We start from the raw sequence: 56,169 nt of genomic DNA, 5'->3' as shown, positions 1-56,169 counted from the left end.
CGAACTTCCGATGACCCGCAGCACCTCGGAGGTCGCCGTCTGGTGCGCCAGAGCCTCCGCCGACTCACTGAAAAGCCGCGCGTTCTGGATCGCGATCACGGCCTGGTCGGCAAAGGTCTTGAGCAGGGCGCGCTCGCTGTGGCGGAAGGGGCCGACCTCGGTGCGCTGCATGCTGAGGATGCCGATGCCGCGGCCTTCCCACACCAGCGGTGCCGACAGGTTCGCGAAGCTTTTTCCCAACCTCAGCGCGTTGGCCCGCATGCCTGCGGGTGCGTCCGGATCGTTCAGGACGTCGGCGATTTCCTGCAACTCGCCGGTGAGAAAGGAACGCTCCGCCATGCTGCCGTCGATCGGAACCGCGTAGGTCCTCTTCATGATCTGCGCGAGTTCATCGGCGCGTTCCTCTCCGATCGCGGCGCGGCCGCGCGCCGTCATTTGCCAGCGCGTCATGACGAGTTGGCCTTGCGCGTCGAGCATCAGCAGCGCGAAGGAACTTGCGGTGAACAGGCGGTTGCAGCACTCGAGGATCTTGTCGAACACCGGGCCGGTGTCGGCCATCGAGCTGCCGATGACGTGCAGCACCTCCGCCGCGGCCGTCTGGTGCGCCAGGGCTTCCTGCGTCTCGTCGAACAGGCGCGCGTTTTCCAGCGCCAGGCCCATGCTCGTGCCCACCGTCTCGACGAAGCGGATCTCATGGTCGCCGAAGGCAAATTCGCGCTCGTGGTCCTGGATGCCGATCACCCCCAGCACGCGGTCGCTGCCGATGATGGGCACGCCCGCCACCGAATGCGCCCAGTCGGTGCCCGGCAAGGGCTTGATGCCGACGCGCGTCTGCTCCTCGCGCGTGTTCGCGACGCCGGGCTTGCGGGTGCGCATGATGCCGGCAATCGGCTCGTCGGGCTCCAGTGGCCGCGCCGGGGGCAAGGGCAGGGGCTGGTTGTGCTCGTAGCGGTAGATCGCCTGCACCAGGTTGGTCCTGTCGTCCCACCACATGATGGTGATGTCGCCGATGCCGAAAACCTCGCGCAGCTTGTCGCCCACCAGCTTGATGATGGCTTGGAACTCCATGCGCGCCGCCATGCCGCGCTGGATGCTGTTGATGAGCGTCAGCTCGCTGGTGCGCTGCGCCAGCTCGGCGTCGCGTTCGGCCAGCTGGCGCTCCGCGTCCTGCTCCGGCTGCGGCCCGGAAGGCGCGCGCAGCTCGGCGCTGGCACGCGGGGCGTGCTTGGGAAGCTTTCTGGACCGGGACTCAGCCATGTGCAGTTGCCTTCCGCGTTTCGGGAGGGTGGATGCGCATGCCGCGCATACGGCGCCGAGTCTAGTGTGCTGCCCCGCAAATTGCTGCGCAAAGTGAAATCGATGCGTTTTGCGTCAGGGCGATGCGCGTGCCTTCCGGGTGAGGGTCAACGGCCCTGCGCTCCTGCTTTCGGTCGACCCGGACGAAAAAAATCCGCGGGCGCCGGATGGCGCGCGCGGATTTCAGGTGGACGCAGCTTGTCGAGGACAAGCCGCGCTGGGTGCGCTCAGGCCGCCACAGCTTCAGCGCCTGCAGTCGCCTCGGCATCAGCGCTTGCAGTCACCTCGGCTTCAGCGCGTGCGGTCGCCCCGGCTTCAACAGCCTTCGCGGATTTCTTTCGTTTGGCTGCAGCGCGTTTGCGCGGAGCGGGAGCCGGCGCGTCGGCCACGGCAGCCTTCGCGGCCGGCCGCGGGCGTGCGGCGCGCTTTTTGGCCGGTGCCGCGGCGGGTGCCTGCTCTGCGGCGGGTGCCCCGGCCGACGCCTGCGCTGCGTCGGACGCCGACTCCGGCGCCGTCATCGAGCGCACGAGCTCGTCGAAAGCGTCGGGGATGTAGCTCGCGAGCTTGGCGATGTTCGGAACCGCTTCAGGCATGGCCAGGAAGCCGATCTGGAAGCGGTCGGCCAGCGTGACCGAGGTGACGTTGAGCAACTGGCCCGCGGGCACGACCGACACCGGCAGCACCACATCGACGGCAGCGCCCATGAGGTAGCGCTTTTCCGCGAACCCGAAGGGGTTGGAGACCATCAGGTTGCTGACGGGCAAGCCCGTCTTGATGCCCAGCTTCTCGACCATGGCCGGCACGCCGTGCACGAGCGTGGTGTAGAGCATGACGAGTTCATTGGTCGTCTTTTCGATGACGCGCTTGACGGTCGCCGTCTCGGCACGCACGGCGGCCAGGCGCTTGGCCGGGCTCAGGCCGGGCGCGCCCAGCGGGAACTGCAACACGGCGATCTGGTTGCCGCCGCCGGCATTGGCCAGCGCGATCGGCATTGCCGTGACCAGGGGCTGGGTGGGCAGCTTGTCTTGTTCTTGCAAGTAACGGGCGAGCGCGATGTCCACGGTGGAAAGCAGCAGGTCATTGAGCGTGACGCCCTGCGCCTTGGCGAAGGCCTTCATCTCGCGAATGGGCAGCGTTGCGTAGGCGAAAGAGCGCTTGGACGACGCCTTGCCGCCGAGGACGCGTGGCACGCGCGCGTAGGGCAACAGCAGGCTCTCGAAGCCACCGACGCCGAGCGTCTTCAGGCCCTGCTTGGCAAGCATGGCGTAGAGGCCCACTGCCGAGGCGGTCGTGCCCTTGACGAGGCCCAGCAGGCCACCCAGGCGCGCGCCGAGGGATCGGCGCTCCGGGCTTTCCTGTGCGACGTCGTCCTTGGCCGTGCCCTCCTTGGCCGCGCCTTCCTTGGCGGGACGCGAGACGCCTTCCCACATCGCGCGCACGGTGGTGTCGGCAGCGTCGGTGCTCAGCCAGCCCGAGATGGCCTGGACGAAGCCGCGGCCGTCGATGATGCCGTGATGGGTCTTGCCATAGAGGGCGACCTTGCCGCCTTCGAGGCCGTCGATGACGTAGAGCTCCCACAGCAGCCTGGAGCGGTCGATGCGCTGTTCGTGCAGCGCGCAGACCTGGGCGGAGAGCTGCTCGAAACTGCCGGGCTTGTCGAGCGTGATGCGGTGAACGTGCGCAGACAGGTCGGCATTCGCATCGACTTCCAGCGTCGGCAGTCCCAGGGCGGGCGCGCTCAGCTTGTAGTTGAAGGGTGCGCCCAGGGGACGCTTGAGCATCTGGGTGACCAGGCGGTCGGCAAAGGTGGCGCGGCCGCGCGCGGGCGGGTCGAGCACGATCAGCGGGCCAATGTTGAACGGACGCTCGGGCGTCTCGAACAGGAACATGGCCGCGTCGATGAGGGAAAGGGCTGGCATGGGGGTATCTCCTCCTGAATCTCTGGTGTTATGAGTGGCTTGCTCACCCCGCACCGTTGCGGGCAGGGCTGGGCGAGGCGACGACCTCGCTGTAGGGCCATAGTATTACTCAAGCGCCGGTCCCCTCCGCAGGCAGCCGGCGTGAACAAGTTGCCATCGGGTCCGGGGGTTAAACCCTGGTTTTCTTTCGAGCTGCTCGCGGACGCGGTAGTGCTGCGGGTCGCAACATGGCTTCCACTTCTTCGGCAAGGAAGGCGGTAAAGCCGCGCACCAGCGGCCGGATCATGTGGCGATGTGGCAGGATGGCGTAGATCGTCTTGGGCCGCAGCGGGTGCTGCGGCAGCACCTCCACCAGCGCGCCGCTTGCCAGGTCCTCGCCGACATGGAAGCGGTAGAAGTTTCCGATGCCGGCGCCCGTCAGGCAGGCGCGTCGCAGCGCCTCGCCGTTGTCGGAGAGCAGCACCGCGTTCGGGCGAACAGGCTTCCACGCGTTGCCCTGCCGCAGGTGCCAGGTCTCGGCGGTCTGGGAGAAGCGGGGGCACAGGCAGCACTGCCGCCGCTCCAGGTCAGCCGGCGTCTGCGGCACGGCATGCGTCTTCAGGTAGGCGGGCGACGCGCAGAGCACCTGCGGGCTCTCGGCGAGCACCAGGTGCGCCTGCTTGGTCGTCAGTTCATCGCCGATGAAGATGGCCACGTCGATTCGCTCGCGTACCAGGTCGGGGATGGCGCTGTTCACGGACAGGTCCACGGTGGCACCCGGATGGCGCTCGAGAAAGCGCGCCAGGCCAGGCGCCACGACCGTCGAGGCGAAAGATGGCGGCGCAATCACGCGCAGGCTGCCGCCCGCCGCCTGTTCGCCCGAGATGCCGGCGATCGTCCCTTCCAGCTGTTCCAGGATGTCGACGCACCTGGCGTAGAAGGCCTCGCCGGCTTCGGTCACGCTGATGCGCCGCGTCGTTCGGTGTACCAGTGCCGCGCCCGTCGCGCGCTCCAGCAATTGCACGTGCTTGGTCACCGACGAAGGCGCCATGCGCAATTGGCGCGCCGCCACGGAAAAGCTGTTGGCGTCCACCACGGCGACGAAGCAGCGCAGGGACAGCACGCTGGCTTGATTCAGGAGGTTGGGCATCGCGTCAGATCTCTTTCTTTGCGGAAATAGTATGTTCGTTAATTTCCATATTGTGTAGACGAAACCCCTCGCCGATCATCCTTCCAAGCTTCGAGCAGATTCGAAATTCAGGAGACGGAAGTGGCAAGACAACACGGTGGACCCGACCTCAAGCCAGTGAATGCAAAGGGCGTGCAAATGGCGCGCGCCATGACGCTCACATTCGACAACGGGCCCACCGTGGAAGTGACGCCGCACGTCCTCGATGTGCTGGACCGGTACGAGATCCGCTCGACCTTCTTCGTTCTTGGCCAGAACCTGGAAGACCCTCAGGCGCGGGGTCTCGCACGGCATGCGGCAGGCCAGGGCCACTGGATCGGCAACCACACCTACACGCACACGGTGCCGCTTGGCGAGACGACGGATCCGCGCGTGGCGCAGGACGAGATCGCGCGCACGCAGACCCTCATGGCCGATGTCGCGCACCCCGACAAGTTCTTTCGTCCCTTCGGCAATGGCGGCCTGGTGGGGCCTCATCTGCTCAGCCCGGCCGCCTTCGAGTACCTGCAGGCGAATGCATTCACCTGCGTGCTGTGGAACTGCGTGCCCCGTGACTGGGACGACCCCGAGGGCTGGGTCGACACGGCACTCAGGCAGTCGCGCGAACGCGACTGGACGCTCACCGTGTTGCATGACTACCAGACGGGTGCGATGAGAAACCTCGAGCGCTTCATCCAGGCTGCTTTGGACGAAGGCATCAGCTTACGCCAGGAATTCCCACCGGACTGTCTGCCGATGGTCCGTGGCGTGCGTGTTCGCCCCATGGGCGACATGATTTCAACCGTGGCTTCGGCCGCCTGAATGGAGACAAGCATGAACACAAGACGACTTGAAGACGGTGGGCTCATCGTCACGCCCGAAGAGGCGATGCCCATCACGCCCTTTGGACTGGACATGCGCGTGCTGCTGAGCAGTGACGACACCGACGGAAAGATCTCGGTGATCCTGGCCTGCCACAAGCCGGGCGAGGGGCCGCCGGATCATCTTCACTACACGCAGGAAGAGTGCTTCTTCATTGTCGAAGGCATGTACGAGCTGACGGTGGGCACCACCACGCGCACGGTGGGACCCGGCACGGTGGTCTATCTGCCGCGCGGTGTGGTGCACCGCTTCCGGAACGCCGGCACCACGGTCGCCCGGATGCTCGACTGGAGCCTTCCCGGCGGGCAGGACCGCTACTTCCGCGAGATCTCCGAAGCGGCCGGGCCGGGCTTCTCCGGCGAGAAGGTGCTGGAGATCAGCAAGAAGCACGACACCAACTTTCCGGGGTGAACAAATGATCGTCGAGCAGCGAACCTACCGCGTTCGCCCCGGGTCCGTGCGCGAGTACCTGCGCACCTACGAGCATGAGGGTGGACTGGCGCTTCAAAGGAAGTACCTGGGCCGCCTGGTTGGCTACTTTCACACCGAGTTCGGCGCGCTCAACCAGATCGTTCACCTGTGGGCCTACGACGACCTCCAGGACCGCGAGGCGCGTCGCGCGGCCCTGTCGGCCGACCCCCAGTGGCAGGAATACGCGCCAAAGATCTTTCAGTTCATCGAGGCGCAGGAGTCAAAGATCCTGAAGCCTGCTGCCTTCAGTCCCCACCACCAAGTACAGGAAGAACGTCCATGCGATTCGTGACTTTCAAACACCGCGATTCCGAAGCGCCCCGCCTGGCACTTCGCACGCCCACCGGCTTGCGCGCCCTGAGCGCGGCACACGCCGACCGTTTCCCCCAGGACCTCCAGGCACTGATCCAGAGCGGCGTTGCCGCCCTGCGGGAAGCTGCCATTGCGATGGAGCAATATGGCGTCCCGGTGGAGCTGGAAGGCATCGAATACCTGCCACCTGTGCCGGCGCCGCAAAAGATCATCTGCGTTGGCTTGAACTACCTGGATCACACGCGGGAAAGCAAGTTCGAGCAGCCCGCGTATCCGACGCTCTTCCTGCGCACGGCGGCGAGCTTCGTGGGGTACGAGCAGCCCATCGTGCGGCCGCTGTGCTCCGACCAGTTCGACTACGAAGGCGAGCTGGCGGTGTTCATTGGCAAGCCAGGCAGGCACATCCGCAAGGCGTCTGCGCTGGACCATGTCGCGGGCTATTCCGTCTCGAACGAAGGCTCGGTTCGCGACTATCAGTTCAAGTCGCCGCAGTGGACCGTCGGCAAGAATTTCGACCGTTCCGGATCGATCGGTCCGGACTTCGTTTCGGCGGACGAGCTTCCGCCCGGCGGCGCGGGGCTCAGGATCGAGACGCGCCTCAACGGCGAAACCGTCCAGTCCGCCAACACGTCGGAGATGGTGTTCGACACGGCGACGGTCATTTCACTGGTGAGCGAGGCCATGGCGCTGCACGCTGGTGACGTCATCCTCATGGGCACGCCGGCCGGCGTCGGACTCGCCCGCACACCGCCGCTCTTCATGCATCACGGTGACGTGGTGGAAGTGGAGATCGAAGGTGTCGGCCTGATTCGCAATCGGGTCGCCGACGAAGTCCAGTGAGCCCCGGCGAGATCAAGAGGAGACATGCCATGAATGCAACTTTTCCGCTGCGCAAGATCCTTGTCGCGAGCGTGCTGGCGGCCTTGGGTGCAGGCGCGGCCGCGCAATCGACCTGGCCCAACAAGTCCATCAAGATCGTCATCGGGCTGCCTGCCGGCCTGGCCGCGGACGTGATCGCCCGAATCTACGGCGAGAAGCTGTCCAAGGCGCTGGGCCAGCCCGTCGTCGTGGACAACAAGCCGGGTGCAACCGGCAACATCGCGCAGGAGGCGGTGGCCAAGGCGCCGGCGGATGGATACACGCTGCTCTATGCCGTTTCCAACTCGTTCGTGAGCAATCCTCATGCCTTCAGCAAGCTGCCTTTCAACGTGGAGAAGGATTTCGTTCCTGTCGCGCAGACGGTGCGCAACGGCCTCTATCTGCTGGTGAACAAGGATTTCCCGGCGAAGACGGTGCCGGACCTCGTCAAGCTGGCGCGCACCGAACCCGGCAAGTACAGCTACGCCTCGTATGGCATGGGAGGCTTCCCGCACCTGGTGATGGAGCTGGTGCTCGGCCAGGAGAAGATCGACATGGTGCACGTGCCTTACAAAGGCGCGGCCTTGACCGACGTGGTGGGCGGCTCCGTTCCGATGGTGTGGGAGCCGGCCGCGAATGCCATTCCCTTCATCAAGGAAGGGCGTGTGCAGGCACTGGCGGTCTGGGGCTATGGCCGGCGCAACCCTGCAACGCCGGACGTGCCCAATGTTGCCGAGCTGGTTCCCGGCGCCGACGTGGCGAGCTTTCAGGGGTTCTGGGCGCCCGCGGGAACACCGCGCGAGATCGTCCTGCGCCTGAACCAGGAAGTGTCGAAGGCCAGCCGCGATCCGGAGTTGGTCGCGAAGATCAAGCTGGCCTATGCGGAACCCGTGATCTCCACGCCGGAAGAGATGGGTGCCGAGGTCAAGCGTGAATCGGCACGCTGGGGGCAGTTGATCAGTTTGAAGAACATCCGGCTGGACTGAAGGGGCGGGAAATGCCGTCGCCCTCGATTGAAAATTCGAGCCGCACGGGCTCCTAAGCGCGCGGCTTGGCGCGCGCGGTCTTTGCGGTCGCCGGGCGTTTTGCTGCCGGTCGCTTCGTTGCTGGTTTCTTCGCCGCAGCCTGCTTTGCAGCTGGACGCTTTGCCGGAGCCTTCTTGGCAGCCGGTTTGTTCGCAGCCGCTTTCTTTGCCGGAGGTTGTTTCGCCGCAGCGTTCTTCGCCGCCGCCCGCTTTGCCGCCGGTGGCCGCGCAACCGTTGGCCCGGCCTTCTCCTGCACCTCACCTTGCGACTTCGACCGCAAGACTTCCTCACAAGCTTGCGCGGTGTACTGCGCCAGCTTGCCGATGTCAGGGACCGACTCCGGCATGCCCAGGAATCCAAGCTGCAAACGCTCGCCCAGCGACACCGCGGTGACGTTGAGCAACTGCCCCGCGGGCACGACCGAGATCGGCAGCACCATCTCCACCGGCGCGCCCATCAGGTAGCGCTGTTCCGCCAGTCCGAAGGGGTTGGAGACCATCAGGTTGCTGACGGACAGGCCGCCCTTCAGGCCGGCGCGTTCAACCAGCGCGGGCAGGCCATGCACGAGCGTGGTGTAGAGCATGACCGTGTCGGTGGATTCCTTTTCGATGACGCTCTTGACGCTCGCGGTCTCCTTTCGGATGGCTGCAAGGCGCTTGTCGGTGTCCAGCCCCGGCGCACCCATTGGAAACTGCAGCACCGCGATCTGGTTGCCGCCCTTGGCGCCGGCCAGCGCAACAGGCATCGCCGTGACCAGCGCACGCGACGGACGCTGGCCCAGGTCGTGCAGATAGCGCGCCAGCGCAATGTCCAAGCTCAGCAATATCACGTCATTGAGGGTGGCACCGTGCGCCTTGCCGAAGGCCTTCATCTCTCGCAGCGGCAGCGTCGTGCAGGCAAAGGAGCGCTTCGACGACGAACGTCCGCGCAACACCTTCGGGATCCCGGTGAAGGGCAGCGACAGCCCCTTCGACCCCACGCCGAGCGCCTTCAGGCCTTGCTGCGCCAGCATGCCGTACAGACCCATAACCGACACGGTGCTTCCGCCGGCCTTGCTGAGCAGGCCTGCGAGCCGCTGGCCGACGGAGGCCCGCACAGCGCTTTCGTTGGCACGCCGTGGCACGCCTTCCCACATAGCGCGCACGGGCGAATCTGTCGGAGAAGTCGCCAGCCAGTTCGCGATGGTCTCCACGAAACCTCGGCCGTCGATGATGCCGTGGTGCGTCGTGGCATAGATCGCCACCTTGCCGCCTTCCAGCCCGTCGAAGATGTACAGGTTCCACAGCAGGCGCGACCGGTCCAGGACCGCTTCGTGCCGCTCGCACACCTCGGCAAAGAGCTGTTCGTGGCTGCCGGGTGGCTCCAGCGAGATCCGGTGCACGTGTTGCGCTATGTCGGCGCCGGGATCGGGTTCCAGCGAAGGCATGCCGAGCAGCGGCATGCGCAGCCGGTAGTTGAAGGGAATGCCCGGCGCTCGCGCAAGCATCTGTTCCCGAAGCCTGTCGGCAAAACCTGCCCGTTCGCGCTCAGGTGGATCGAGGACGACCAGCGGCCCGATGTTGAAAGGGCGCTCGGGCGTTTCGAGCAAGAACATGGCGAGGTCGATGACCGACAGGGCTGGCATGGAGGCGACTCCTTGGATCCTTGGAATCAGGCGGGCATGACCTCGCCGGGAAACGCGAACTCAGGCCGGCGCCTGAAGCTTCGCCTTGGTCCAGCGCTTGAGCGCCTCGCGGGCGCCATTCTTTGCCGGGTCCATCATCTCGTCATGATTGGCGCGCTTGGCGCACAGCTCGATCACATAGCCGTTGGGATCGCGGAAGTAGATCGAATCGATGATGCCGTGGTCCGACGGCCCGCGGCACTCCATGCCTTGTTCGCGGGCCTTGGCCATCATCGGCTGCAGGACTTCGGGGCCGACTTCGAGCGCGATGTGCAGGTCGAAGTCGTGCTGCGCCTTGAACTCGAAGGGCATGTCGTCGACTTCGAAGAACGCCAGGTGCGAGCCGTCGTCCAGCCGGTAAAAGGTGTGCAGCGCGTGCGTCTCGCGGCCGGTCTTGGTCTGGCCCAGTTCCATCGTGGTGACCAGCGGAAGGCCGAGAAAGTCTTCGTAGAACTTGCGCGTCTCCTCCGAGTCGCGGCAGCGGTAGGCGTTGTGGTGAAGTTTGCGGATCATGGCGATGGCTCCTTGGCTTGACGGCTTGCCTGTCGGGCGGCTCAGACGGACACCATCTGCTTGCCCTTGAGCGAAGCGGCATAGCCGTCGATGACGGAATACACCTGCGGCCAGCTCTTGAGCGACTTCATGCGGCCCAGCCAGGCCTTGACGTTGGGGTACGCGCCAAGGTCGCTGCCGATGACTTCGGTCAGGTGCACATACGACACCGCGTGGTAGTCCGCGATGGTGATGGCGTCGCCGCACAGGTAGTTGTTGCCCGGGCCGAGCACGTTCTCGTCCAGCACCTTCAGCCAGCCTTGCGCGCGTTCGCGGCCGCGCTCCAGCGTGGCGGCCTGCGCCTCGTCGCTGCGGCGCTTGTGGGTGTCGAAGATCTGCGGATAGACCAGGCCGTAGACCAGGTCGATGCACAACTGCGTGTTGACCCAGTCCATGCGCTCGTTGACCCGGGCGCGCTTTTGCAAGTCCCTGGGGTAGGCCGGCGAATCGATCTTGTCGGCCAGGTACTTCAGGATGGCCGAGTTCTCGGTGAGCACGAAGTCGCCGTCTTCCAGCGTGGGGATCAGCTTGTTCGGGTTCAGGCCGGTGTAGGGCGGCTTCACGTGTTCGCCGGTGAAGATGTCGACCACGGTCATTTCCAGCGGAATTCCGCTTTCGGCGGCGAACAGCATGATGGGCCGGCTGGTCGTGGAGATCGGGTGGTAGTGGAGCTTCATGGCGACTTGTCCCCTCGTGTTGTGAAGAAATCGGCACGGACAGGCGCAACGATAGGCGCAAGTGTTGTCAGAGTCCATGCTTGGCGCCGAAACTTCAGCCTGTAAGAAAAGTCCGGTCCGGGCCGGCCTTGGTGCCAGAATCAGGCGCAAAACGGGCCTGGCCAAGGCCCATCAAAACACGAGGAGACAAGACTCGATGCAATCGGCTTTCAGACGTTGCTGGAATCGCGCCCCGCGGGCGCGGGTCGTCTCAAGACATGCGCGCTGAGCAGTCCATGCAAACCCGGTCCAACGCATTTTTCAGGTTCGTCGCGGCGCTTGGCCTGGCTGCGGTCCTGGTGTCTGTCTGGTGGTGGCGCGCCCAGGACGAGAGCGTGGCGGGCGCGCTGTACTCCGCCAGCACCTCGCAGGCAGAACTGGCGAAACTCATCGGCGAGAGCCGCGTTCAGTCCGATGCGGCAGCGCTGCTGATGAAGCGCAAGGCCGAAGTGATTTCACTGGCAATGGAGTTCCGCCAGGCCAACCGGGTGGCCGAAGCCAATCGCGTGCTCGACACGCTCCCATCCCTCACCACGCAACTCAACGATCATCTGCAGCACGCGGTAGAGGCCCAGGTGCAGGCCAGCCTCAAGCGGGTCGAGGCAGACCGGCTGGACGCCCATGCCGCGGTCGAGCGCCGGTTTGCGGAAAAGCACGAGCGGCTGTCCATCGCCGGCCTTTGCATCGGCATTCTCCTGCTGGCGCTCGGCTGTTTTGGCTGGGGTCGGGACAGGCGCGGGGAAGTCATCGCATTGCAGTCGCTGCCGCAGGGCAAATGATGCGGCCCCGTTGGCCTCGCCAATGTGCGGGGGCGCTCACTCCTCGTCGCGTTGATGGTGCTGTCCCATCAGCGTTTGCTGCACCGCCGGCGGCACGGCTTCGTAGTGCGACAGTTCCATGGTGTAGCGCCCCTGGCCGCTGGTGAGTGCGTTCAGGCGCGACTGGTAGCCTGACAGTTCCGCCAGCGGCACCTGCCCGCGGATCAGCACCGTTCCCACCGCGCCGTTGGAGGTGCCGGTGACCAGCCCGCGCCGGCCCGACAGGTCACCCGTGACGTCGCCGACGGCCCGGTCGGGCGTGGCGATGTCGATGTTCACCACAGGCTCCAGCACGATGGGCCGCGCCGCCTGGATGGCCGCGATGAAAGCCTTGCGGCCGGCCGTGGCAAAGGCGATGTCCTTGCTGTCCACGCTGTGGTGCTTGCCGTCGTAGACGATTACTTTCACGTCGACAACCGGGTAGCCCGCGATGGCGCCTCGCTCCAGCACTTCGCGAACACCCTTTTCCACCGCCGGGATGAACTGGCCCGGAATCGTGCCGCCGCGCACTTCGTCGGCAAACTGGAAGCCTGCACCGCGCGCCAGCGGCTCGATGCGCAGGTACACCTCGCCGAACTGGCCGGCGCCGCCGCTTTGCTTCTTGTGGCGGTGGTGGCCCTCGGCCGGCGCCGTCACGGTCTCGCGGTAGGCGATGCGCGGCGGGCGGGTGTTGACCTCGAACTTGTAGACCTCGCGCAGCCGCTCCAGCAGCACGCGCAGGTGCAACTCGCCCAAGCCGTAGATGATGGTTTCGTTGGTGACGACCGCGTGCTCCAGCCGCAGGCAGGGGTCTTCGTCGACCAGCTTGCCCAGGATTTCCCACATGCGCTGCTCGTCGCCATGGCGCTTGGGCTCGATGGCCAGCCCGTGCACAGGCACCGGGAAATCCAGCGGTACAAGGTGCACGTGGTCGTCTTCGGCCGCGTCGTGCAGCACCGCGTCGAAATCGATTTCGTCGACCTTGGCCACCGCCACGATGTCGCCCGGCAGCGCGCGCGGCACTTCCACATGGTCCTTGCCCTGCAGCATGAACAGGTGGCCCACCTTGAAGGGCTTGCGCCCGTCGCCGATGTAGAGTTGGCTGTCGCGCGTGAGCGTGCCTTGGTGCACCCGAAAGATGCCCATCTTGCCGACGTAGGGGTCGACCGTGACCTTGAACACATGCGCCAGCACGTGCAGCGACGGATCGGGCGAGACCGGCATCGGCTTGGCTTCAGCGCCTTCGCCGACGAGAAAGTCCGGCGGGTTGCCCTCGGTCGGGTCGGGCAGCAGCTTGACGATGATGTCCAGCAACTCGTCCACGCCGGCGCCGCTGCGCGAGGACACGAAACACACGGGAATCAGGTGGCCTTCGCGCAGCGCCTGCTCGAGCGGCGCGTGTAGTTCGCTTGGGTCGACGTCGCCTTCCTCGAGGTAGCGATCGACAAAGGCCGCATCGACCTCGACCACCTGCTCGACCAGCGCGCGATGCGCCGCTTCCACCGGGCCGAAGTCGGACTGGCCATGGCGGTTGAAGAAGCAGTCGACCACCTTCCTGTCCATTGCGTTCGGCAGGTTCAGCGGCAGGCATTCGCGCCCGAAGGTGGACTGGATGTCCGCCAGCAAGCCCTGCAGCGAGATGCCCTGCGAGTCGATCTTGTTGACGATGATCATGCGCGCGAGGTGCCGCGAGGCCGCGTACTCCATCATGCGCACGGCCATGGGCTCGATGCCGATGGCGGCGTTGATGACCACCGCCGCGGTTTCCACCGCTTCCAGCGCCGGCAGGCTCTGGCCGAGGAAGTCGGGACCGCCGGGTGTGTCGATGAAGTGGATGCGCGTGCCCCCGTGCGTCAGGTGCATCACGGCGGAATTGAGCGAGTGCTGCATGCGCCGCTCGATGGGGTCATGGTCGCTGACGGTGCTGCCGCGTTCCACGTTGCCCGCGGCACCAATGGCGCCGGCGCGTTGCAGAAGCAACTCCGCGAGGGTGGTTTTTCCGCTGGCGGACGCGCCGACAAGGGCGAGTGTGCGCACTTTTTCGATGTCGGCCGCAAGGCCGGTCGATCGGCTTGGCATGGGTCGTCTCCTTCCGCCCTTGGCGCCGGGCGGTGCTGGATGTCACAACGGGGCGACTGCCGACCTGTTCTGCTTCAAGGACACGGAAACGCGGTGGTGGGCTTCACTCCGGCTCGGCAAATTGTCGGACTGGCGGTCTTCTTATGCAAGAACGATGCGTTGGCGGCCGGAAATCGCGCCCTTTTCGAGGGGCTGGCGGTCAACGAAGGGGCGCCGCACGGCGTCAGGAGGTGTCCGCCACGGCGTAGATCAACGCGCCGCCCTGCAGCAATTCCACCACCCTGTCCCGGTCGGCGGCGCTGAAAACCATGCAGCCATCGCTCCTGCCGGTGCGCCCGTACAGGGCGACGAAGTCCGGCTCGACGTACCACTGAGCGTGGATGACGACCGCGCGCTTGTAGGCGTTGCGGTTCGTCGGCGACAAGCCCTGGAGCCGCATCGACCGGCCATTGCCTTCGATCTGGCTCATGTAGACCTCGTCGGTCCTGAAGAGGCCCAGGCTGCTCGAATTGCTGTCGACCTCGTCCACGAAGACCGTCGGCACGCCGTCGTTGTCATCGGGCTCGGAGCCGATGCCATGGGCCACCAGGAAGCTGTGCACCACGTCACCGGTTTCGCGCTCGATGATGTGGAAGCGCGGCTGGCTGGAATGGGCGGAGTAGTCCAGCACCGCGGCGTACGGCTCGTCGGAGGGTTGCGCGAGCACGTAGGCGATGGCCGGTGCCAGCGAGTCTGGCGACGTTGGTGCGGCGGATTGCGCAAGGGCCGGCGCCGCGCCCGACATGCCAAGGGCGAGCGAAAAGGCGGGCAGGCATTGAAGCAGGTTGCGTCTTTTCATTGGCAACTTCCCCACGAAGACCTGCGCGAAATGATGCCTCAGGTCGTGCGCGAAGGCATCTTTTCCATCACCTTGTCCAGGGTGATCGGGTAGTCGCGCACCCGCACGCCGGTGGCGTTGTAGATGGCATTGGCCACCGCGTTGCCCACTCAATTCGGTACAGAACAAAAAAAAGGGGGCACGTGGCCCCCGATGCCGACGCAGGCTTCTTTACTGGATGGCCTGCACCTTCGCCAACTCGGTGCGATAGACCTGCACCAGCGTCGGGTCATACGAAGCCGCGAACTTGTCCGCCACCGGCTTCGTGAGGTCACGCATCTTCGTCAGCGTGGCCTGCGGCACGTCGTTGATGAGCATGCCCTTGGCCTCGAGTTCCTTGCGCGCGCCCGACGATGCGTCGCGGCTCAGTTTGCGCTGGTAGGCACCGGCTTCTGTGACTGCGTCCTGGATGATCTTCTGGTCGGCTGGCGACATCTTGTCCCAGACTTTCTTGCTGATGACCACCGGGTTGGCGGTGTACACGTGGTTGGTCACGCTCATGTACTTTTGCACTTCATAGAACTTGCTGGTGAGCACTACGCTGAAGGGGTTCTCCTGCGCGTCCATGGCCTTGGACTCCAGCGCGCCATACAACTCGGGGAAGGGCATCGGCACGGGGTTGGTGCCCAGCGCGCTGAAGCTCTCGATGAAGAGCGGATTCGGAATGACCCGCAGCTTCAGGCCCTTCAGGTCCTCGACGTTGACGATAGGCTTCTTGCTGTTGGTGAAGTTGCGAAAGCCCGTTTCCCAGAAGCCCAGGCCGACCAGGCCCTTTTCGGGCAGCTTGGCCATCAGCGCCTGGCCGAAAGGGCTGGCCACCAGGGCATCGACCTGCTCGGCCTTGCTGAAGGAGAAGGGCACGTCGAAGAGCGTGAACTCCTTGACCACCGCACCCATCACGGTGGCTGACGGCAGCGTCATGTCCTGCACGCCGCCCTGCACGGCGCTCAACTGTTGCTGCTCGCCGCCAACCGAGCCGCCGCCCAGTTCCTGCACCTTCATGCGGCCGCCGCTCTTGGCGGCAACGATCTCGGCGAGCTTCTGCGTGGCCAGCGAGATCGGGTGGCCCGCCTGCACGACGTGGCCGAAGCGGATGGTTTGCTCCTGGGCCTGCGCCGTGACGCCGGCACAGGCTGCAACGAGCGCTGCGAGGGTGAAGAGGCTGCGGAATTTCAAGGGATGTCTCCTGTCTGCGCGAAAGAGGCCGGTGAGGCCGTTGTTGAAATGGTTGCCAGGTCGTCTACTGCATGTCAGCGGGTATGGCCGAGTACGACAGCGAATACATGCCGCTGATGGCGCCCTGCGCGGCGCCGAGATCGACAAGCGACTGTGGCGACAGTGCCGCTTCGGCCAACGCGTCGAGCGCCGCGGCGTCGTAGCCCAGGGCCACCAGGACCCAGTCGGCCACCTGGTCGCCGCCACGAATCTTTTGCTCGGTGGTCTGTGCAATGGGCGGCGCTTCGTGTCGGAGCAGATGTGCGCCGGTGAGGCCGGGGCGCAGGGGCAGCGAGCCGACCAGCGTGCGCAGCGATGTCCGCAACTGCTCGTCCCGACCTGGCGCGGGAGACAGGCGCACCGTCAATGCCTGGCGCGCCACTGCGCCGCCACGTGACTCCAGCACGCGCGACTGGCATCGCACCATGTTGCGGTGGTGCGGCATCATTTTTGTGGACCACGGGCTGGGCGCGTTGAGGCTCGACAGGTAGCCGGGGGAGGAGAGAACCTCGTAGCCATCCAGTTCGTACATCACGAAGATGCCCTCGCCGCCGGTCGCGCTGGTCCAGCGGGAACTGCGCCTGAAACCGGGAATGGCAAGGCGCTCGGGAAAGTGCTCGTGCGAATGCCAGTCCTCGAACTCCGCGCGCATTTCCGGCGCCATGTCCCACCACATGGCGAGTGCCGCATTTCCAGGTAATGACATCCGTTGGTCCAAATCGCCTGCTGTTGAATGGGCCGGATGATGTCAGAAAGTTGAATGGCATTCAACTTTTCTATATCATTCAAATTTTGAATGATTACAGCTGAAAAGGCACCATGAGCGGCGCACTCGAGAAATCGCTGGACATCCTCGAATACCTGACGGACTACCCTGACGGCGTGGCGCTGGTGCAGATCGCCACGGACCTGAACCAGTTGCGCAGCGGCTGCCATCGCGCGCTGCAGGAACTCATCCGCTATGGCTATGTGCGGCAGATGCCGCAGCGCGGCGACTACGCGCTCACCACCAAGATGGCGTCGATGGGCTTGAGCTTCCTGAGCAAGTCGGGCGTGCTCGACATTGCGCAGCCCGTGATCGACAGGCTCGCCAAGGCCACTGGCGAACTGGTGCGACTGGCCATCGTGGATGGCGACCGGCTCACCCTCGTCGCCAAGGCGCAAGGTGCCAAATCGGGCTTGCTGTACGACCCTGACATGGGCATCGACCTGCGGCTGTCGTGCAGCGCGGCAGGGCAGGCCTGGCTCATGACCTTGCCGGAAGACGTGGCCATCGAATACGTATCGCGGCAGGGCATCGGCGAGCCGAAGGATTTCGGACCCAACGCGCCCACGAGCATGAAGGCCTTGCTGAAGATTCTGGACGAGCATCGCAAGCGGCGCTTCAGCATCATCCAGGACGCGTATGCACCGGGCATGAGTTCCATGGCCGCACCCATCCAGCGTGTGAACGAGCAGACGACGGGCGTGGTCGTCATCGCGGGACCGTCGGCACGGCTGACGATGAAGCGCATGCTCCAGTTCGGGCCCGCGTTGCTGTCTGCGGCGCAGGAGTTGACGGTGTCAGGCAATTCGTCTGCGCTTCTGAAGTCCGCGAACGTGGGGACGTGGGGCAACGTGGCGCTGAAGCGGCGCGCCGCGAAGGTCGGGCGTTAGTGTCGCGAATTGGCAGTTCGTTGAACAAGGAAATCTGTCGAAATCGATGTCAGGCAAGGCGCAAAGCACAGCCATGCCGAGCGCATGGCGAGCATTTGCAACGCCGCATGGCGTCGATTCTCGGCAGATTTGTTCAACGAACTGCCAATTCGGGACACTAACCAAACATCGCCTCAGGCAATCCCTTCACCCCCACGTCCACCGCCAGCAAGGCGCCGGCGAGCGGTTCATTCGCAAGCACTTCCGGCGCGATCATCTTCGTGGCCGTGGTGACGTAGAGGGTGCTCAGGTCCGGCCCGCCGAAGCACACGCAAGTCGGGTTGGTCACGGGCAGTTCGATGACACGGTCGACCTTGCCCGCGGGTGTGTAGCGAATCACGCGATGCCCTGCGAAGACCGCGTTCCACAGACATCCTTCGCTGTCCACCACGGCGCCGTCTGGACGGCCTTTTTCCTGCGCGTAGTCGGCGAACACGCGGCGGTTCGACAGCACGCCATCGTCAGGATCCAGGTCGAAAGCCCAGATCTTGAAGCGCCGCGTGTCCGACATGTAGAGCGTGCGGTCATCCGGCGACGTGGTCACCGAGTTGGTCACGATGATGTCGTCGAACAGCCATTGCACCGATCCGGAAGCCTCCACGCGGTAGAAGCTGCCCAGCGGCTTTTCAATGGCCGCGTCCATCGTGCCGATCCACAGGCGGCCGCGGTGATCGCAGCGGCCGTCGTTCAGGCGTGTCCCCTTGTCGGCGGCCTCCACATCGACGATGTGCTTCAGCGCGGAGGTCGAAGGGTCGAAGCGATGCAGGCTGTTGTCGAGCGCCACGACGAATCCGCCCTGGCGATGCAAGGCAAGGCTTCCGAGGAATGTGCTGTGGTCGAAGCGATGCACGTCGTGCTGGCCGGTGCGCTCGTCGAAGGACTGCAGCTTCGGGCGTTCGATGTCGATCCACCAGATCTTTTCCGTGTGCGGGCACCACAGGGGCGTCTCGCCCAACTGGTCTTTGGCATGGACGACGACACGGACGTTGTGGGGCATCCGGGAATTCTGGCAGCAGATGAACAATGCAACGACATCCTGGGTGCGAAGGTCGCATTCCGCGGAAATCAAGGGGGTGAAAGGCCTACCCAATCCGGTAGATGCCTTTTTTGGCGGGCATTCGATAGAGTGGCGCACGCCGATGCCGCGCCGATCGAATTCGTCATTCCTTCGGCGTCTCTTGCCGTGCTCTCGGGGACACGGGTCGGCGCCACTCCTTTCTGCTCAGGCTCCCGAGCCCTGTCCACAGCCGTCAAGGAGTCCTGCATGACCCAGTCCACGTTGTTTTGGAGCCGGCGAACGCGCCTTGCCTCCGCACTTCTGGCAGCCGCCGCAATCACCGCTGGCACATCGCTTTTCAGCCCCGCCTTCGGGCAGGCGGCAACCGACAAACTCGGCAAGGTGCATTTCGACACCTCCTGCACCCCAAAAGCCCAGCTCATATTCGACCGCGCGATGCTCTACCAGCACTCGTTCTGGTACCGCGCCTCGAAGAACGACTTCGAGGAAGTTGCCAAGGCAGACCCTGACTGCGGCATGGCCTATTGGGGCATCGCACTGAGCTTGCTGTGGAATCCGCATATCGCGCCGCCGGCAAAGAATCTCGCCGAAGGCGCTGCTGCATTGGAGAAGGGCAAGGCCGTCGGCGCAAAGACCCAGCGCGAACGCGACTACATCGACGCGCTGGGCGCCATGTACGCCGACTACGAAAAAGTCGATCACCGCACACGCGTGCTGGCCTACACCAAGGCAATGGAGCAACTGGCGCTGCGCTATCCGGACGACGATGAGGCGCAGATCTACTACGCGCTCGCCCTCAACGTCTCGGCGCCGCCCACCGACAAGACCTACGCCAACCAGCTCAAGGGCGCGGACATCCTGGAGAAGATCGCCAGGCGCCAGCCGCAGCACCCCGGCGTGGCGCACTACCTGATCCATCTCTACGATTCCCCGGCGCTTGCCGACAAGGGCCTCGATGCGGCGCGGCGTTATTCGGCCATTGCCCCGGCGGCGGCGCATGCGCAGCACATGCCTTCGCATGTCTTCACGCGCGTGGGCTACTGGAAGGAGTCGATTGCCTCCAACGCGGAATCGTCGCGCGTTGCCGCGCTGGGCAAGGAGGGCAATGACCAGTTGCATGCGATGGATTACCTGGTCTACGCCAATCTGCAACTGGGCCAGGACGCCAGGGCCAAGGGCGTCATCGACGAGATGGTCATGGTCACCGGCTTTGCCGAGACGTCCCCCGCCGGACCGTACGCGCTGGCGGCGTCGCCAGCACGCTACGCGGTCGAGCGCGGCGACTGGAAAGAGGCGGCTGCTTTGCCCGTTCGGCCCAGCTCTCTGCCCTATGTTCAGGCCATCACATACTTTGCGCGGGCGCTGGGCGCCGCGCGTACGGGCGACACGGCGGCCGCCAACGCCGACATCGCCAAGCTGGCTGAACTTCGCGACAAGCTGCGCGAAGCCAAGGATGCCTACTGGTCGCAGCAGGTCGAGATCCAGCGCCAGGTGGCGACCGCTTGGGTTCTGTACGCCGACGGCAAGACCGACGACGCGCTCAAGGCCATGAGCGCCGCGGCCGATGCCGAGGACGCCACGGAGAAGCACCCGGTCACACCCGGCGTTCTGAAGCCCGCGCGTGAACTCTACGGCGTCATGCTGCTGGACCAGGGCAAGTCCGGCGAGGCGCTCATCGCATTCGAGGCGACGCTCAAAAAGGAGCCGAACCGGCTCGGCGCCACCGTGGGTGCGGCCAAGGCGGCGGAAAAGAGCGGCGATGCGAAGACGGCCCGCCTGTATTTCGACAAGGTCATCGTGATCGCCGATGGCGCTGACAAGGGGCGCGACGATGTCGCCGACGCGCGCCGGTTCGTTGCCAACCATCCCTGATGCCGCAATGACATTGCGCTTGTTGCTGGCTGCCGCGATCGCCGCAACCGCGACGCAGTCCGGCGCGGCTGCGCCGGTGCAGCTTGTGGGCTACTCCGGCGTGTTCGGCGAATGGGAGTGGACGGGGATCGCGCAGGAAAAAACCACCGGTCGCTCCAGGGAGTACGCGGCCCCGCTGACGCTGGTCCACGTCGGCGTCTGCACCCAGGACGGACCGGAGACGAAGACCGGCGAGATTCGCTTTCAGCTCTCGCGCTTTCCGTCGGAGATGAAGGCCACCATCTCGCTCGATGGCGTCGAATGCACGTTCAACGGCCGGCTGTCCGATCGCTACACCGGCTCCATGACCTGCCCCGATCGACCGGCGGTGCCGCTGAGCATCTGGGTGAAGTAGCTGGCATCACCGATCCGGCACACGCCCCCAGGCCTGGATGAAGAGGGACGAAATCACTACCGTCGCGGGGTCTTCCAGGTGGTGGCGCAAGGCGGCGGTCAGCGCATCGAGTTCTTCGGGCGCCGCCAGTGCGCTGTCGACGAGGCGGCTGCGCGCGTTCTCGACGAACTCAAGAAGCAGCATCCGCCGCGAATGCTCCCGCTGATAGGCATGCACGATGGGGTTCACGCCGACATCCGCGAGCCCGGCCTCGCGCAGCATGCGCGGCAACTTGAGGCCGATGGAGCGGTCGATGCCGTTCATCTGCGCGTAGGCATCCAGAAGCTCCACCAGCCGGGTTTGTGCAGCATGCGGCGGCTCGCAACGCTGGAAGGTGGTGTCCGCTTCGTGCAGCGCCACGAATCCACCCGGGCGCACCAGGCGCACCATCTCCGTCACGATTTGCATGGGCTGCGGCACATTGACCAGCACGAGCCGCGCGGTCGCCAGGTCGAACGCGCCGGCAGTCAGCGGTGTGGCGCGGGCATCCACGCCCAGGACTTCGACGTTGCCCAAGTGAGTGTCGGCCACGAAGCGCCGCGCCGTTTCGGCCTGCTCTGCGCTGAGCTCGACGCCGACCACGTGGCCCGTTGAACCGACGCGCTCGGACAGCAGGCCCAGGCAACCGCGCGGGCCGCAGCCGATCTCCACGACGCGCCAGCCTTCGCCCACGCCGATGCGGTCGAAGATCCATTGCGATTCGTGCGCGAGTTCCCGCGCCTGGCGTTCAAGGCGCTCTTGCTCCGCTTGCCGATAACCGAGCAGGTACGGGTCTGATTCATTCATTTCGCGTCTCCGCATGCGGCGGCGGCTTGGCTGTCGCAGGGAGCCACTATGCGCCTGTCACCCATGCGCCACAAGGGTGTGGCCGGGCGGCGTGTTGACCGACAATCCCGCCATGGAAGATCCAATCCTGACGCCGGAAGAGCGCGAGGCCATCAACAAGGGGCGCTGGTTCAATACGCTGTCGCCATCGCTTCGGCACGACATTTTCCGAAGCGCGTATGTCAGGCGCTTCAACGACGACGAACTCATCGCGGCGCGAGGCGACATTCCTGAAGAGTGGTTTGCGTGCGCCAAGGGTGCCGTGCGCGCGAGTTCGACCACGGTGGCGGGCAAGCTGGTCACGCTGACCTACCTGGAGCCCGGCAGCTGGTTCGGCGACGTCGAGATGTTCGATGGCGACCGGCGCCCGCACGACACCTTCGCCCACGGCAGCACGACCATCCTTTGCGTGGCGCGGGCTGACTTCAAGAAGATCCTGGCAACCCACGTGGAGTTGTACGAAGCGCTGCTGCGCCTGCAGTCCCGGCGCCTGCGGCAGTTGTTCGGGCTGGTGGAAGACCTGAACACGCTGCCCATGCGCGCGCGCCTCGCCAAGCAACTGATTCACCTGGTGCGCAGCTACGGCATTCCGAACCTGGAGGACGGCAGCCAGATGCGCATCGGGCTGCATCTGGCGCAGGAAGAGCTGGCGCAACTGTTGGGTGCCTCGCGCCAGCGCGTCAACCAGGAACTGAAAGCGATGGAGCGCGACGGCGTGCTGCGCATCGACCCCGGTGGGCTGGTCGTGCTCGATCGCTGGGGGCTGATGCGCGTCTCGGCCGATCAGTAGTCGTCAACCCTCGCGTGCGCCCCCGGCGCTGAGCTCGGCCCAGTCGAGTTCCTGGATCAGCACGCGGTAGGCGTCGTCGCCGATGACGTCGTCGCGTCGAAGTTCAAAGGCGCGCTGGCGTGCCACCGCGATGGCGCGGCGACGCAATGGGCCGCCGGGCACGTCGTCGACGTGCGCGTCCGGCGCATGACTGGAATTCAGTTCCACCACTGCGCCGTATTCCTTGCGCAGCAGCTTGGCCTGGAGCGTGTCGTCGTCCCGGATGGCATCGAGCAGCGTGCTGTACGCGTGCGTGCGGCCCAGGCGAATCTCGCGGCCGACGGGATCGTCATCGGTGAGACCGAAAGCGCGGATCAACGGCGCCATCGTCAGGCCCTGCAACACCAGCGTGCCGAGCACCACCGAGAAGGCGCACAGCAGGATGAGGTCGCGGTACGGAAAGGGCGTGCCGTCGGCCAGCGTCTCGGGAATGGCAAAGGCCGCGGCCAGCGTGACGATGCCGCGCATGCCCGCCCACGACAACACGACGGCGCCGCCCAGCGTCGGCCGCGGACGAGCGGGATCGCCCGACGCAACGGCCCGCCGGTACTTGCCGGCCGAATAGACCATCACCCACGCAAAGCGCGCTGCAATCGTCACGCCCAGCACCGCCGCGGCGGTCCACAGCGCATCTACCTGTCCGCCTGTGGCCTGCAGCCGCGTCCAGATCGGCCGCAGTTGCAGGCCGATCAGCACGAAGGCGAAGGCGTTGAGCACGAAGACGACCGTTTCCCAAACAGCGAAGATCGGCACGCGCATGCGCGCCGGCATGCGTGGCCCGCTTTGCCGCGCGACGGTCATGGCGTAGGTGACGAGCGTGAGGATGCCCGACAGCCCGATGGCTTCCGCCGCGATCCACACCGCAAAGGTGAGGGCGAATTGCACGATCAGCGCAATGGGCACCTCGCGGATGCCACCCAGCAGCGGCCGCAGCACATACGCGATGCCCACGCCGGCCGCGAGGCTGCCGAACACCGTCAGCAGGAACACGGGCGCAAAGCTGCCGAAGCCGAGATGCCCGGCCACCATCGCCATGATGGCCAGGCGATAGACGAGCAGGGCGCTCGCGTCGTTCAAGAGGCTTTCGCCTTCGAGGATCTTGAGCAGCTTGTGCGGCAGCTTCACCTGCCGCATCACGGCGGTGGCTGCGGCGGCATCGGGCGGCGCGACGATGGCGCCCAGGGCAATGGCCACCGGCCAGGGCATGCCGGGCACCAGCCAGCGCGCAGCAAGGGCGACCGCCAGCACGGTGGTGCCCACGGCTGCAATGACGAGCCCGGCCACCGGCCGCCAGTTGAGCCGAAGGTCGCGCAGCGACGTGTCGTAGGCGGCGTCCACCAACACGGGCGCGACGAAGAGCGTCAGCGCCAGGTGCGGATCAAGCGTCCATTGGGGGCTTTGGGGCACGAATGCGAGCGCGGTGCCGCCCAGCGCGAGGAAGGTCGGGTAGGGCGCGCCGACCTTGCGGGCGAGGGCGGCAAGCACGGCCGCGCCCAGAAGCAACGCGATGATCCATTCGAAGGTGGCCATGGGGGCGTAGTGTGCTTGGTCCGGTGTGCTCGTCCACGAATAACCGCGCAGCTATTGCGAGCCACTGGCCTTCGGCGCATCGAGTCGATAGATGACGTGCTCGCGCGTATCGGCGGGGTGGTCGGGCTCGAGCTCGCCGGTGGCCACTGCGCGAAAGCCGGCGCGTTCGAGCGCGCGATTCGATGCCGCGTTGTGGGCGTGCGTCGGCACGAGGATGCACGACGTCCCGGGGTCCGCGCGCCAGGTCGCGCTGGCGAATGCGCCAAGCATCGCCGTGCCGAGGCCGCGGTGCAATTGACCCGGCGGGCCGATGAAGTAGTCGATGCTGCTGGCGTACTCCGGTATTTCGATCACGCTCGCCAGTTCGGAAACGTAGTGCGGATAAGCCGCGAGTCGATAGCGCTGGATGAATCCGAGCGGTGCGTTGTCCGCCGTTGCGATGAACACTGCCGCGGGCTCGGTGCCGTCGATGCAGGCACCGTAGTCGCGTTCGAGCGCGGCCGGTGAGGGATCGTCCGCCCACCAGCGCGCGACATGTGGCTGGCGCAGCCAGAGGCCGAGCAGCGCAAAGTCGCTGCGCGCGAGCGGGCGGAAGGCGAGCGTGGGCATTCAGCCCGACGGTAGCGCAGCTACGCGGTTTTCGGACGAGCTCGCAACTGTTTCCTCACCGGCGCTCAGGGCGCACCACTTTCAGGTGGTACGTGATGTCCTGCAAGCCGCCTTCGGAACATCCCGAAGCGATCCAGTGAATGGTGTGGACGCCCGGTGACAGGGGACGCACGAACAGGTAGTAGCCTTGCTCGGCGGCCGGGGTCAACAGGGCGCCAGCGTCAAGGTCGAACAGGTTGCCCGCCGGAAGCAGCGCATTGAACAGCGCAGAGCGACTGCCCGACGCGCCGGTGAAGAAGCGGCCTGGATGGGGCACCTTCTGGCCATCGATCGTTGCTTCTTCGATCCGGACGTTGGTGCATCTGGCATGGCTGCGCACAAAGCGCTCGGTCTTTTCTTCGGGAGGATCTTCGGGGAACGGAGCCCACACCACGTTGATGAGTGGGAAGAACAAGGACCTGCCGGCAGGGATGGTGCAGCTTCGCACCACAGAATCCGGACTGCCCGCGCCGGCCAGGAACCAGACCTTGTCGACCTGATTCATGGCGCAGTTTTCACCGGTCACATCGGACAGGGGATTGCTCGCTTTTGGAACAGACAGCAACCATTGCCACCACTGGACGGCCCACCGGCCGTAGCTTTGTCCTCCTGGCATGGAATCGATCGACGCCACATGCGGTGACGGTCCGTCCGGATCGGCCCACTGCGCGTCGGATGGTGGCGTCGGCAGTTCGTCGGGCGAGAGGCCGTTGCCCGGCACGCCGCATCGGCCACTCCCACCGCAGTGGTCGCGGGCTTGGGCAGCAGGCAGCAAGCCGGCAAGGACGATGAAGCCTCCCAGCAGCCAGGATGTTGTTGTTCTCATGCTTGCTCTCCTCGTGAGCTTGCGTTTGTCGGGCCTGGTTCAGGTATAGGCGCTCAGCGGCTTTTGTGTGGCCTTTTGAGTTACTGATCGTGTTCGCGGGTTTGCACCATCATGGTGTCTGCCCATTTGCTGTCGTAGGGCTCCAATGGAAAAAGAGCCGGACGCATGCGACCGGGAAGGTCACGCCTCTTTGCGTGGAAGCTGCGCGCGCCGATGTGCAGCGGCGATCAGCCGCGACTGACCTCGATGCTGTACAGCCCCCACGGACACAGCGCGAATCGCTCCTTGACGGGCTTGTCCCTGAACGCGGCAAGCGTGTCGGCCTCGTAGATGGCCCACTGCGGGCCCAGGCCCCCGAGCGTGAGCGGCGCACCGTCCATTTCGGTGGCGACGATCATGCGGTAGCTGCGTGCGTCTGCGAGCTTCAAAGGGACGACATAGCCATCGACTGCGCGAAGGCCGAGCATGGCATCGCCCGTCACGCCGACCGATTCGAGCACGCTGGTGAGCAAGGGACCGGCGAGCGCGTGGACCTTGTTGTCGTATTCCAGCGTCGGCTTGATGCGAACGACGGGCAGGCGATGCAAGGCTTCGGCATCGATGACGAAGGCCTTGTCGAACTTGACGCCGTGCTTGACCATCAACTGGTCGAGCGCCGGGTCCACAGGGCCGCGGTTGGACTTGCCGATGGCGCCGCTGACCGTGAGCAGGCCGGGGCCGTGGCGCGGCGGATCTGCGGCCATTGCACGGCTGGCGGGGAACAGGCCGGCGAGGGCGGCGGTGCCGAGGAAATGGCGCTTGTTCATCATCGACGGATTGTGGGTCGCGGGGTGGGGGGCGTCTACCGTGTCGCTGTAACGGTCGGTGCAAGCTCTTCGCCCTCACGGCGAGCCCACCGGACGGCCCATCGAGGTCTACGGGATGACCATGGCGGTCATTCGCGATGGCCAGATCCAGGAGGCCTGGAACTGCCAGGCAGCGACCGCCCAGGCTGCTAGTCGATCGTCGTCTCCACGAGGAACTGACCGCGCCCAATGCTGCGGAACGTGGAAGTGAACGACTTGCCCGCGTAGGGCGCTGCAGGGCCTGTTGCAAGCTTGTAGACGCCCTTGACCGAGCCGGAATAACCCGTCACCTTGCCATCGGCCATGGTCAGGGTGTTCTTGCCTTCGGTAATGACGTAGACCAACGACATCCCTGGCTTGCGATTGACGCCGTTGCCTGCGATCAGCACGGAGCTGCCCTTGTCGGATTCCCAGATGTTCTGGCCTGTCATGATGCCGCCCTCGAATGGGCCGTCCATGCTTTGACAGCTGTACGGGGCCACTGTGAAGCCATGGCCGTCGCGGTCGCCAAGGGGCTCTGGCGGGGCAAAGCCCACGGCTTGACACGTCGCTTTGAACGCGACTGGCGCCTGCGCGATGGCGCTCGCGGACAGTGTGGTCGAGACGATGAAGGCTGCCACAGCGGACAGTCGAACTGCGTGGTTCATGATTACCGCTCCTTCTCTTGAGTAGGCCGCATGAACGCTGCGCTTCCACGCGGCCTCAAACTTCTGATCGAGCCTGATTCCGCAGCGGCTGAATATCATCCGCTTGTGTTGTGGTGCGCTCAAGCAGAAATTCCGGGTGTCACGCTGGTGTGACTACGCCGCGCCGTGATGGATCTGGCTACGATCTCGCCATCTGCTCTTGCTGGCTGTTGCGTGAGTCGAAAAATATGCCAATGAAGAAATCAATTCCTGCCGAGAGTCCGGAGGCCTATGTCGCGTCTCTCGCCGGTTGGCAGCAGCGCCAGGTGGATGCCCTTCGCTCAACCGTGACCAGCACGGCGCCGCTGCAGGAAGTCATCAAGTGGGGCCACCTCGTGTACTTCTCGAACGGGCCTGCCCTTCTCATTCGCGCGGAGGACAGTCGTGTGCTCTTCGGCTTTTGGCGCGGCAAGCGGTTGCGCGGCATCGAGCCTCGCCTGAAGCCCGGCGGAAAGTACGAGATGGCAACACTCGAACTCGTGGAGACGACCCCGCTGGAGCGATCAACCGTTGTCGCATTGGTGCGTGAAGCCGTCGCGCTCAATGCGTCGCTTGGCAATCCGACTGCGCAAGCGCAAAGCGCCACGGCCGGTGCTTGATGCCCATCAACGGAAGAGGCCAGAACCATGCTTCGCGGTAGTTGCCTTTGCGGCGGTGTTCGCTACGAAATCTCCGGCGCGCTGACGGGCGCGCTCAACTGCCACTGCTCGATGTGCCGCAAGGCGCAGGGCGCTGCCTTTCGCAGCCGCGCCCGCGTCAAGGCCGCCGATTTCAGGTGGGTGCAAGGCGAGGACCTCGTGACATGGTATGAGTCGTCGCCCGGCAACCACCGGGGCTTTTGCCGCGTCTGCGGATCGCCGCTCCTCAGCCGCTTCGACCACGACACGTCGGCGCATGGCCTGCCACTGGGCGCGCTCGACGACGACCCGCATGTGAAGCCCGGGCTTCATCTCTACGTTGCAGACAAGGCGCCGTGGTTCGACATCACGGATGAACTGCCCCAGTTTCCGGGAAAGTGGGAGAAGAGGGAGAAGCCGTAGCGCAACGCATCCAGGAGTGTCCCATGAAGCGAGCCCTTCAACTGATCGTCATCGTCCTGAGCCTGTTGCCGCTCACGGTCGGCATGCTGGGGCTGGTTCGGGGCGTTGAGTTCTACATTCCACTGGAGGTTGCCAATCCGAACCTCGATAGCCAGTTCCGCTTCATGTCCGGATGGGACGTCGGGCTGGCCATGATCGTGTGGTGGATCGTGCCGCAGATCGGGCGGCAGACGGCGCTGTTCAGGATCGTGTGCGCCGCCGTGTTCCTGGGTGGCCTGGGCCGCCTCGCAGCCTGGCATGTCACGGGCGCACCGGCCCTCGCAGTCGCGCTGGTGGCGCTCATCGAATTGCTGATTCCCGCGCTCATTCCATGGCAGGCTTACGTCGCGCGCCATGAGTTCGCGCCGCCATGAAGACGGGGGGCCGTCAACGGCCCTTCGCAAGTGCCTGCCGCGCCAGCAACGCGAATGGGGGCGATGCAATGCGCGCATCAGCCGCGGTCGCGCGCACTGCGTTCAGCTCTTCCTCGAGGTCTTCGCAAAGAACTGCGTCGGCTTGTGCTCGACCTCATCGCTGTTGCATTTCGGACAGCGCAAATGGGCGGTCTCATGCTCCGCAACGTGTTCGACGTGTTCGAAAACCTCGCCGCATTTCGCGCAGCGATATTGGTAGGTTGGCATGGCGCTTCCTCATCCTGATTGGCAGGAGGCACAGGCCCATTTGAGGAGGCCCGCGACCGCCGGAGCAAGGGGCCCCATGCTAGGACGATGCCGCCTGCTTGGAAACCCCTCTCAGGCCAGGTGGATATCCCCGTCGAACTTGACCTTCAGGCCCAATTCCGGGATCTCCAGCGTCATGGTGGCCACCACCTGCTGCGTGCCCGGCGGGGCCTTGGCGACCGCATGCTCGATTTCCCGTTGGGAACTGACACCGACCACCTTCAGGAACTTGCGAATGCTGATGTTGAGTGCTTCTTCGTTCATGTGATTTCCTTGTCCGGCGATTGCCGGGATGTACGCAGTCTTGCCTTCAGCGCCAGCGTCGTCAATCGGTCTGCTTCCGGCCATACTTGTGGGCAAGGGCCGCATCCATGAACCGCGAAGCGCAAGACCAGATCGATCACCTTGCCACACTGGCCAGCCGCGAGGCCGTCGAGTGGGAAGGGCGGCAGGTGACTTGGCGGCGCTTTGGCAGCGGCGGTCGGCCGCTGGTCATGCTGCATGGCGGCCACGGCAACTGGATGCATTGGTCGCGCAACGTCGAAGCGCTCGGCGTCGACCGTGCCGTGTGGGTTCCGGACATGCCGGGCTATGGGGATTCCGACGACGCGGAGTTTGCGGGTTCACTGGCCGCAGTCGTGCGCCCGACGATGTCGACGCTGGATCGACTCGTCGGCGAGGGATCGCCCGTCGACCTCGCTGGATTTTCATTTGGCGGCTTGGTGGCGGCGTTCATCGCCGCAAGGCGCCCGGCCGTGGAGCGGCTGGCCTTGCTGGGGCCGGCGGGCCATGCAGGGCATCGTCGCCCGCGCGGCACATTGCGAAGCTGGAAACAGGCGGCGGAAGCCGGCGATGCCGCCGCACTCGACGCGATCATGCGGCACAACCTCTCGGTGCACATGCTCCACATGGAAGCCGACGACATCGATGCGCTGGCCGTGCGCATCCACACCGATGCGTGCCTGCACACGCGCTTTCGAAGCCGGGACATCTCGCAATCAGGTGGCCTGTTCGAAGCGCTGGCGCGACGGTCGGCGCCGACCTTGTTGCTGTGGGGTGAGCACGACGTCACCGCCGATCCGCCAGCATTGGTGAAAACCGTGGCCGACAAGGTACCGCACCAAGCCCAGGCGCGAATCGTGGAAGGGGCGGGGCACTGGGTTCAGTACGAGCGTGCGGACGTCGTCAACAAGATCCTGTCCGACTGGTTCAGTTGAGAGGACTTCGATCAGGTCCCTGCGAGGCCGCGCGCCACGGCTCGGGACTCGTCAACTAACCCAGGACGTCATTCACCTGCTCATTGAACTCCGCCTGGCTCAGCGCCGTGCCCAGTTCCCTCGGCAAGGCATCGCGGACCGAAAACACGCCGAGGATCTTCGTTCCCGCGACCAGCGGAATGTGGCGGAAGCCGCGTTCCAGCATCAGCAGGACCGCATCCGACACCAGCGTTTCCGGCGGCACGCAAATGGGATTGGGCGTCATCACGTCGCGCGCGGCGGTGCGCTCGGGGTCGAGCCCCTTGGCCAGCACGCGCGTCATCAGGTCGCGCTCGGTGAGGATGCCCAGCAGGGTTTCCGGCGGTTCCATGATGAGCACGCTGCCGCAGTTGGCGCGCGTCATCACGCAGGCGGCGTCGCGCACGCTGGCCTGCGGGCCCAGGCTGACCACGTGCGCGCGCGAGATGGACTGGAAGACGGTTCGTTCGGACATGCTCCCCCTCCAATGAAAGACGAATGTTGCAGTCTTCCGGCGCTCAGCGCAAGGAGGCATTGAGCCGCTCCAGCGCGGCGGCGCCGGGGCAAAGCTCCCGGGGCCCCAGCGCGTTGAGCGGTTGGTCGCTGGTGTTGAGCGCGGTGTGCAGGTCCGTCGCGAGCGGATCGACGTACAGCAGCCCCGTGACCACCTCGCCCATTTCCTGGTGGCGCTGCATGTAGGCCATGGCGGCATGGCGGTCGCCGGGCTTGTAGTCGGGGTGCAGGCTGCGCAGGCGCAGCAAGGTGCCGTCGTGCTGGCGCACGTCGATCACTTCGCCCGGCGCCATGTCCACGGTGATCTCGTCGCGCGTGCTGATGAAGTCGATGCGGCTCACCGCCTCGTTGTGCTCGCGCACGTAGTCGTAGCTCTTGGTGCTGCCGGGATGGTTGTTGAAGGCCACGCAGGGGCTCAGCACGTCGATGAAGGCTGCGCCGCCGTGCGAGATCGCGCCCTTGATGAGTGGCACCAGTTGCGCCTTGTTGCCGGAGAAGCCGCGCGCCACGTAGCTCGCACCCAGCTGCAGCGCCATGGCGACCAGATCGACCGGGCTGTCGGTGTTGACCACGCCCTTCTTGCTCTTGGACCCTTGGTCGGCCGTGGCGGAGAACTGGCCTTTGGTCAGGCCGTAGACGCCGTTGTTCTCCACGATGTAGGCCATGCGCACGCCGCGCCGCATGGCGTGCGCGAACTGGCCCAGGCCGATGGAGGCCGAATCGCCGTCGCCCGACACGCCCAAATACAGCAGGTCGCGGTTGGCCAGGTTGGCGCCGGTCAGCACGCTGGGCATGCGGCCGTGCACCGTGTTGAAGCCGTGCGAGGCGCCCAGGAAGTAGTCCGGCGTCTTGCTGCTGCAGCCGATGCCGCTGAGCTTTGCGACGCGGTGCGGTTCGATGTCCAGTTCCCAGCACGCCTCGATGATGGCGGCCGAAATGGAGTCGTGGCCGCAGCCGGCGCACAGCGTGGAGATCTTGCCCTCGTAGTCGCGCCGCGTGTAGCCGACCTTGTTGGTGGCCAGCGTCGGGTGGCGCAGGCGGGGCTTGGCAAGGTAGGTCATGCGGTGTCCTTCTTGTTCAGGGTGCCGGCATGCGCGCTGATGGCCTGCACGATGAATCGCGCCGTGATGGGCGTGCCGTCGAAGTGCAGCACTTTGATCAGCCGGGCTGGGTTGGCGTCGAGCTCGTTCACCAGCAGGCTGCGCATCTGCGCGTCGCGGTTCTGCTCGACCACGTACACGTGCGTGTGCGCTTCAAGAAATGCCTGCACGCTGTCCGGGAAGGGAAAGGCCCGCAGGCGCATGGCGTCGAGGTGGATGCCGCGCTCTTCCAGCGCTTCCAGCGCCTCGTCCATGGACGGGCTGGTCGAGCCGAAGTAGATGACGCCAAGCTTCGTCTTTTGCGCCGCCGGCTTCAGCACGGGCTGCGGCACCAGCGTGGCCGCGGTCGCGATCTTCTTGAGCAGCCGCTCCATGTTGTAGATGTAGTCCGGCCCGCGTTCGGAGTAGCGGGCGTAGGCGTCGCGCGTGGTGCCGCGCGTGAAGAAGCTGCCCTTGGTCGGATGCGTGCCGGGCAGCGTGCGCCACGGAATGCCGTCGCCGTCCACGTCCTTGTAGCGGCCGAAGTCGCGGCCTGCTTCCAGCTCTTCGGCTGTCATGACCTTGCCGCGATCGTAGAGCCGGCCCTCGTCCCATGCGAAGGGCTTGCACAGGCGCTGGTTCATGCCGATGTCCAGGTCGGTCATCAAGAAGACAGGCGTCTGCAATCGGTCCGCGAGGTCGAGCGCTGCCGCCGCGTGCTCGAAGCATTCGTGCGGGTCTTCGGGGAACAGCAGTACGTGCTTGGTGTCGCCGTGGGAGGCATACGCGCAAGAAAGGATGTCGGCCTGCTGCGTGCGCGTGGGCATGCCGGTGGACGGCCCGCCGCGCTGCACGTTGATGAGCGTGACCGGAATCTCCGCGAAGTAGGCCAGGCCGATGAATTCGGTCATGAGCGAAATGCCCGGACCCGAAGTGGCCGTGAAGGCCCGCGCACCGTTCCACCCGGCGCCCACCACCATGCCGATGGAGGCAATCTCGTCTTCCGCCTGCACGATTGCAAAGCGTTGCTGCCCGGTGGCGGGATCGACGCGGAACTTCATGCAGTAGCGCTGGAAGGCCTCGGCCACCGAGGAGGAGGGCGTGATGGGGTACCACGCCGCCACGGTCGCCCCGCCATACACGCAGCCCAGCGCAGCGGCGCTGTTGCCGTCCACGAAGATCTGGTTGCCCACCTGGTCGGCTCGCCGCACCTGCAGGCCGATGGGCGCCAGGTTCTCGCGCGCAAAATCGCAGCCCAGGTGCAGCGCCTGCACGTTGGAGGCCAGGAGCTTTTCCTTGCCCTTGTACTGTTCGCCGAAGAGCTTTTCGACCACCTCGGGCTCGATGCCCAGCAGGATGGCCAGCGCGCCCACGTAGACGATGTTCTTGAACAGTTGCCGCTGCCGAGGGTCGTGGTAGACCGCGTTGCAGATCTCGGTGAGCGGCATGCCGATCACGTGGATGTCGTCGCGGAATTTCGAGGGCGGCAGGGGCCGCGTGCTGTCGTAGAACAGGTAGCCGCCGCTCGCCAGTTCAGCCACGTCGGCGTCCCAGGTTTGCGGGTTCATCGCGACCATCATGTCGGTGCCGCCGCGTCGGCCGAGGTAGCCCTTCTCGGTCACGCGCACTTCATACCAGGTCGGCAGGCCCTGGATGTTGCTCGGGAAGATGTTGCGCGGGCTCACCGGCACGCCCATGCGCAGGATGGCCTTGGCGAACAACTCGTTGGCCGAGGCCGAGCCTGAGCCGTTCACGTTGGCGAACTTGATGACGAAGTCGTTGACGGCTTCGATGCGCGGCAAAGGCGCCGCGGGCGAACTTTCGGCTTTGGGCGGCAGTATCGCGCTCATGCCGTCACTCCTTCCACCACCTTGGCATCGCGGCAGGCGGGCCCGGCAGGTGTCATCTTGAGCAGGAACTTCTGCATGTCCCACGCACCCGTCGGGCAGCGCTCGGCGCACAGGCCGCAGTGCAGGCAGACATCCTCGTCCTTGACCATCACGCGGCCCGTCTTGAGCCCGCCGGAAACATAGAGGTCCTGGGCCAGGTTGAGGGCCGGCGCCTTGAGTGTCGGCCGCAATTCCGCCTCTTCGCCGTTGACCGTGAAGGTGATGCAATCCATCGGGCAGATGTCCACGCAGGCATCGCATTCGATGCACGCTGTTTCGGTGAACACCGTCTGCACGTCGCAGTTCAGGCAGCGCTCGGCCTCCTTGAAGGCGGTGGCCGCGTCGAAGCCCAGTTCCACTTCCACGCGGATGCTGGCCAGCGCCATTTCCGCCTTGGCCCACGGCACCTTGTAGCGCAGGTCGTTGGAGGTGTCGTTGTCGTAGCTCCACTCGTGGATGCCCATCTTCTGCGAGACGAGGTTGGTCATCGGCGCAGGGCGCACGTAGATTTCCTCGGCGTGCAGCAGCTTGTCGATCGACACGGCCGCCTCATGCCCGTGCGCCACGGCGGTGATGATGTTCTTGGGGCCGAAGGCAGCGTCGCCCCCGAAGAACACGTTGGGCACGGTGGACTGGAAGGTGTTCTTGTCGAGCGTCGGCAAGCCCCATTCGTCGAAGTCGATGCCGCAGTCGCGCTCGATCCACGGAAAGGCGTTTTCCTGGCCGACCGCGACCAGCACGTCGTCGCATTCGAAGAACGCGTCGGGTGCGCCCGTGGGCACCAGCTTGCGCCGACCCTTGTCGTCGTACTGCGCCTCCACGATCTCGAACATCATGCCCACCAGCTTGCCGCCTTCGTGCACAAAGGCCTTGGGCACATGGAAGTTGATGATCGGAATGCCTTCGTGCTGCGTGTCTTCCTTTTCCCAGGGTGAGGCCTTCATTTCGTCGAAGCCGCTTCGCACGATGACCTTGACGTCGGTGCCGCCCAGGCGACGCGACGAACGGCAGCAGTCCATGGCCGTGTTCCCGCCGCCCAGCACGATCACGCGCTTTCCGATCGAGTTGACGTGGCCAAAGGAAACGGATGCCAGCCAGTCGATGCCGATGTGGATGTTGGCTGCAGCCTCCTCGCGGCCCGGCAATTCGAGGTTACGGCCGCGCGGCGCGCCGCAGCCGACGAAGACCGCGTCCCAGTGCTGGTCCAGCAGCGCCTGCATGGAATCGATGCGCTCGCCGCTCCGGAAGGTCACGCCCAGGTCGAGGATGTAGCCCGTCTCTTCGTCGATGATGGATTCCGGCAGCCGAAAGCGCGGGATCTGCGTGCGGATGAATCCGCCTGCCTTGGCTTCGCCGTCGAACACCGTCACCTCGTAGCCCAGCGGCGCCAAGTCGCGCGCCACCGTGAGCGAGGCCGGGCCGGCGCCGATGCAGGCGATCCGCTTGCCGTTTTTGGGCGCGACCTTGGGCATGCGCGAGCGCACGTCGTCCTTCATGTCGGCGGCCACGCGTTTCAAGCGGCAGATGGCCACCGGCTCCGGGGCCTGGGCGTTGCTTTCTTCCACGCGCCCGCGGCGGCAGGCCGGCTCGCAGGGCCGGTCGCAGGTGCGCCCCAGGATGCCGGGAAAGACGTTGGAAGCCCAGTTGATCATGTAGGCGTCGCTGTAGCGGCGCTGCGCGATCATGCGGATGTATTCAGGGACTGGCGTGTGCGCCGGACACGCGTATTGGCAATCGACGACCTTGTGGAAATAGGCCGGGTTGGCGATGTTGGTTCGCTGCAATGCGTTCTCCTGTCTCCCGCCGTGGCTTGGTGGGGGTTGCCACTGATTGGCCGCCAGTATGCGCCGGTACGGCCGGCGCACCACGTTGGTGAAATCCCGCAGCGCGAAGTTCCTGTTGTAACGCGGTTGAGGCAGAGGTGCAGCAGTGCTTACTTCGATTGGCGTATAGGCCTTCGGCGCACTTGAGTTTCAGCGGCGCCGGGCTCAGCATTGCCGCCTTCTTTTCGGCCGCGTGAAGAACAACAACACGCTGCACAGGAGGGATCGATGACACTTCGCCTCGCCCGTTGTGGGTCGGCCTGCGCCTTGCCGCGCGCCTCACAGGGTTCCACGACCGCAGACTGACTGCCGCCATGGTGATGCAGTCGCTCGCAACCCGGCTTTCCACGTTGCCGCGCGTGCTGGCCGGCCCCGTGCTGCGCAAGGTCGCGCCGCGCAGCGTGAGCGTCTGGCTGGCGATGCAGGTGGGAGGCAAGGTCACGCTCACGGTGCTCGATGCGCTCAACGAGCCGCTGGCCACCGGGCAGCGCCACACGGTGGCCGTTGGCACGCAACTTCACATCGTGTGCGTGACGGCGGTTCCGGCGGCGGACCTGGTGGAAGGCGTGATCTACCGCTACAACCTCGCGTTTGACTTCGACGACGGTCAAGCCATGGACCTGCCCACGGCCACGGCCACGCAGACACTGCCGGGCGCCTTCTGCTACGTGCCCTTCGGCCTGCCGAGCTTCTGCCTTCCGCCGGCCAACCTGGACGACCTGCGCCTCCTGTGCGGCTCCTGCCGCATCCCGCATGGAAACGGCAGGGATGCGTTCGCCGTGGGCGACAAGCTGATCGCGCAGGCCTCGTCCAACGCCATCGGACGCCCGCATCAGTTGCTGCTGACGGGCGACCAGATTTACGCGGACGATGTGTCGGCGTCGCAGTTGATGGTGCTCTCGGACGCCGCGCACGTGCTGCTCGGCTGGAAGGAACTCATCCCCTGCGACAAGGCGGGCAACAAGGCGGACGTGGACAAGCTCCTGCCCTTCCTGCGCCGCGATCCGCTGGAGGAAGCGGGCTTTACCTCGGAAGACCTCGACGGCCAACTGTTGTCGCTCGGCGAGTACCTGTGCATGTACATCATGGTGTGGTCCGACGTGCTGTGGCCCACCGACATGCCAACCTTCGCCGACGTGGCCGATGCCACGCGCGTGGTGCTCGGCGGCGGCCCGATGGTGTTCAGCCAATGGTTCGGCAAGCGCGCCAAGAAGGGCGACCACTTCGCCATGGACCGCCACGCACAAGGGCTCGCGCTGTTCCGCAAGGACCTGCAGAACGTGCGTCGGATGCTGGCCAACATCCCCAGCTACATGATCTTCGACGACCACGAGGTCACCGACGACTGGAACATGACGCGCGACATCTGCAAGGCGCTGTACGGCCATCCGCTCGGCCTGCGCGTGACGCAAAACGCGCTGGTCGCCTATGCCTTGTGCCAGCACTGGGGCAACGTGCCGGAGGTGTTCGAAGACCCGCCGGGGGGCGGCACCAAGCCACCGGGCAAGGCCTTGCTCGACCTGCTGGACGGCATCAACGATGCGGGCGTCTACGAGACGAAATCGCCGGCGCTGCGCAAGCTGGTGGCCGTGCACGAAGAGTCCGAACTTGCGACGCGACCGGCCAATGCCGTGTTCCATGACACGGGCGAATTCATCTACAACTACACGGTCGAGGGGCCGAGCCACCAGATCATCTTCACCGACTCGCGCTCGTGGCGCTCCTTCCCCACGGGGCGGGTCGGCGGCGGCGTGCTGATGCCTGAGGACCAACTGGTGGAGCAGATCGTGAACACGCCGGATTTCGGCGAGCGCTTCGTGATCGTGGTGATGACCACCAACGCGCCGGCGGTGGAGCCCATTCGCTCGGCCGCGCGACACGACGTGGTCGCCAACCTGTTCGCGCACTTCCCCGACGTCTACGAAGCGTGGGAACTGCCTTCCGTGGCGTTCGACAAGTTGATGGCGCGCCTGGCCGAGAAGCTGCCGCGGGTCGATGGAAAGCGCACCGGCGCCTTGGCCATGATCTCGGGCGACGTGCACTTCAGCTTTGCGACCCGGCTGCTCTACAAGGCCACCACGCGCCTGGGCGATGTGCAGCCCCAGCCGGTGAACGCGGTGATCGCGCAACTTGTCGCCAGTTCGTTCCGCAAGGAGACCGGCAACACGCTCGGCTTCCAACGCGAAGGCTACGCGTACACGCCGGGCTTCATCGAAAGCCTGATGATCCCCGAGACCACGCCGCAGGGCTATTGGGGCTGGAATGTCCCGCAGGGGTCGGAGATGGTGGTGGGGCAGCGGGGGCTTCATCCCGCTGGCGTCTTCGTTCCGCTCTTCACCCTCAAGCTCGACCAGCCGACGCTGCCGACGACGCCCGACGGCTTTTTCCTGGGCACTGCGATCGACCCGCAGCTGACGCCGGACTACGTCTACCGGCTCGACTATCTGGAACCCCCAGGCGCCGATGCGGCCGTGGACACCACGCCGTTGCCGCCCATGCCCACGGGCAGTTCGCCCACCGATCGCAAGATGGCGGCCGAGGCCATCCGCGCCGCGGCCACGAAGTACCGCATGCACAACGCCGGCGGCCCGATGACGAAGGTCGTCGGCACCAACAACTTTTGCGAGATCAGCTTTGACTGGCATCCCACCAACGTCAGCGCGCGCCGGCTGCACCACACGGCGCGTTGGCGCAAGGGCCTGGACATCGACGTGGTGCAGGAGAGCGACTACGTGGTGAGCCTGGATCCTGACGACGCCAACTTCGCGGAGTTCGTGCCGCGCAAGATGCAATGAGTTCCCTCTTTGTTTCCCTGGCCGACGGACTCGGCCGACTGCTCGAACCCATCGTGCAAGTCGTCGAGGAGCCCGCCTGGCTGCCGCGCCTCTTGGCCGAACTCGGCGTGCCGCCCGAGGAAAGCAACAACGCGCTGATCCAGGCGCTCTCGGCCGTCGCGGAACTCAAGGAGCGCATCGAAACGCTGAGCGCGCAGCAGACGCCGTCCTTCGAAAGCATCGCCGCCGTGCTCGATGCCGCGGCCGATGCGTTCGAAGCGCTGCGCAAGCTCGAACAGCAAGGCCCCCTGGCCTCGCTCGAAGGCCTGGGCCGCGAGTTGGTCGACCTGCTGATCATGGCTTTCCTCCAGAGCCGCATGCCAGCCGTTCGCCATGCTGCAAGCTTGCTGACGCTGCTCGATCCCGCCGAGGAACGCGCGGGCAGCGCGCCAGTGGTGCAGGACGGGCGGCTCGTGCGCGACACCTACCGGCTCGACGAATGGCATCTTGGCCGGCTGCCTGCGCTGCTGAAGGATCCGCTCGCCGTGCTGCGCGCCGAATATGGCAACGCCATGCAGACGGCAGCCGATGCGCACGCCATGGCCGACAAGCTGTTCCCGCGGCTGGTGCGCCTGTTGCGTTCGCTGGGCCTGACCTGCCGCTACGGCTTCAGTCCCGGCGATGCCGTCTCGCTCGGCGATGCCGGCCCGCTGATGTCGCACGCGATGATCGTCTACGTCGATGAGCCCTTGTACGGCTTCGCAGCCGAATCCGGTTTGGTGCTGTCGCTGTCGGCGGCCGATCAGGGCGATCTTGGCCTGGTCGTCAGCCCCTTCGGAACCATCGCCGTGCAAGGCAGCGGCGGCCCGTGGAAGATCGAAGCCGCGCTCACGGCGGGCATCGACGCCGTTGCATGGGGCCGACACGGCGTGACCTTGCTCGCGAGCCCCGGCACCATCGAAGCAAAGGCCAGCGCATCGGCCACGCTGGCGACCCTCGATGAATTGCCGGCCTACGTCATCGGCCAGCCCGACGGCGCGCGCATCGAGGTCGGCGGGGCGCGCATCGGGCTCGACGTGGCGCTGTCCGAAGCGCATGCATCGCTGGCTCTGTCGGCCGATGTGAGCAAGGCGGTGATCGTCATTGCGGCGGGCAACGGCGATGGCTTCCTCGGCGAGATCCTGCCGGCCGGCGGCATGCAGGCCAAGGGTGACCTGGGCATCGCGTGGTCCAGCGACAAGGGGCTGACTTTGCGCGGCAGCGCGTCGCTCGAAGCCTCGTTCCCGGTGGGCGTGTCTTTCGCGGGCGTGACGCTGTCGGCCATCAACCTTGCCTTGCGCCCGCAGGATGCCGGCGTCAACACAGAGGTGTCGGCGAGCGTCAAGGCATCCATCGGACCGCTGACCGCCGTGCTCGACCGCATCGGCATCGCCGGACTGCTGAGCTTCCCGTCCACCGGAGGCAACCTCGGCGTCGCCAATCTCGACGTCGGCTTCAAGCCGCCGAGCGGCATCGGCCTGTCGGTGGAGGCGAGCGGCGTGCTGACGGGCGGCGGCTTCCTGTTCCACGACGATGTGCAGAAGGTCTATGCGGGCGTGATGCAACTGTCGCTGCACGAGACCATCACGCTCAAGGCCTTCGGGCTCATCGCCACGCAGATGCCTGACGGCCGACCGGGCTTCTCGATGATCATCTTCATCACGGCGGAAGACTTCCGGCCGATCCCGCTGGGCATGGGCTTCACGCTGCAAGGCATCGGCGGCATGGTGGCGGTCAACCGTACCTTCGACCAGGACGTGCTGCGCGCCGGGCTGAAGAACGATACGCTCGGCACGCTGTTGTTCCCGCGCGACCCGGTGGCCAATGCACCGGCCATCATCCGCTCGCTCGCCAGTGCGTTTCCGGCGCTCCGCGGCAGCTACCTGCTGGGGCTGCTGGCACGCATCGGGTGGGCCACGCCCACGCTGGTGCTGCTGGACCTGGCGCTGATCCTGCAATTCGGCGCGCGCTCGCGGCTGCTGGTGCTGGGCCGCATCAGCTCGCTGCTGCCCTCGCGCGACAACGACCTCGTGCGGCTGAACCTCGACGCGATGGGCGTACTCGACTTTGACGAAGGCACCGCCTCCATCGACGCGGTGCTGGTCGATTCGCGCCTCGTGCACAAGTTCGCCCTGACCGGCGCGATGGCCTTGCGTGCGCGTTGGACCCAGGGACCGGGCGCGGGTTTCGTGCTGGCGGTGGGCGGCTTCAACCCGCGCTTTGCGCCGCCGGCCAATGTGCCCAAGCTAGACCGCGTCGCCATCGCGCTGTGCTCGGGGGACAACCTGCGCGTCACCTGCGAGTCGTATTGGGCGATCACGTCGAACACCTTGCAGTTCGGCGCGCGGGCGCAGCTACACGCTGCAGCGTACGGTTTCAGCGTGGATGGCGACATCGGCTACGACGTGCTGGTGCAACTGGTGCCGCTGCACTTCCTTGCGGACTTCCATGCCTCGGTGCAGTTGAAGCGTGGCTCCAGCAACCTGTTCAAAGTGTCGCTGGCAGGCGAGCTGGAAGGGCCGCGTCCGCTGCGCGTGAGCGGCAAGGCTTCGTTCGAGATCCTGTGGTGCGACTTCTCGGTGCGCTTCGACAAGACCTTGATCGACGGCGAAAAGCCGCCGTTGCCACCGGCCGTCAACGTGCTGGAAGAACTGAAGAAGGCGCTCGCCACGCCGCAAAGCTGGACCACGCTGGGGCCGGCGCATGCGAGTCATGGCGTGGCCTTGCGCAAGCTCGCGGCTGCGCCTGCCGGCAGCCCCATCGTGCTCGATCCGCTCGGGCGGCTGGTCGTCAAGCAGCAGGTGGTGCCGCTCAACACCTCGCGCGACGTCGACACCTTTGGCGGCGCGCCGGTGGCGGGCGACAAGCGCTTTTCTGTCAGCGCCGTGTTGAACGCGCAAACGCAGGGCGTCGATCTGGTGCGCGACCAGTTCGCGCCCGCGCAGTTCTTCGAGATGAGCGACGACGAAAAGCTCGCCGGGCCGTCGTTCGAAGTGATGGATGCAGGGCTTGTCTTTGGCAGCGAGGTGGTGAGCTTCGATGCGGCGCAGGTCGTGCCGGCGCCGCTGAAGTACGAGCCCATCGTGGTCGACGACATGGCGGCGCCGCCCAAGCCGCCGGCGCCGCCGTTGCCCATCAGCTTTGCGGAGCTGCTGTACCACAGCCGCACTGGCGCTGCGGCGCGTGCGCCGGTGCGCGCCGTCGGGCTCGCGCGTTTCCGCCGCCAATTGGAAGCTGAAGCGCCGCAGGCTGTTCAACTTGCAGCGCCGCAGTTTGCGATCATGCCGCTGGCTGACGGCACGGCCGTGCCCGTGGATGCCTCGGTGCAGACATGGAGCGAATACCGCGCCACGCTCGCCACGCTGAACCGTGGCGGTGCGAAGTGGCAAGTGGTGCCGCTGCACGAGTTGCAGTCCTAGAAGGCGGTTAGCGATGGCCACTCCCAACCCCCAAGCCAACCTGAGCTTCGTGCCGTGGGTGCGGCAGGGCGCAGCGGCCGCCATCACCACGCTCGATTCGCTCGGCGCAGGCCAACGCGCAGTGGCAGACCTGCCGGCCGTGCTGTCCGTCAACGGCAGCGCCGCGCCACCGGTGACGGTGCGCCTGCGCGGCCCGGCCGACGTGGTGGGCATCGACGCCAACCAGATCGTGCGGCGCGATCCGCATCCGGGCAGCATCGACTTCGAGCCGAACTACTTCGCGGGCATCGAGTTCGACCGTCCGGACTTCCCGTGGCTCTTCACGCCCGCGCGTGCCGATGCCAGCGGCAAGCTGCGTCCCTGGCTGTGCCTGGTCGTGGTGCGCAAGCAGGACGGCGTGTCCCTCGGCCCGACGGTCGATGCGCCATGCACCGCCTTGCAGATCGCCGCGCCCGCCACCCTTGCGGCCGAGTTGCCGAACCTTGTCGACAGCTGGGCCTGGGCGCATGCGCAGGCGACCGCAGCGAGCGCAGCCGAAGTGGGCAGCGCGCTCGGCGGTTCGCCGGCGTTGTCGTTGTCACGGCTCTTGTGCCCACGCATTCTCGTGGCCGACACGGAATACATCGCCTGCGTGGTGCCCACCTTCGAACTTGGGCGAAAGGCGGGTTTGGGTCTGCCCATTGCGGACGCCGATCTCGTTGCGACCAATGCGCTGGCACCGGCGTGGACGGCGACGACGAAGCTGCCGCTGCAACTGCCCGTCTATCACCACTGGGAATTCCGCACCGGCCCGGGCGGTGATTTCGAGTCGCTGGTGCGGCGGCTCAAGGCACGGCCCGTTCCGGAGGGACTGGGGCGCCGGCCCATCGACATCAGCAAGCCCGGATTCAAGCTGCCAGCAGATTTCCCCCGCGGCACGGCGCTGGGCCTCGAAGGTGCGTTGCAGCCAGCGAATGCACCCGACACGCCTGCGCCGTGGGGCGAAGAAACCGCCAAGCCATTCCAGGAGGCGCTGGCCCCGATCATCAACGCGCCGGGTTTGAGCGAAGTGGCCAACCCGGATGCCGATCCATTGCTGGCGCCGCCGGTCTACGGACGCTGGCACGCCGGGCGCGCGATCGTGGCACGCGGCGCTGCCAAGTGGTTGGACCAGCTCAACCTCGACCCGCGCACCCGCACCGTGGCGGCCTTCGGCACGCGCGTGATCCAGGAACATCAGGAAGCGTTGATGGCCGCTGCGTGGGAACAGGCCGCCGACTTGCAGCGCGCCAACCAGCGCATGCGCCAATTGCAGATGAGCCTGGCCGTCGGCAACAGCCTGCACGCGCGGCACTTCGCGAACCTGGGCGCGGAAACGCTGCTGCGCATCGGCGCACCGGCCTTTGCGCGTATCCGCACCACGGCAGCGGGCGACACGGGCCCACGCACACTGGTCGCACACATGGCGGGCAAGGCTTTGCCGCTGGCCGCCACCAGCCCCGCGATGCGACGCATTGGCCGCGAGCGCGGACCGCTCACGCGCCGCGTGGCAGCGCAGGGAATGACGCGTTCGACAACGCTCACGTGGGTTGCCAAGCTGAACCTCGGCCTCAGCTTCAACACGCCGGCTGCGAACGACCAGGCCACCATCGACGCGGTGCGCAGCCGGGTGCCATCGGTCACGATCCGCCCCTATCGCGAGGTGACGAAAGCGCTGATCGACGGCTTGTCCGGACGGCCCAATTTCCAGGTCATGCCCGAGGGCGCGCCGATCAACGTGCCACAGGTCACGGTGATGATCCTGCTGCCCGACAACCGTCCTGCGTACGACTTCCGTCTGGCCGCGAGCGAGCATCTGGGGCGCATCAACCCGGGGCGATCCAAGGGCATCTTCAATATCGCCGCGGTGGAAATGGCGCAGTTGCAGGCGACGGTGCTCGCGCAGACGCAGCCGCGCCAGACCCTCGTGGCATTGGCCCGCTCCCTGGTTTCCGTGGGCAGCAATGCCGTGGCGCCCGTCGATACGCCCGCCAGCCAGGCCGTCGGCATCGACACCGTCATGGCCGCGCCGAGCTTCCCGCAGCCGATGTACGAGCCGCTGCGCGACCTCTCGCAAGACCTGCTGCTGCCGGGGCTGGAGACCGTGCTCCCCGACAGCGTGATCGGCCTGAAAACCAACCGCCGCTTCGTCGAGGCCTACATGGTCGGGCTCAACGTGGAGATGGCACGCGAGTTGTTGTGGCGGGGCTTTCCGACCGACCAGCAGGGCACCTGCTTCAACCAGTTCTGGGACACGCGCGGCGCGCCCGAGCCACGCGCCGACATCGGACCGCTGCACCTGTGGGGAGATCGCCCGATGGCCGACCCGGCGACGGCGCCCGTGCGCGAACAGTTCGTGATGCTGATGCGCAGCGCGCTGCTCAAGCGCTACCCCAACGCCATCGTCTTCGCGGTGTCGGGCTTCTTTACCCCCGACGGCGGGCGTGCGCCAGCTGACGATCCGCTGGCGGTGGTGATGCCGTCCTTCAGTGGCACGATGCAGCCGGACGTGTCCTTTTTCGGTTTCGACATCACGACCGATCAGGCGACCGGTGCGGACGGCCACGCGGGCTACTACATCGTGATCCAGGAGCATCCCACGGAGCCGCGCTTCGGCCTGGACGAAGACACGCCGACGGGCGGTGCGAGCCATCTGGCCGTCTCCGGCGGACCGCCCGCGGGCGTGCCGCTCGATGGCTTGCAATGGGGTCGCAATGGCGCGCACATGGCCGGCATCGTGCGGCAGTTGCCGGTGCGCATCTCGATCCATGCGTCGCAACTCGTCATGCAGTGAGCCGCGCACCACCATGGCCACCTTCGCGAAAAACTTCTCCGCCGCGAACTTCTTCAAGAGCAACCTGAAGCTCTCGTCCATCGTGGCGCCGCCGCTGCCGGTGATGCTCGAGACGCTGTGCCCGAGCGACCGCCCGCTGGCGCTGTTGCCCGTGCGGCTGGAGACGCGCTTCTTCACGCTGCCGGACAGCAGCACCGAGCTTCGCGTGCGCGTGTACCCCGACAAGATCCACCTCGATTCGCACGAGCCCGACCTGCTGCCGGGCGAGCGCGACTGGGGTCAGCACTACTGGGAGCAGGACTGGCGTGCCGGCCCCAATGCGATGGCGCGCGCCGACGCGTGGCGGCAGTTGGCGGACCGCTTTGGCGCCCAGCGCGCCGCGTGGATTGCGCGTGTTCTGGCGCCGACCAATCCTTTGCAGCGGCCCAAGGCGGCAGTCGCAGCGAACGCAGCCTTGCCCGACCCGCCGCAATGGCCGAGCGTCACCGTGGTCAACGACGGAAAGGACGCCGCATGGCGCCACGCGCCGCTTGCACGCCTGATGCCGGACCGCTGGATCGCCGTCGTGCAAGCGGGCGGTCGTGCCGTGATCGCGGTGAGTGGCGGCGCGATCCGCAAGCCATTGGCAACAGGCCCCGACCCGAACGCACCGGAAGCCAAGGTGCCCGCGGATCAGCTGGCCGTCGATGAAGGCATGCGCTGGATGATCGATTTCGTTGAGGCCGAGAAAGCCGGCATGGGGCTGCGCATCGCGATTCCCCCGCCGACACTGGCGGCGGCCATCGAAGGCCTCTTCGTGTTCGGCACCTCGTCGACGAACCCGGCCGACACCGCGGCGCAACTGGCCGCGCTGCTTGACGCGCATCACTACACGGATGGTGCGGAGTTCTTGCGCGTCGGCACGCCCACGAACAACACGGCCGATCGCCGCGCGGGCTACGACCCTTCCGACCCGGGCAGGACGCAAAGCTACGCCACCGAGGTCGAGTTCGATCCCTCGACGCTCGACGCCGCATCGAATGCGAAGCGGCTGGGCCTGGCGCTCGGCCTTTCCGCCGCGCAGGTCGCGCCGGTGCTCGGCCGGTTGCAGGGCGCAGCAGCACGGCAGGACACCGACATGCGCGCGATGAACAACGCGCTGTGGCCGGCGAGCTGGGGCTACTTCCTGAGCAATCTCGCGGGGCCGGACGGGAGCGGCTTGACGCCCGATCACATCGCATGGACGCGCGCGCATTTCCTCGACCATGTGCGCAGCAGCGGCCCGTATGCGAGCCTGCGTTGTGGCCGGCAGCCCTACGGCATCCTGCCCGTGACCTCGCTCGACTACTGGAAGCCGCGGGCCGGAGAGGAGGGCGCCCTGGCGCGCGACATCGTGCTCAAGGGCTTGCTGCAACAATTGCGCGATGGCGGCTGGCGTCCGCAACTGGACAACGCCGCGCGCATCGGGCGTCGCCAACCGGCCGATCCTGACGGCGACCTGGCAGACGTCATGCGCACCGACGCCGTCTCCAGCGCCTACGAAACGCGCGCCGTGCTCGGACGCCACTACCTGCAGCACCTGCGCGCTTTCCTGGGCGAAGACCTGCAAGGCAGCGGCTTCATCGCGCAGCAGGACGCCATTGCCACCGGCCTGCTGACGCGCTTGGGCATGCCGTGGCGTCCGCGCATCGCGCGTGCAGCGTATGCGGACCTGTCGTTCCGCGTGCGCTCGGCGCTGGTTCAGGCGGGCGAGGTCTCGCCATGGCGCAAGCTCGAACCCGACTTCATTGCCGCGCTGCTGGCGCAAACCAGCATCGACGCGCTCATCGCGATGCGGCCGGACCCCATCAACACCGAAGTGACGTCGAGCCTCTTGCAAATCCTGTTGCGCCATGCGCTGCTGCGCGAACTGGCACAGGCCGCGGCAATGATCGCGGCCGGTCTTCCCGGCAACGACTTCGCCACCCTGCTGCGCGACCCCGAACTCGTCGACCTCGTGACGGGTGCCGCGCCCACGCTGACGTGGAAGCGCCAGCTTGACCTCAAAGTACCGGCCATCACCGGCGACCGCACGATCCGCCAGTTCCTCGAAAGCGCAAACACCTTCGATGCCCCCGCGCTCGCGTCGCTCGGCGCCTTCCGCGACAGCCTGAACCGGTTGCGCACGCTCGACAGCGAGGCCATCCAGCTGCTGATGCAGGGCGCGCTGGACCTGGCGTCGCACCGGCTCGACGCGTGGATCACTTCCTTTGCCAGCAAGCGCCTTGCAAGCATGCGCGCGACCGCGCCGGAAGGCATTTACGTCGGCGCCTACGGCTGGGTCGAGAACCTGCGGCCGACACCTGCCGGTTCGGCGGCACCCGTCACGCCGCCCGCGGGTGAGGCGGGGCCGCTCTTCGCGTCGCCGAACGACAGCGGCTTCATCCATGCGCCATCGATGACGCATGCGGCTGCGGCCGCCATGCTGCGCAACGCACACCTCGGCGCGACGGGCGTGCCGCAGGAGAACGGCCCCTTCGCCATCGACCTCACCTCGCGCCGCGTGCGCGAAGCCAATCAACTGTTGGAAGGCGTGCGGCAGGGCCAGCCCTTAGGTGCGCTGCTCGGCTACCGCTTCGAGCGCGGCCTGCACGACCTGTCGCTGGACCGATTCATTGCGCCGCTGCGCGACTATGCGCCTTTGGTCGCGGGCAAGCTGGAGCCCAGGACGCAGCCCGTGGAAGCCATCGCAGCCAACAACGTCGTCGATGGCCTGGTGCTGCACAGCCGCTGGCGCGAGGACGGGCGTCCCATCAACGCGCTGCTGGTCGATGCGGGCGCGAGCGGCGAAGACATGCAGAAGATGGGGCAGGAACTCAACGCCCTGGGCGACGCCATCGACGGCCTGGGCGACGCGCTGACCGCCGAGGCCGCCTACCAGATGGCGCGCGGCAACACCTCGCGCATCGCGAGCACGCTGGCTGCCTTGTCGCACGGCGATGCGCCCGCGCCCGAACTGGAGGTGGCGCGCATGCCCCGCAGCGGCGTCGCGATCACGCACCGCCTGCTGATGTTGTGGAGTGGCACGCCCACCGCGACCACGGGCTGGGCGGCGGTGTCGACCTCTGCGCGCGCCACTGCCGAGCCGATGCTCAACGCGTGGGCCGCCAAGCTCTTCGGCGATCCGCGCAAGGTGCGTTGCACGGTCGAGCGCGTCGACGACACGAGCGGCGCCGTCGCCGAGACGCGCGTGCTGCGCCTGAGCGACCTGCAACTTGCGCCGCTCGACGTGGTGTACGGCGTGGAGACCGTGGCCGGCCCGCGCCGCGCCGATACCTCACCCGACGACGTCGAACTGCGGCTGCTGCATGTCGCGCGTCAGCAGCCCGGTGGATTTGCGGCGCAGGCCCGTCTGCGCATCCAGCACGCACGGCCCGCCGACCTGGCCGCCAATGAACTGACGCTGCTCGACGTGCTGGAGCATGCGCGTGCGGCCCGCAGGCTGCTTTCCAATGCGCGTGGCGCCGATGCGGAGGACCTCAATCCACCTGAACGCGCAGGCGCCGGCACGCTCGATCTCGCGGATCTGGAAGGCCGCACCGGAAAGGCCGAGAACGCGCTCAACGCCGCGCAGAAGGCACTCGACACGCTGGTCAAGAAGGGCACCGCGAGCACGGCCGATGCCTTGCGCGCCGCCATGCTGAAACTCGGAAGCTTCGGTCTTGCGCCGGCTGTGCCTGCCATTGCCGCAGGCGACGACACGGCCACGCGCACCGCACTGCTTCAGCAGGCGGCCGCCTTGCTCAAGCAGGGCAAGCTTCGCGTTGACCAAGGCATCAGCCTGCGCGCATTGGCCGCATCGACCGATGCGCGCGCGCGGCGCGAGCAGTTGATTGAAAGGATGCGCGCCGTGTTCGGTGCGGCCTTCGTCGTGTTGCCGCGCTTCGCCTGCGACGCCGCGGGTGCTGCCGAGCTCAAGAATGCACTCGCCGCATCGACGGCAACACAGGGTGGCGACCCGCTGGCCGCACACACGTGGTTCACGCGAAGCGCCCGTGTGCGCGATCCGGTGGCGCGGCTGGGCGCCTGCCTGCGCGGCGCAGAAGTGCTGAACACCGGCGAGAAGCTGAACCTGCGCATCGCGCAACTGCCTTTCGTCAACGGCGAACGCTGGGTCGGACTGCCATGCGCGCCGAACACCGAGCCGCCCTCGGGCAAGCTCTCGCTCGTGCTGCAGGCGCCCGCCACGCTCGACCCCGCGCTGCCACTGTGCGGCGTCGCCGTCGACGAATGGATCGAGGTCGTGCCGAGCCGGCAGGAGACCACTGCCATCACCTTCCAGTACAACCCGCCCGACGCTTGCGCGCCGCAGGCCGTGCTGCTGGCGGTGCCGCCGGTGCCGGAGGAGGCATGGACCGTCGCGAGCCTGCAGCGCGTGCTGCTGGAGACGCTCGACTTGGCCAAGCTGCGCGCCATCGATCCCGAAGCGCTCACGGGCACGGCCCAGTACCTGCCCGCGCTCTACCTTGCCTTCAACGCGAAGGACGACGCGGTGTCCACCGACGCCGCGGCCTTCATGCGATGAAACGCCGTACTGAGCAGGAAATGCCATGCCAGTGAAGCCCAAGCCGCCAGCGGCAGCCGCAAAGAAGGCCACGAAGAAGTCCGCGGGCAAGGCCGCGCTGCCCAAGGCGCCGCAGCCACCGCTGCCGCGCCTGCCCAAGCAGCCGCCAGAGCCACCCGAACCGCCGGATCCGCCACCACCGCGCCCGCCGCCGCCACCGCGTCCTCCTCCGCCGCCACCGCAACCGACGCCGCCGCCTCCTTCGGGTCCGAGCAGCGCGTCGATCACGAGCTGGACGCGGCTGGAGCCGCAATGCCGCGACGACGCAATGTCCAGCGGCAGCAGCGCACGCGTGTTCGATCCGCTGTGGTTCCTCGCGCGGCAGTGGCAGGTGGGCGAATTCCAGGCCGAGGACACGGGCTCACCCGTGCAGGCCCGCGTGCGTGCGACCAGTGCCATGCTGTCGCGCTGCCACCTCGGCGAGTTGAAGCACGACACGCGGGTTCAGGCGCCCGCGTACGACCCGCTGGGCATGCCGCTGGAAGTGCAGGTCGAGCGCCGCCGCATGCGCCCCGCCAGCGCGAGCGATGCGCGCATGCTGACGCTGGCGGTGGAGGCTGGCCTGCAATTCCTGCGCATGCTGGAGACACAGCCGCTGTCGAAGAGCTACCGCACGGCCTTCATCACGCGCTTTGCCCTGCAGCCGCTGCCTGCGCCACCGCCCGACGCCGAGCCACTGGACGAAGCGACCTCGCGCTTCATGCAGACCATGGTCGGCCGCGCCCCCGACGCACGCCGCCTTGCCGATGCCTTCCGCAATGGCGGCGCCGCGCAGGTGGTGCTCGACACCGCATTTAAGATCGCCGTTGCCGACCGCGCCGAGGTGCAGCAGACGGCTGCGGAATGGCTCGCGTGGTACGACGGCCTTGCGAGCGAACCCGCGGGCACCTCGACCGACGACGCATGGCAACCGACGCGGCTGGAATACGCCGTCTCGGTGGCGGCACGCCTGTCCGACAAGCCGGAAGACGAGATTGCGCTCACAGCGGCAGAGTTCGACGATGGCCGCCTCGACTGGAGCAGTTTTGATCGCAACCTCGAAGTCCGCATGGGCACCGACGGCGACCGTAAGCTCAGCAGCGTCGTCGAAACGACCGTGCCCGCGCCCGTCAACATCCGCGGCGCACCGGCCTCGCGTTTCTGGGAGATGGAAGACGCACGCATCGCCTACGGCCTGTTGCCCGTCGGCCCGACCGATCTCGCGCAACTGATGGTGATCGAGTACGCGGGCAGCTACGGCAACGACTGGTTCGTCGTGCCGCTGACGCTGCCTGTCGGCTCCTTGACGCGCGTCGATTCGCTGGTGGTGACCGACACTTTCGGCGTGCGCAGCCTGCTGCGTCCGCTCGGTGACCCGGCCCTGCCGCAGCCGTACTGGTCGATGTGGCAACTCGCTTGCCTGCGCCGTGCGGGCGAAGTGCCGATCAAGTCGCCGCAGGCCAACCTGTTCTTCCTGCCGCCTTCGCTCGGCCGCGTCGTCGAAGGCGGCCCCCTCGAAGACGTGCTCTTGATGCGCGACGAGATGGCGAATTTGGCATGGGCCATTGAGCGCAGCATCGAAAGTCCGGTGGAACAGGCAGTGCAGCGGATCGAGTATGAAACGCAGGAGGCGACGCCTGCCCCGCCCGCCGTCGATGCGAACGCGCTGCCGCGCTATGTGCTGTCATCCACCGTGCCGGGCAACTGGATCCCGTTGCTGCCGGTGCAGATGCCCGCGGAGGGCGGAAAGGTCGTGCAGCGTCTCAAGCGCGGCGCTGTCTTGCAGCCGGATGGCTCGGGAAAGATTCATCCGGCACAAGGCACGGTGCTCAATGCCGGCGCCTCACTGCTGCTGTATGACGAAGAAGTGCCGCGTGAAGGCGCGCACGTCACGCGCGCACGGCGCATGGCGCGCTGGACCGACGGGTCGAGTTGGGTGTGGACCTCGTTCCGGCGCCAGGTCGGGCGGGGTGAAGGGTCGAGCGGGTTGCGCTTCGATCAGGTGGACGAGTAACTGGCCTGCCACCCGGGAGGCCTGGATCATTCGCGCGACGCGAGATGGTCGCGCACTGCGGTGATGTGATTGCCGACCCTGGAGATGGCGTCCCGCAGTTCCGCCTCGGAGCATCGAAGGTGCATGGACCAGTACTGCAACTCCAGTTCGTCATCTTCAAGGATTCGACCGGGATCCAGTGGCTTGAAATCTTTCGGCAGGCTATCAGGCATGTCGCCTCCTCGGTCGGTTGGGGCGTACCGTTATAGGCTTTGGTGGACCGGTCTGCAAGGTGGCAGTGACAAAAGGGTTTGTTGTCCGGTCTGCAATGCATCGCCGCTGACGGTGCGGCTTCAGGTTGGAGCTGTTCCCGGTGATGGGCGCGGGATGGTTTGCGCGTTGACCCCAAAGTTCGGCAAAGGCGCCATGCGCGGACGTCCTACGTTGCCTATGTGTGCCGGGCTCTAAGATCGTTGGGCGACCTGATCGCGCGAAACAACAACACACGCCCACGGTGCGCAATTCCATCGACTTCAGTTCCTGGCAAGGCATCCTGTCGACGCTGCTCGGCCTGGTGGTGGTGTCGCTGGTGGCGGTCGGGGTTCGCCTGCTCGTCATGCACAGCGTGCAGCAGCGGCGCGAGCGGCAGAACCGTCAGATCAATGAGCGCCTGAAGACGCTCATCGCGGCCTACAAGACGCTAGGCGGATCTTTCACGGGTGAACTGGCCGTGGACCCGAGCCACCTGCGCGACCTGCGCATGCGCGCCGATGCTACGCAGGCGCCCGGCGATCCGACCACCGACGCCACGGCCGTGCACGACACGCCGGGCGCTGACCGGCGACGCCGCATACGTGACGCGGTGGAAGCGGCGCTGTCGGACGTCATCCTCCTGGGCACCGAAGAGCAGGTCGAGCTTGCTGTGCGCGCCGCCAACGACATGGTGGCGGGCCGCAGCGTTGAAACGGCAGAACTCGTCGTCTCGCTGCGCACCTTCATTCGCGACGTGCTCGATCTGGAGCCCATTCCCGGACAGCTTTCCATTCCCAGGCAGGGGCCGCTTCGTGCGGGCGCATCGGCGGCGCGCGGCGGCGCAGGGCGTGGTGGGGGACGCAGCGGGGGTGGCCAGCAGAGTGGTGGCGATGGCACTGGCATGGGGCTTCATCGCGACAATCCGTTCGACGATCATCCTTCCGCCTCATGACGAGCCCCGAAATGAAAAAGGATCACGCAATGATTGCTCGCCCCATCGCGCTCCTGACCTTGGCGCTGCTGGCAGCCGCGCAGGCTCTTGCCGCATCGCCCAGCTTCAGTTGTGCCGCACCCAAGGGCGCCGCGGAAGAAGCCATCTGCAAGGATGAGATGCTGGCAGCGCTGGACGGGGAGAACGCACGCCTGTACGGCCTTGCGCGCAGCACGCCGGGCCTGGGCACGAAGCGCATGAACGAGTTGGTCGCCACGCAGCGGGGTTGGATCAAGGGCCGTGACGACTGCTGGAAGTCGGAGGACGCCAAGGCCTGCATTCGCGACAACTACGTCATTCGCATCGCGGAGCTTCGCGCGGGCTATGCGGGCGCGCGAGCCAGGGGTGGCGTGAGCATCGGACCTGTTTCGGTGACTTGTCCGCAAGGTGCGCCGATGAAGGCGACTTTTGTCAACGTGGAGCCGCCGCTGGCCTTGCTCGCCGGTGGCGACATCAGCCTTGTGATGAGCATCGGATCCTCGGGTTCGGGCGCGAAGTACGGCGGCACGTACCCGGGCGGCGAGGGCACGTTCTGGCAGAAGGGGCCCGAGGCCCTGGTGCAATTGCCGGGTGGCGCGGAACAGCGCTGCAAGGTCGGCTCGCCGGGCTGACTCGCAAGCGCCGGACTATTGCGTCATCGACCAAAGCGCAAGGATTTGCCAAGCTGCGTCCTGAGCCATGGTTGGCCTGTCCGGAGGGGATCGAACCCCCGACCCACAGCTTAGAAGGCTGTTGCTCTATCCAACTGAGCTACGGACAGTCATGCGGCTGCAGATCAGCCGCGAAGCCCACGATTTTGCCATGCGTGGCGGCAGCGCCGGGCGCGGGCCGTGCATTCCTTGAATTCCTGATGAAGAATGGATGGCAGCCTTTCCCGCCAGGAGACGCAGATGACCGATGACGACCCGCACCAACTCCAGCGATTCGTCGCCGCGCAGAACCCCGTCTACGCCGACGTCTGCGCCGAGCTTGCTGCCGGCGACAAGGCCAGCCACTGGATGTGGTTCGTCTTTCCCCAGCTCGCGCAACTGGGGCGCAGTTCGACGGCCAGGCACTACGGCATTGCTTCCCGCGCGGAAGCGCTGGCCTACTGGCAGCATCCCGTGCTCGGCGAGCGCTTGAAGCACTGCACGGCACTGGTGCTGTCCGTGCAGGGCCGGACGGCGCACCAGATCTTTCATTCGCCGGACGACCTCAAGTTCAGGTCGTGCGTGACGCTGTTCGGCGCCATTGCGCCCGGCGAGCCGGTCTTCGGGAAGGCGTTGAAGAAGTTCTTCGAAGGGCAGGGCGATCGGCTGACGCTGGACCTGCTGGCGCAAATGCCCTGACCGTCGCGCATGGACGGTGCGGCGCTGCTACTGCGGAATGACGCGCGCCGGCTCCCCGTTGCCCTCGATGTGCACGCGCTGGCCCACGGTTTTCTTGCCGCCACTGTTGAATTCAGGTTAACGATGCATTCACTTCCGGCCCGGTTGGAAAGGCCCTCGGGTTCTTACATTCACTCCACACCCAACCACTCCGGAGACATCCCATGAAGACATACAAGATTGCAACCATCCCTGGCGACGGCATCGGCAAGGAAGTCGTTCCTGCCGGCCAGCAGGTGTTGGAGGCATTGGCCGGCGCGAGCAGTTCGTTGCGCTTTGAGTTCGAGAACTTCGACTGGGGCGGCGACTACTTCCGCGAGCACGGCGTGATGATGCCCGACGACGGCCTGAACGCACTGCGCGACAAGGACGCGATCCTGTTCGGCTCCGCCGGCGACCCGCACATCCCCGACCACATCACCCTCTGGGGCCTGCGCCTGAAAATCTGCCAGGGCTTCGACCAGTACGCCAACGTGCGCCCCACGCGCATCCTGCCCGGCATCGACGGCCCGCTCAAGCGCTGCGGCCCGGACGACCTCAACTGGGTCATCGTCCGCGAGAACTCCGAGGGCGAATACTCCGGCGTCGGAGGCCGCGTGCATCAGGGCCATCCGATCGAAGCCGCCACCGACGTCTCGATGATGACGCGCGCTGGCGTCGAACGCATCATGCGCTTCGCCTTCAAGCTGGCCCAGTCGCGTCCCCGCAAGCTGCTGACCGTCATCACCAAGAGCAACGCCCAGCGCCACGCGATGGTGATGTGGGACGAGATCGCGCTGCAGGTCAGCAAGGAGTTCCCGGACGTCAAGTGGGACAAGGAACTGGTCGATGCATCGACGGCCCGCATGATCAACAACCCGGCCTCGCTCGACACCATCGTCGCGACCAACCTGCATGCCGACATCCTGAGCGACCTGGCCGCAGCGCTCGCGGGCAGCTTGGGCATCGCACCCACCGGCAACATCGACCCCGAGCACCGCTATCCCTCGATGTTCGAGCCCATTCACGGCTCGGCCTTCGACATCATGGGCAAGGGCCTGGCCAATCCGGTGGGAACCTTCTGGTCGGTCGTGATGCTGCTGGAACACCTCGGTGAAACGGAAGCCGCGCAACGCGTGATGGCCGCCATCGAAAAGATCACGGCCGACAAGTCCCTGCACACGCGCGACCTGGGCGGCACGGCCACCACGGCGCAAGTGACCAGGGCCGTGTGCGACCTGGTGGCCGCCGGCGCGCAGCGCAAGGCTGCCTGACGCGGCGCTGCACGCGGCGCGGCCCCGACAACGCGCGGGGTCCTTTCTTCGAACGAATTCAACCCTGAGGGGACGGCGCGCCGCGCCGGCCCGGGGGTGCGGCCATCACAAGGAGACATCACCATGAACACACTCAACCTTCTTCACCCGCGTTCAGCCCTCGCGGCCATCGCGCTCGGTCTCGCTGCTTCCATGGCCGCTGCGCAAGCCTGGCCTGCCAAGCCGATCACGCTGGTCGTGCCTTTCCCGCCCGGCGGCAGTTCCGATGCGCTGGCCCGCTCCTTGACGACGAGCCTCAGCCAGAGCCTGGGACAGCCCGTCATCGTCGAGAGCAAGCCCGGCGCCGGTGCAACCCTGGGCGCCGACTACGTCGCCAAGGCCAAGCCTGACGGCTACACGCTGTTGATGGGCGCGGTGCATCACACCATCGCAACGAGCGTCTACAAGAAGCTGCCCTATGACTTCGAGAAGAGCTTCGTGCCGATCACCACCGTGGCGATGGTGCCCAACGTGCTGGTGGTCAATGCCAAGTCGCCGGTGACGGACGTGAAGGGCCTCATTGCGCAGGCCAAGGCGGCTCCCGGCAAGCTGTCCTATGGGTCGAACGGCAACGGCACCGTTCAGCATCTCATCGGCACGCAGTTCTCCGCGCTGGCGGGCGTCGAGCTTCTGCACGTGCCCTACAAAGGCAGCGCGCCGTTGACGACGGACCTGTTGGGTGGGCAGGTCGACATGTCCTTCGACACGCTGACGCCCGTGGTGCAGCACATCAAGGGCGGCAAGCTGCGTGCGCTGGCGGTGACGACTGCCAAGCGCTCGAGCGCGATGCCCGACGTTCCGACACTCGCGGAGTCCGGGTTGAAGGACTTCAACCAGGGCACGTGGTTCGGTGTGCTGGCGCCTGCGGGAACGCCGAAAGACGTGGTCGCGAAACTCAACGCCGAGATGGTGAAGATCATCCAGTCGCCGGAGTTCAAGAAGCGGATGGACGAGATTGGCGCCGAGCCGGTCGGCAACACGCCGGAGCAGATGGCGGTGCAGATCAAGGACGACACTACCAAGTACGCGAAGCTGGTCAAGGACGCGAAGGTGGCGATCGACTGACATGACAACAGCGCTCTCGCGCTGTCACAAACGGCCGTCAGGAGTTGGCTTCTGGCGGTCTTTTTCATTTCGGTTTTCCATGCGTTGGACGTTTTTTGCGACGCATGAAACTCACGTGAGAGCAGGGGAGCGGGGGCGCGTGCCGAGGACATCGGGTATTCCCCTCCGCGAATGTCCCTCGCCTTCGGCTCCGGCGGGCTCAACCCGTCGATGCAACGGTCTGCCAGAGTACCTCAGCGGGGTTGGCAAAGCCAAGTGTCTGTCTTGGTCGACCGTTCATCTCATTGGCG

Annotated in this window: 49 protein-coding genes and 1 tRNA gene (1 of these 50 only partly in view); 25 read left to right on the top strand and 25 right to left on the bottom strand. The window is 66.2% G+C overall.

Features of this window, described 5'->3' with window-relative positions; genetic code table 11:
* The 3 genes from QTI66_RS35160 to QTI66_RS35150 form a co-directional block, all read right to left on the bottom strand.
* A protein-coding gene (locus QTI66_RS35160; protein WP_286565008.1) for a GAF domain-containing protein crosses the window boundary here: on the bottom strand, positions 1–1,257 show its beginning. The gene continues 6,780 nt to the left of window position 1, outside the view; only the first 1,257 of its 8,037 coding nucleotides appear in the window; it begins with the start codon at positions 1,255–1,257; the stop codon falls past the left edge of the window.
* A 266-nt stretch (positions 1,258–1,523) separates the two neighbouring features.
* Positions 1,524–3,215 carry a wax ester/triacylglycerol synthase domain-containing protein gene (locus QTI66_RS35155; protein WP_286565007.1) on the bottom strand — a complete coding sequence of 564 codons (1,692 nt, stop codon included), beginning with the start codon at positions 3,213–3,215 and terminating at the stop codon, positions 1,524–1,526.
* A 169-nt stretch (positions 3,216–3,384) separates the two neighbouring features.
* Positions 3,385–4,344: a LysR family transcriptional regulator gene (locus QTI66_RS35150; protein WP_286565006.1), complete on the bottom strand. Its 960-nt coding sequence runs from the start codon at positions 4,342–4,344 to the stop codon at positions 3,385–3,387.
* A gap of 120 nt (positions 4,345–4,464) precedes the next feature.
* Here QTI66_RS35150 and QTI66_RS35145 point away from each other — a divergent pair, with 120 nt between their 5' ends.
* The 5 genes from QTI66_RS35145 to QTI66_RS35125 are packed head-to-tail and all read left to right on the top strand — an operon-like array spanning position 4,465 to position 7,871.
* Positions 4,465–5,184 carry a polysaccharide deacetylase family protein gene (locus QTI66_RS35145; RefSeq protein WP_286565005.1) on the top strand — a complete coding sequence of 240 codons (720 nt, stop codon included), beginning with the start codon at positions 4,465–4,467 and terminating at the stop codon, positions 5,182–5,184.
* 12 nt (positions 5,185–5,196) lie between these two features.
* On the top strand, positions 5,197–5,655 hold the full coding sequence (locus QTI66_RS35140) for a cupin domain-containing protein (RefSeq protein ID WP_286565004.1): 459 nt from the start codon (positions 5,197–5,199) through the stop codon (positions 5,653–5,655).
* Between the two features lie 4 nt (positions 5,656–5,659).
* Positions 5,660–6,007 (top strand): NIPSNAP family protein, encoded by a 348-nt coding sequence (locus QTI66_RS35135; protein ID WP_286565003.1) that lies wholly within the window; start codon positions 5,660–5,662, stop codon positions 6,005–6,007.
* Positions 5,995–6,867, top strand: a complete 873-nt coding sequence (locus QTI66_RS35130; RefSeq protein WP_286565002.1) for a fumarylacetoacetate hydrolase family protein — start codon at positions 5,995–5,997, stop codon at positions 6,865–6,867. The genes QTI66_RS35135 and QTI66_RS35130 overlap by 13 nt, the downstream gene beginning before the upstream one ends.
* 29 nt (positions 6,868–6,896) lie before the next feature.
* Positions 6,897–7,871, top strand: a complete 975-nt coding sequence (locus QTI66_RS35125) for a tripartite tricarboxylate transporter substrate binding protein (RefSeq protein ID WP_286565001.1) — start codon at positions 6,897–6,899, stop codon at positions 7,869–7,871.
* Between the two features lie 52 nt (positions 7,872–7,923).
* Here the strand turns inward: QTI66_RS35125 and QTI66_RS35120 are convergent, their stop codons facing one another.
* The 3 genes from QTI66_RS35120 to QTI66_RS35110 are packed head-to-tail and all read right to left on the bottom strand — an operon-like array spanning position 7,924 to position 10,802.
* Positions 7,924–9,534 carry a wax ester/triacylglycerol synthase domain-containing protein gene (locus tag QTI66_RS35120; protein WP_286565000.1) on the bottom strand — a complete coding sequence of 537 codons (1,611 nt, stop codon included), beginning with the start codon at positions 9,532–9,534 and terminating at the stop codon, positions 7,924–7,926.
* Between the two features lie 60 nt (positions 9,535–9,594).
* Positions 9,595–10,086, bottom strand: coding sequence for a VOC family protein (locus QTI66_RS35115; RefSeq protein ID WP_286564999.1), 492 nt, complete (start codon positions 10,084–10,086; stop codon positions 9,595–9,597).
* A 41-nt stretch (positions 10,087–10,127) separates the two neighbouring features.
* Positions 10,128–10,802: a glutathione S-transferase family protein gene (locus QTI66_RS35110; protein WP_286564998.1), complete on the bottom strand. Its 675-nt coding sequence runs from the start codon at positions 10,800–10,802 to the stop codon at positions 10,128–10,130.
* 257 nt (positions 10,803–11,059) lie between these two features.
* Here QTI66_RS35110 and QTI66_RS35105 point away from each other — a divergent pair, with 257 nt between their 5' ends.
* Positions 11,060–11,620, top strand: coding sequence for a hypothetical protein (locus QTI66_RS35105; RefSeq protein ID WP_286564997.1), 561 nt, complete (start codon positions 11,060–11,062; stop codon positions 11,618–11,620).
* A gap of 36 nt (positions 11,621–11,656) precedes the next feature.
* Here the strand turns inward: QTI66_RS35105 and fusA are convergent, their stop codons facing one another.
* The 4 genes from fusA to QTI66_RS35085 all read right to left on the bottom strand — a co-directional run bounded on the left by fusA (position 11,657) and on the right by QTI66_RS35085 (position 16,515).
* Positions 11,657–13,717 (bottom strand): elongation factor G, encoded by a 2,061-nt coding sequence (fusA, locus tag QTI66_RS35100; RefSeq protein WP_286564996.1) that lies wholly within the window; start codon positions 13,715–13,717, stop codon positions 11,657–11,659.
* A gap of 223 nt (positions 13,718–13,940) precedes the next feature.
* Positions 13,941–14,555: a murein L,D-transpeptidase catalytic domain-containing protein gene (locus QTI66_RS35095; protein WP_286564995.1), complete on the bottom strand. Its 615-nt coding sequence runs from the start codon at positions 14,553–14,555 to the stop codon at positions 13,941–13,943.
* A gap of 210 nt (positions 14,556–14,765) precedes the next feature.
* Positions 14,766–15,770: a TRAP transporter substrate-binding protein gene (locus QTI66_RS35090; RefSeq protein ID WP_286564994.1), complete on the bottom strand. Its 1,005-nt coding sequence runs from the start codon at positions 15,768–15,770 to the stop codon at positions 14,766–14,768.
* A gap of 64 nt (positions 15,771–15,834) precedes the next feature.
* Complete coding sequence (locus QTI66_RS35085) at positions 15,835–16,515, bottom strand: hypothetical protein (protein ID WP_286564993.1); 681 nt, start codon at positions 16,513–16,515, stop codon at positions 15,835–15,837.
* Positions 16,516–16,628: 113 nt separating this feature from the next.
* Here QTI66_RS35085 and QTI66_RS35080 point away from each other — a divergent pair, with 113 nt between their 5' ends.
* Positions 16,629–17,465 carry an IclR family transcriptional regulator gene (locus QTI66_RS35080; protein ID WP_286564992.1) on the top strand — a complete coding sequence of 279 codons (837 nt, stop codon included), beginning with the start codon at positions 16,629–16,631 and terminating at the stop codon, positions 17,463–17,465.
* Positions 17,466–17,622: 157 nt separating this feature from the next.
* On the opposite strand, the gene QTI66_RS35075 is transcribed toward QTI66_RS35080, so the two are convergent.
* On the bottom strand, positions 17,623–18,501 hold the full coding sequence (locus QTI66_RS35075; protein ID WP_286564991.1) for an SMP-30/gluconolactonase/LRE family protein: 879 nt from the start codon (positions 18,499–18,501) through the stop codon (positions 17,623–17,625).
* A 267-nt stretch (positions 18,502–18,768) separates the two neighbouring features.
* Here QTI66_RS35075 and QTI66_RS35070 point away from each other — a divergent pair, with 267 nt between their 5' ends.
* Complete coding sequence (locus QTI66_RS35070; protein ID WP_286564990.1) at positions 18,769–20,394, top strand: tetratricopeptide repeat protein; 1,626 nt, start codon at positions 18,769–18,771, stop codon at positions 20,392–20,394.
* 7 nt (positions 20,395–20,401) lie between these two features.
* The gene (locus QTI66_RS35065; protein WP_286564989.1) at positions 20,402–20,788 is read left to right on the top strand and encodes a hypothetical protein; all 387 of its coding nucleotides are present in this window, start codon (positions 20,402–20,404) and stop codon (positions 20,786–20,788) included.
* Between the two features lie 6 nt (positions 20,789–20,794).
* Here QTI66_RS35065 and QTI66_RS35060 read toward each other — a convergent pair whose 3' ends face one another.
* Entirely contained in the window at positions 20,795–21,613 is an 819-nt protein-coding gene (locus QTI66_RS35060) for a methyltransferase domain-containing protein (protein ID WP_286564988.1), read from the bottom strand.
* A 112-nt stretch (positions 21,614–21,725) separates the two neighbouring features.
* Here QTI66_RS35060 and QTI66_RS35055 point away from each other — a divergent pair, with 112 nt between their 5' ends.
* On the top strand, positions 21,726–22,442 hold the full coding sequence (locus QTI66_RS35055; RefSeq protein ID WP_286564987.1) for a Crp/Fnr family transcriptional regulator: 717 nt from the start codon (positions 21,726–21,728) through the stop codon (positions 22,440–22,442).
* Between the two features lie 3 nt (positions 22,443–22,445).
* On the opposite strand, the gene QTI66_RS35050 is transcribed toward QTI66_RS35055, so the two are convergent.
* The 5 genes from QTI66_RS35050 to QTI66_RS35030 all read right to left on the bottom strand — a co-directional run bounded on the left by QTI66_RS35050 (position 22,446) and on the right by QTI66_RS35030 (position 26,977).
* Positions 22,446–24,011, bottom strand: coding sequence for a cation:proton antiporter (locus QTI66_RS35050; RefSeq protein ID WP_286564986.1), 1,566 nt, complete (start codon positions 24,009–24,011; stop codon positions 22,446–22,448).
* Positions 24,012–24,062: 51 nt separating this feature from the next.
* Positions 24,063–24,620: a GNAT family N-acetyltransferase gene (locus tag QTI66_RS35045; protein ID WP_286564985.1), complete on the bottom strand. Its 558-nt coding sequence runs from the start codon at positions 24,618–24,620 to the stop codon at positions 24,063–24,065.
* A gap of 55 nt (positions 24,621–24,675) precedes the next feature.
* Positions 24,676–25,485, bottom strand: coding sequence for a hypothetical protein (locus QTI66_RS35040; protein WP_286564984.1), 810 nt, complete (start codon positions 25,483–25,485; stop codon positions 24,676–24,678).
* Between the two features lie 227 nt (positions 25,486–25,712).
* Complete coding sequence (locus QTI66_RS35035) at positions 25,713–26,291, bottom strand: putative pterin-binding protein (RefSeq protein ID WP_286565018.1); 579 nt, start codon at positions 26,289–26,291, stop codon at positions 25,713–25,715.
* 188 nt (positions 26,292–26,479) lie between these two features.
* Positions 26,480–26,977: a hypothetical protein gene (locus QTI66_RS35030; RefSeq protein ID WP_286564983.1), complete on the bottom strand. Its 498-nt coding sequence runs from the start codon at positions 26,975–26,977 to the stop codon at positions 26,480–26,482.
* Positions 26,978–27,007: 30 nt separating this feature from the next.
* Here QTI66_RS35030 and QTI66_RS35025 point away from each other — a divergent pair, with 30 nt between their 5' ends.
* The 4 genes from QTI66_RS35025 (at position 27,008) to QTI66_RS35010 (ending at position 28,469) form a co-directional block, all read left to right on the top strand.
* Positions 27,008–27,130 (top strand): hypothetical protein, encoded by a 123-nt coding sequence (locus tag QTI66_RS35025; RefSeq protein ID WP_286564982.1) that lies wholly within the window; start codon positions 27,008–27,010, stop codon positions 27,128–27,130.
* A gap of 80 nt (positions 27,131–27,210) precedes the next feature.
* Positions 27,211–27,615 carry a DUF1801 domain-containing protein gene (locus tag QTI66_RS35020; protein ID WP_286564981.1) on the top strand — a complete coding sequence of 135 codons (405 nt, stop codon included), beginning with the start codon at positions 27,211–27,213 and terminating at the stop codon, positions 27,613–27,615.
* 27 nt (positions 27,616–27,642) lie between these two features.
* Positions 27,643–28,056: a GFA family protein gene (locus QTI66_RS35015; protein WP_286564980.1), complete on the top strand. Its 414-nt coding sequence runs from the start codon at positions 27,643–27,645 to the stop codon at positions 28,054–28,056.
* A gap of 23 nt (positions 28,057–28,079) precedes the next feature.
* The gene (locus QTI66_RS35010; protein WP_286564979.1) at positions 28,080–28,469 is read left to right on the top strand and encodes a DUF4345 domain-containing protein; all 390 of its coding nucleotides are present in this window, start codon (positions 28,080–28,082) and stop codon (positions 28,467–28,469) included.
* A gap of 102 nt (positions 28,470–28,571) precedes the next feature.
* On the opposite strand, the gene QTI66_RS35005 is transcribed toward QTI66_RS35010, so the two are convergent.
* Together QTI66_RS35005 and QTI66_RS35000 are read right to left on the bottom strand one after the other, a co-directional pair.
* Positions 28,572–28,736, bottom strand: a complete 165-nt coding sequence (locus tag QTI66_RS35005; protein WP_286564978.1) for an FmdB family zinc ribbon protein — start codon at positions 28,734–28,736, stop codon at positions 28,572–28,574.
* Positions 28,737–28,847: 111 nt separating this feature from the next.
* Complete coding sequence (locus QTI66_RS35000; protein WP_286564977.1) at positions 28,848–29,039, bottom strand: DUF6494 family protein; 192 nt, start codon at positions 29,037–29,039, stop codon at positions 28,848–28,850.
* Positions 29,040–29,146: 107 nt separating this feature from the next.
* On the opposite strand from QTI66_RS35000, the gene QTI66_RS34995 reads away from it, so the two are divergent.
* A complete protein-coding gene (locus QTI66_RS34995; protein ID WP_286564976.1) occupies positions 29,147–29,992 on the top strand; it encodes an alpha/beta fold hydrolase in 846 nt (281 codons plus the stop codon).
* A gap of 55 nt (positions 29,993–30,047) precedes the next feature.
* Here QTI66_RS34995 and QTI66_RS34990 read toward each other — a convergent pair whose 3' ends face one another.
* Genes QTI66_RS34990 through QTI66_RS34975 form a run of 4 tightly spaced genes read right to left on the bottom strand, consistent with a single transcriptional unit; the run spans position 30,048 to position 35,275 of the window.
* On the bottom strand, positions 30,048–30,485 hold the full coding sequence (locus tag QTI66_RS34990) for a CBS domain-containing protein (protein ID WP_286564975.1): 438 nt from the start codon (positions 30,483–30,485) through the stop codon (positions 30,048–30,050).
* Between the two features lie 43 nt (positions 30,486–30,528).
* Positions 30,529–31,584: a 2-oxoacid:ferredoxin oxidoreductase subunit beta gene (locus QTI66_RS34985; protein WP_286564974.1), complete on the bottom strand. Its 1,056-nt coding sequence runs from the start codon at positions 31,582–31,584 to the stop codon at positions 30,529–30,531.
* Positions 31,581–33,452 carry a 2-oxoacid:acceptor oxidoreductase subunit alpha gene (locus QTI66_RS34980; protein ID WP_286564973.1) on the bottom strand — a complete coding sequence of 624 codons (1,872 nt, stop codon included), beginning with the start codon at positions 33,450–33,452 and terminating at the stop codon, positions 31,581–31,583. The genes QTI66_RS34985 and QTI66_RS34980 overlap by 4 nt, the downstream gene beginning before the upstream one ends.
* Positions 33,449–35,275 carry an FAD-dependent oxidoreductase gene (locus QTI66_RS34975; protein ID WP_286564972.1) on the bottom strand — a complete coding sequence of 609 codons (1,827 nt, stop codon included), beginning with the start codon at positions 35,273–35,275 and terminating at the stop codon, positions 33,449–33,451. The genes QTI66_RS34980 and QTI66_RS34975 overlap by 4 nt, the downstream gene beginning before the upstream one ends.
* A gap of 353 nt (positions 35,276–35,628) precedes the next feature.
* Between QTI66_RS34975 and QTI66_RS34970 the strand changes: the two genes are divergently transcribed.
* From QTI66_RS34970 to QTI66_RS34950, 5 genes are read left to right on the top strand one after another with little or no spacing between them, the layout of a single operon-like run.
* Positions 35,629–38,109, top strand: a complete 2,481-nt coding sequence (locus tag QTI66_RS34970; protein WP_286564971.1) for a hypothetical protein — start codon at positions 35,629–35,631, stop codon at positions 38,107–38,109.
* Entirely contained in the window at positions 38,106–41,546 is a 3,441-nt protein-coding gene (locus QTI66_RS34965; protein ID WP_286564970.1) for a DUF6603 domain-containing protein, read from the top strand. The genes QTI66_RS34970 and QTI66_RS34965 overlap by 4 nt, the downstream gene beginning before the upstream one ends.
* Positions 41,547–41,559: 13 nt before the next feature.
* A complete protein-coding gene (locus tag QTI66_RS34960; protein ID WP_286564969.1) occupies positions 41,560–44,358 on the top strand; it encodes a hypothetical protein in 2,799 nt (932 codons plus the stop codon).
* 13 nt (positions 44,359–44,371) lie between these two features.
* Positions 44,372–48,901, top strand: coding sequence for a hypothetical protein (locus QTI66_RS34955; protein ID WP_286564968.1), 4,530 nt, complete (start codon positions 44,372–44,374; stop codon positions 48,899–48,901).
* Positions 48,902–48,926: 25 nt separating this feature from the next.
* Positions 48,927–50,933, top strand: coding sequence for a hypothetical protein (locus QTI66_RS34950; protein WP_286564967.1), 2,007 nt, complete (start codon positions 48,927–48,929; stop codon positions 50,931–50,933).
* 26 nt (positions 50,934–50,959) lie between these two features.
* Here the strand turns inward: QTI66_RS34950 and QTI66_RS34945 are convergent, their stop codons facing one another.
* Positions 50,960–51,145 carry a DUF3606 domain-containing protein gene (locus QTI66_RS34945; RefSeq protein ID WP_286564966.1) on the bottom strand — a complete coding sequence of 62 codons (186 nt, stop codon included), beginning with the start codon at positions 51,143–51,145 and terminating at the stop codon, positions 50,960–50,962.
* A gap of 281 nt (positions 51,146–51,426) precedes the next feature.
* On the opposite strand from QTI66_RS34945, the gene QTI66_RS34940 reads away from it, so the two are divergent.
* Together QTI66_RS34940 and QTI66_RS34935 are read left to right on the top strand one after the other, a co-directional pair.
* Positions 51,427–52,116: a hypothetical protein gene (locus QTI66_RS34940; protein WP_286564965.1), complete on the top strand. Its 690-nt coding sequence runs from the start codon at positions 51,427–51,429 to the stop codon at positions 52,114–52,116.
* Between the two features lie 29 nt (positions 52,117–52,145).
* Positions 52,146–52,766 carry an MliC family protein gene (locus QTI66_RS34935; protein ID WP_286564964.1) on the top strand — a complete coding sequence of 207 codons (621 nt, stop codon included), beginning with the start codon at positions 52,146–52,148 and terminating at the stop codon, positions 52,764–52,766.
* A 72-nt stretch (positions 52,767–52,838) separates the two neighbouring features.
* On the opposite strand, the gene QTI66_RS34930 is transcribed toward QTI66_RS34935, so the two are convergent.
* Positions 52,839–52,915, bottom strand: a tRNA-Arg gene (locus QTI66_RS34930).
* A gap of 130 nt (positions 52,916–53,045) precedes the next feature.
* Between QTI66_RS34930 and QTI66_RS34925 the strand changes: the two genes are divergently transcribed.
* The 3 genes from QTI66_RS34925 (at position 53,046) to QTI66_RS34915 (ending at position 55,879) form a co-directional block, all read left to right on the top strand.
* Positions 53,046–53,483: a DUF1810 domain-containing protein gene (locus QTI66_RS34925; protein ID WP_286564963.1), complete on the top strand. Its 438-nt coding sequence runs from the start codon at positions 53,046–53,048 to the stop codon at positions 53,481–53,483.
* A gap of 203 nt (positions 53,484–53,686) precedes the next feature.
* Entirely contained in the window at positions 53,687–54,775 is a 1,089-nt protein-coding gene (locus tag QTI66_RS34920; RefSeq protein WP_286564962.1) for a tartrate dehydrogenase, read from the top strand.
* A gap of 123 nt (positions 54,776–54,898) precedes the next feature.
* On the top strand, positions 54,899–55,879 hold the full coding sequence (locus QTI66_RS34915; protein ID WP_286564961.1) for a Bug family tripartite tricarboxylate transporter substrate binding protein: 981 nt from the start codon (positions 54,899–54,901) through the stop codon (positions 55,877–55,879).
* Positions 55,880–56,169: the final 290 nt, after the last annotated feature.

The sequence above is a fragment of the Variovorax brevis genome (assembly GCF_030317105.1).
GTDB classification, from domain to species: domain Bacteria; phylum Pseudomonadota; class Gammaproteobacteria; order Burkholderiales; family Burkholderiaceae_C; genus Variovorax; species Variovorax brevis.
Note: the sequence above shows the minus strand (reverse complement) of the source record. Positions and strands in the feature narration are given on the sequence as shown.

Bases quoted from the DNA above. Each gene is read 5' to 3' on its own strand.
- QTI66_RS35155 (WP_286565007.1), bottom strand. From the start codon at position 3,215: ATGCCAGCCCTTTCCCTCATCGACGCGGCCATGTTCCTGTTCGAGACG.
- QTI66_RS35150 (WP_286565006.1), bottom strand. From the start codon at position 4,344: ATGCCCAACCTCCTGAATCAAGCCAGCGTGCTGTCCCTGCGCTGCTTC.
- QTI66_RS35140 (WP_286565004.1), top strand. From the start codon at position 5,197: ATGAACACAAGACGACTTGAAGACGGTGGGCTCATCGTCACGCCCGAA.
- QTI66_RS35135 (WP_286565003.1), top strand. From the start codon at position 5,660: ATGATCGTCGAGCAGCGAACCTACCGCGTTCGCCCCGGGTCCGTGCGC.
- QTI66_RS35130 (WP_286565002.1), top strand. From the start codon at position 5,995: ATGCGATTCGTGACTTTCAAACACCGCGATTCCGAAGCGCCCCGCCTG.
- QTI66_RS35125 (WP_286565001.1), top strand. From the start codon at position 6,897: ATGAATGCAACTTTTCCGCTGCGCAAGATCCTTGTCGCGAGCGTGCTG.
- QTI66_RS35120 (WP_286565000.1), bottom strand. From the start codon at position 9,534: ATGCCAGCCCTGTCGGTCATCGACCTCGCCATGTTCTTGCTCGAAACG.
- QTI66_RS35115 (WP_286564999.1), bottom strand. From the start codon at position 10,086: ATGATCCGCAAACTTCACCACAACGCCTACCGCTGCCGCGACTCGGAG.
- QTI66_RS35110 (WP_286564998.1), bottom strand. From the start codon at position 10,802: ATGAAGCTCCACTACCACCCGATCTCCACGACCAGCCGGCCCATCATG.
- QTI66_RS35105 (WP_286564997.1), top strand. From the start codon at position 11,060: ATGCGCGCTGAGCAGTCCATGCAAACCCGGTCCAACGCATTTTTCAGG.
- fusA (WP_286564996.1), bottom strand. From the start codon at position 13,717: ATGCCAAGCCGATCGACCGGCCTTGCGGCCGACATCGAAAAAGTGCGC.
- QTI66_RS35095 (WP_286564995.1), bottom strand. From the start codon at position 14,555: ATGAAAAGACGCAACCTGCTTCAATGCCTGCCCGCCTTTTCGCTCGCC.
- QTI66_RS35085 (WP_286564993.1), bottom strand. From the start codon at position 16,515: ATGTCATTACCTGGAAATGCGGCACTCGCCATGTGGTGGGACATGGCG.
- QTI66_RS35080 (WP_286564992.1), top strand. From the start codon at position 16,629: ATGAGCGGCGCACTCGAGAAATCGCTGGACATCCTCGAATACCTGACG.
- QTI66_RS35075 (WP_286564991.1), bottom strand. From the start codon at position 18,501: ATGCCCCACAACGTCCGTGTCGTCGTCCATGCCAAAGACCAGTTGGGC.
- QTI66_RS35070 (WP_286564990.1), top strand. From the start codon at position 18,769: ATGACCCAGTCCACGTTGTTTTGGAGCCGGCGAACGCGCCTTGCCTCC.
- QTI66_RS35065 (WP_286564989.1), top strand. From the start codon at position 20,402: ATGACATTGCGCTTGTTGCTGGCTGCCGCGATCGCCGCAACCGCGACG.
- QTI66_RS35060 (WP_286564988.1), bottom strand. From the start codon at position 21,613: ATGAATGAATCAGACCCGTACCTGCTCGGTTATCGGCAAGCGGAGCAA.
- QTI66_RS35055 (WP_286564987.1), top strand. From the start codon at position 21,726: ATGGAAGATCCAATCCTGACGCCGGAAGAGCGCGAGGCCATCAACAAG.
- QTI66_RS35050 (WP_286564986.1), bottom strand. From the start codon at position 24,011: ATGGCCACCTTCGAATGGATCATCGCGTTGCTTCTGGGCGCGGCCGTG.
- QTI66_RS35045 (WP_286564985.1), bottom strand. From the start codon at position 24,620: ATGCCCACGCTCGCCTTCCGCCCGCTCGCGCGCAGCGACTTTGCGCTG.
- QTI66_RS35040 (WP_286564984.1), bottom strand. From the start codon at position 25,485: ATGAGAACAACAACATCCTGGCTGCTGGGAGGCTTCATCGTCCTTGCC.
- QTI66_RS35035 (WP_286565018.1), bottom strand. From the start codon at position 26,291: ATGAACAAGCGCCATTTCCTCGGCACCGCCGCCCTCGCCGGCCTGTTC.
- QTI66_RS35030 (WP_286564983.1), bottom strand. From the start codon at position 26,977: ATGAACCACGCAGTTCGACTGTCCGCTGTGGCAGCCTTCATCGTCTCG.
- QTI66_RS35025 (WP_286564982.1), top strand. From the start codon at position 27,008: ATGAACGCTGCGCTTCCACGCGGCCTCAAACTTCTGATCGAGCCTGAT.
- QTI66_RS35020 (WP_286564981.1), top strand. From the start codon at position 27,211: ATGAAGAAATCAATTCCTGCCGAGAGTCCGGAGGCCTATGTCGCGTCT.
- QTI66_RS35015 (WP_286564980.1), top strand. From the start codon at position 27,643: ATGCTTCGCGGTAGTTGCCTTTGCGGCGGTGTTCGCTACGAAATCTCC.
- QTI66_RS35010 (WP_286564979.1), top strand. From the start codon at position 28,080: ATGAAGCGAGCCCTTCAACTGATCGTCATCGTCCTGAGCCTGTTGCCG.
- QTI66_RS35005 (WP_286564978.1), bottom strand. From the start codon at position 28,736: ATGCCAACCTACCAATATCGCTGCGCGAAATGCGGCGAGGTTTTCGAA.
- QTI66_RS35000 (WP_286564977.1), bottom strand. From the start codon at position 29,039: ATGAACGAAGAAGCACTCAACATCAGCATTCGCAAGTTCCTGAAGGTG.
- QTI66_RS34995 (WP_286564976.1), top strand. From the start codon at position 29,147: ATGAACCGCGAAGCGCAAGACCAGATCGATCACCTTGCCACACTGGCC.
- QTI66_RS34990 (WP_286564975.1), bottom strand. From the start codon at position 30,485: ATGTCCGAACGAACCGTCTTCCAGTCCATCTCGCGCGCGCACGTGGTC.
- QTI66_RS34985 (WP_286564974.1), bottom strand. From the start codon at position 31,584: ATGACCTACCTTGCCAAGCCCCGCCTGCGCCACCCGACGCTGGCCACC.
- QTI66_RS34980 (WP_286564973.1), bottom strand. From the start codon at position 33,452: ATGAGCGCGATACTGCCGCCCAAAGCCGAAAGTTCGCCCGCGGCGCCT.
- QTI66_RS34970 (WP_286564971.1), top strand. From the start codon at position 35,629: ATGGTGATGCAGTCGCTCGCAACCCGGCTTTCCACGTTGCCGCGCGTG.
- QTI66_RS34965 (WP_286564970.1), top strand. From the start codon at position 38,106: ATGAGTTCCCTCTTTGTTTCCCTGGCCGACGGACTCGGCCGACTGCTC.
- QTI66_RS34960 (WP_286564969.1), top strand. From the start codon at position 41,560: ATGGCCACTCCCAACCCCCAAGCCAACCTGAGCTTCGTGCCGTGGGTG.
- QTI66_RS34955 (WP_286564968.1), top strand. From the start codon at position 44,372: ATGGCCACCTTCGCGAAAAACTTCTCCGCCGCGAACTTCTTCAAGAGC.
- QTI66_RS34950 (WP_286564967.1), top strand. From the start codon at position 48,927: ATGCCAGTGAAGCCCAAGCCGCCAGCGGCAGCCGCAAAGAAGGCCACG.
- QTI66_RS34945 (WP_286564966.1), bottom strand. From the start codon at position 51,145: ATGCCTGATAGCCTGCCGAAAGATTTCAAGCCACTGGATCCCGGTCGA.
- QTI66_RS34935 (WP_286564964.1), top strand. From the start codon at position 52,146: ATGATTGCTCGCCCCATCGCGCTCCTGACCTTGGCGCTGCTGGCAGCC.
- QTI66_RS34925 (WP_286564963.1), top strand. From the start codon at position 53,046: ATGACCGATGACGACCCGCACCAACTCCAGCGATTCGTCGCCGCGCAG.
- QTI66_RS34920 (WP_286564962.1), top strand. From the start codon at position 53,687: ATGAAGACATACAAGATTGCAACCATCCCTGGCGACGGCATCGGCAAG.
- QTI66_RS34915 (WP_286564961.1), top strand. From the start codon at position 54,899: ATGAACACACTCAACCTTCTTCACCCGCGTTCAGCCCTCGCGGCCATC.